The 57,671-nt window shown below is 70.5% G+C and carries 44 protein-coding genes and 1 tRNA gene (2 of these 45 cut by a window edge); 24 read left to right on the plus strand and 21 right to left on the minus strand.

The window, feature by feature from the left end:
* Positions 1 to 1,102, plus strand: partial view of a LacI family DNA-binding transcriptional regulator gene (locus KQY30_RS23395; RefSeq protein ID WP_217308506.1) — the 3' portion only. The gene continues 50 nt to the left of window position 1, outside the view; the window shows 1,102 of its 1,152 coding nt (coding positions 51–1,152); its start codon lies off the left edge, out of view; its stop codon occupies positions 1,100 to 1,102.
* Positions 1,103 to 1,374: 272 nt separating this feature from the next.
* Here the strand turns inward: KQY30_RS23395 and KQY30_RS23400 are convergent.
* From KQY30_RS23400 to KQY30_RS23410, 3 genes are all read right to left on the minus strand, one after another.
* Positions 1,375 to 1,447: transfer RNA gene (locus KQY30_RS23400), tRNA-His, on the minus strand.
* Positions 1,448 to 1,545: 98 nt separating this feature from the next.
* Positions 1,546 to 2,148 (minus strand): oligoribonuclease, encoded by a 603-nt coding sequence (gene orn, locus KQY30_RS23405; RefSeq protein WP_217308507.1) that lies wholly within the window; start codon positions 2,146 to 2,148, stop codon positions 1,546 to 1,548.
* Positions 2,149 to 2,158: 10 nt separating this feature from the next.
* Positions 2,159 to 3,379: a GlxA family transcriptional regulator gene (locus KQY30_RS23410; RefSeq protein ID WP_217308508.1), complete on the minus strand. Its 1,221-nt coding sequence runs from the start codon at positions 3,377 to 3,379 to the stop codon at positions 2,159 to 2,161.
* Between the two features lie 1,136 nt (positions 3,380 to 4,515).
* Between KQY30_RS23410 and KQY30_RS23415 the strand changes: the two genes are divergently transcribed.
* Positions 4,516 to 5,037, plus strand: a complete 522-nt coding sequence (locus KQY30_RS23415; RefSeq protein WP_046507990.1) for a universal stress protein — start codon at positions 4,516 to 4,518, stop codon at positions 5,035 to 5,037.
* Positions 5,038 to 5,349: 312 nt separating this feature from the next.
* Positions 5,350 to 5,928, plus strand: coding sequence for an acetate uptake transporter (locus KQY30_RS23420; RefSeq protein WP_217308509.1), 579 nt, complete (start codon positions 5,350 to 5,352; stop codon positions 5,926 to 5,928).
* 264 nt (positions 5,929 to 6,192) lie between these two features.
* On the opposite strand, the gene glmS is transcribed toward KQY30_RS23420, so the two are convergent.
* The 3 genes from glmS to KQY30_RS23435 form a co-directional block, all read right to left on the minus strand.
* Entirely contained in the window at positions 6,193 to 8,022 is a 1,830-nt protein-coding gene (gene glmS / locus KQY30_RS23425; protein WP_217308510.1) for a glutamine--fructose-6-phosphate transaminase (isomerizing), read from the minus strand.
* A 98-nt stretch (positions 8,023 to 8,120) separates the two neighbouring features.
* Positions 8,121 to 8,396: a hypothetical protein gene (locus tag KQY30_RS23430; RefSeq protein ID WP_046507995.1), complete on the minus strand. Its 276-nt coding sequence runs from the start codon at positions 8,394 to 8,396 to the stop codon at positions 8,121 to 8,123.
* 100 nt (positions 8,397 to 8,496) lie between these two features.
* Complete coding sequence (locus KQY30_RS23435) at positions 8,497 to 9,381, minus strand: DUF4429 domain-containing protein (protein ID WP_217308511.1); 885 nt, start codon at positions 9,379 to 9,381, stop codon at positions 8,497 to 8,499.
* Between the two features lie 217 nt (positions 9,382 to 9,598).
* Between KQY30_RS23435 and KQY30_RS23440 the strand changes: the two genes are divergently transcribed.
* Entirely contained in the window at positions 9,599 to 11,215 is a 1,617-nt protein-coding gene (locus KQY30_RS23440; RefSeq protein WP_217311277.1) for a beta-N-acetylhexosaminidase, read from the plus strand.
* A 71-nt stretch (positions 11,216 to 11,286) separates the two neighbouring features.
* On the opposite strand, the gene KQY30_RS23445 is transcribed toward KQY30_RS23440, so the two are convergent.
* From KQY30_RS23445 to KQY30_RS23460, 4 genes are read right to left on the minus strand one after another with little or no spacing between them, the layout of a single operon-like run.
* Positions 11,287 to 12,447 (minus strand): acyl-CoA dehydrogenase family protein, encoded by a 1,161-nt coding sequence (locus KQY30_RS23445; RefSeq protein ID WP_046507999.1) that lies wholly within the window; start codon positions 12,445 to 12,447, stop codon positions 11,287 to 11,289.
* A gap of 7 nt (positions 12,448 to 12,454) precedes the next feature.
* Entirely contained in the window at positions 12,455 to 13,396 is a 942-nt protein-coding gene (locus KQY30_RS23450; protein ID WP_217308512.1) for a hydroxymethylglutaryl-CoA lyase, read from the minus strand.
* Positions 13,393 to 15,507 (minus strand): biotin carboxylase N-terminal domain-containing protein, encoded by a 2,115-nt coding sequence (locus tag KQY30_RS23455; RefSeq protein WP_217308513.1) that lies wholly within the window; start codon positions 15,505 to 15,507, stop codon positions 13,393 to 13,395. The genes KQY30_RS23450 and KQY30_RS23455 overlap by 4 nt, the downstream gene beginning before the upstream one ends.
* Before the next feature lie 8 nt (positions 15,508 to 15,515).
* A complete protein-coding gene (locus KQY30_RS23460; protein WP_217308514.1) occupies positions 15,516 to 17,147 on the minus strand; it encodes a carboxyl transferase domain-containing protein in 1,632 nt (543 codons plus the stop codon).
* A gap of 100 nt (positions 17,148 to 17,247) precedes the next feature.
* Here KQY30_RS23460 and KQY30_RS23465 point away from each other — a divergent pair, with 100 nt between their 5' ends.
* On the plus strand, positions 17,248 to 17,862 hold the full coding sequence (locus KQY30_RS23465) for a TetR/AcrR family transcriptional regulator (RefSeq protein WP_217308515.1): 615 nt from the start codon (positions 17,248 to 17,250) through the stop codon (positions 17,860 to 17,862).
* Positions 17,863 to 18,066: 204 nt separating this feature from the next.
* Here KQY30_RS23465 and KQY30_RS37180 read toward each other — a convergent pair whose 3' ends face one another.
* Positions 18,067 to 18,192 carry a hypothetical protein gene (locus tag KQY30_RS37180; RefSeq protein ID WP_302185334.1) on the minus strand — a complete coding sequence of 42 codons (126 nt, stop codon included), beginning with the start codon at positions 18,190 to 18,192 and terminating at the stop codon, positions 18,067 to 18,069.
* A 9-nt stretch (positions 18,193 to 18,201) separates the two neighbouring features.
* Here KQY30_RS37180 and KQY30_RS23470 point away from each other — a divergent pair, with 9 nt between their 5' ends.
* Entirely contained in the window at positions 18,202 to 18,981 is a 780-nt protein-coding gene (locus tag KQY30_RS23470) for a phosphatase (protein ID WP_217308516.1), read from the plus strand.
* Positions 18,982 to 19,053: 72 nt separating this feature from the next.
* Here KQY30_RS23470 and KQY30_RS23475 read toward each other — a convergent pair whose 3' ends face one another.
* Both KQY30_RS23475 and KQY30_RS23480 read right to left on the minus strand, forming a co-directional pair.
* Entirely contained in the window at positions 19,054 to 20,211 is a 1,158-nt protein-coding gene (locus tag KQY30_RS23475) for an acyl-CoA dehydrogenase family protein (RefSeq protein ID WP_217308517.1), read from the minus strand.
* A 149-nt stretch (positions 20,212 to 20,360) separates the two neighbouring features.
* The gene (locus KQY30_RS23480; RefSeq protein ID WP_217308518.1) at positions 20,361 to 21,965 is read right to left on the minus strand and encodes a PucR family transcriptional regulator; all 1,605 of its coding nucleotides are present in this window, start codon (positions 21,963 to 21,965) and stop codon (positions 20,361 to 20,363) included.
* Positions 21,966 to 22,104: 139 nt separating this feature from the next.
* On the opposite strand from KQY30_RS23480, the gene KQY30_RS23485 reads away from it, so the two are divergent.
* The 7 genes from KQY30_RS23485 to KQY30_RS23515 all read left to right on the plus strand — a co-directional run bounded on the left by KQY30_RS23485 (position 22,105) and on the right by KQY30_RS23515 (position 33,789).
* Positions 22,105 to 23,598, plus strand: coding sequence for a sodium:solute symporter (locus tag KQY30_RS23485; protein WP_217308519.1), 1,494 nt, complete (start codon positions 22,105 to 22,107; stop codon positions 23,596 to 23,598).
* Between the two features lie 197 nt (positions 23,599 to 23,795).
* The gene (speB, locus tag KQY30_RS23490; RefSeq protein ID WP_254407293.1) at positions 23,796 to 24,929 is read left to right on the plus strand and encodes an agmatinase; all 1,134 of its coding nucleotides are present in this window, start codon (positions 23,796 to 23,798) and stop codon (positions 24,927 to 24,929) included.
* Entirely contained in the window at positions 24,926 to 26,596 is a 1,671-nt protein-coding gene (locus KQY30_RS23495) for a thiamine pyrophosphate-binding protein (protein ID WP_217308520.1), read from the plus strand. The genes speB and KQY30_RS23495 overlap by 4 nt, the downstream gene beginning before the upstream one ends.
* A 175-nt stretch (positions 26,597 to 26,771) precedes the next feature.
* Positions 26,772 to 27,629, plus strand: coding sequence for a serine hydrolase (locus KQY30_RS23500; RefSeq protein ID WP_217308521.1), 858 nt, complete (start codon positions 26,772 to 26,774; stop codon positions 27,627 to 27,629).
* A gap of 200 nt (positions 27,630 to 27,829) precedes the next feature.
* Positions 27,830 to 31,675 carry an ABC transporter ATP-binding protein gene (locus tag KQY30_RS23505; protein ID WP_217308522.1) on the plus strand — a complete coding sequence of 1,282 codons (3,846 nt, stop codon included), beginning with the start codon at positions 27,830 to 27,832 and terminating at the stop codon, positions 31,673 to 31,675.
* A gap of 214 nt (positions 31,676 to 31,889) precedes the next feature.
* Positions 31,890 to 32,261 carry a hypothetical protein gene (locus tag KQY30_RS23510; protein WP_217308523.1) on the plus strand — a complete coding sequence of 124 codons (372 nt, stop codon included), beginning with the start codon at positions 31,890 to 31,892 and terminating at the stop codon, positions 32,259 to 32,261.
* Between the two features lie 82 nt (positions 32,262 to 32,343).
* Positions 32,344 to 33,789, plus strand: coding sequence for a S28 family serine protease (locus KQY30_RS23515; protein ID WP_217308524.1), 1,446 nt, complete (start codon positions 32,344 to 32,346; stop codon positions 33,787 to 33,789).
* A 139-nt stretch (positions 33,790 to 33,928) separates the two neighbouring features.
* On the opposite strand, the gene KQY30_RS23520 is transcribed toward KQY30_RS23515, so the two are convergent.
* From KQY30_RS23520 to KQY30_RS23535, 4 genes are all read right to left on the minus strand, one after another.
* Entirely contained in the window at positions 33,929 to 35,752 is a 1,824-nt protein-coding gene (locus tag KQY30_RS23520) for a glycoside hydrolase family 3 protein (RefSeq protein WP_217308525.1), read from the minus strand.
* A 443-nt stretch (positions 35,753 to 36,195) separates the two neighbouring features.
* The gene (locus tag KQY30_RS23525; protein ID WP_217308526.1) at positions 36,196 to 36,972 is read right to left on the minus strand and encodes a sugar phosphate isomerase/epimerase; all 777 of its coding nucleotides are present in this window, start codon (positions 36,970 to 36,972) and stop codon (positions 36,196 to 36,198) included.
* A gap of 14 nt (positions 36,973 to 36,986) precedes the next feature.
* A complete protein-coding gene (locus tag KQY30_RS23530; RefSeq protein WP_217308527.1) occupies positions 36,987 to 37,976 on the minus strand; it encodes a helix-turn-helix domain-containing GNAT family N-acetyltransferase in 990 nt (329 codons plus the stop codon).
* A gap of 261 nt (positions 37,977 to 38,237) precedes the next feature.
* Entirely contained in the window at positions 38,238 to 39,332 is a 1,095-nt protein-coding gene (locus KQY30_RS23535; protein ID WP_217308528.1) for a LacI family DNA-binding transcriptional regulator, read from the minus strand.
* A 139-nt stretch (positions 39,333 to 39,471) separates the two neighbouring features.
* Here KQY30_RS23535 and KQY30_RS23540 point away from each other — a divergent pair, with 139 nt between their 5' ends.
* The 5 genes from KQY30_RS23540 to KQY30_RS23560 all read left to right on the plus strand — a co-directional run bounded on the left by KQY30_RS23540 (position 39,472) and on the right by KQY30_RS23560 (position 46,637).
* Complete coding sequence (locus KQY30_RS23540; protein ID WP_217308529.1) at positions 39,472 to 40,623, plus strand: Gfo/Idh/MocA family protein; 1,152 nt, start codon at positions 39,472 to 39,474, stop codon at positions 40,621 to 40,623.
* Complete coding sequence (locus KQY30_RS23545; RefSeq protein WP_217308530.1) at positions 40,620 to 41,837, plus strand: dihydrodipicolinate synthase family protein; 1,218 nt, start codon at positions 40,620 to 40,622, stop codon at positions 41,835 to 41,837. Before KQY30_RS23540 ends, KQY30_RS23545 begins: the two co-directional genes overlap by 4 nt.
* Entirely contained in the window at positions 41,834 to 42,676 is an 843-nt protein-coding gene (locus KQY30_RS23550) for a sugar phosphate isomerase/epimerase (RefSeq protein ID WP_217308531.1), read from the plus strand. The genes KQY30_RS23545 and KQY30_RS23550 overlap by 4 nt, the downstream gene beginning before the upstream one ends.
* 285 nt (positions 42,677 to 42,961) lie before the next feature.
* Positions 42,962 to 45,205 (plus strand): ATP-dependent RecD-like DNA helicase, encoded by a 2,244-nt coding sequence (locus KQY30_RS23555; RefSeq protein WP_217308532.1) that lies wholly within the window; start codon positions 42,962 to 42,964, stop codon positions 45,203 to 45,205.
* Between the two features lie 133 nt (positions 45,206 to 45,338).
* On the plus strand, positions 45,339 to 46,637 hold the full coding sequence (locus KQY30_RS23560; protein ID WP_217308533.1) for a citrate synthase: 1,299 nt from the start codon (positions 45,339 to 45,341) through the stop codon (positions 46,635 to 46,637).
* A gap of 535 nt (positions 46,638 to 47,172) precedes the next feature.
* Here the strand turns inward: KQY30_RS23560 and KQY30_RS23565 are convergent.
* On the minus strand, positions 47,173 to 47,484 hold the full coding sequence (locus KQY30_RS23565) for a heavy-metal-associated domain-containing protein (protein WP_217308534.1): 312 nt from the start codon (positions 47,482 to 47,484) through the stop codon (positions 47,173 to 47,175).
* A gap of 110 nt (positions 47,485 to 47,594) precedes the next feature.
* A complete protein-coding gene (locus KQY30_RS23570; protein ID WP_217308535.1) occupies positions 47,595 to 48,233 on the minus strand; it encodes a TetR/AcrR family transcriptional regulator in 639 nt (212 codons plus the stop codon).
* A 143-nt stretch (positions 48,234 to 48,376) separates the two neighbouring features.
* Between KQY30_RS23570 and KQY30_RS23575 the strand changes: the two genes are divergently transcribed.
* The gene (locus KQY30_RS23575) at positions 48,377 to 50,626 is read left to right on the plus strand and encodes an MMPL family transporter (protein WP_217308536.1); all 2,250 of its coding nucleotides are present in this window, start codon (positions 48,377 to 48,379) and stop codon (positions 50,624 to 50,626) included.
* A gap of 105 nt (positions 50,627 to 50,731) precedes the next feature.
* Here the strand turns inward: KQY30_RS23575 and KQY30_RS23580 are convergent, their stop codons facing one another.
* Both KQY30_RS23580 and KQY30_RS23585 read right to left on the minus strand, forming a co-directional pair.
* Positions 50,732 to 50,929: an AlpA family transcriptional regulator gene (locus KQY30_RS23580; RefSeq protein ID WP_046504254.1), complete on the minus strand. Its 198-nt coding sequence runs from the start codon at positions 50,927 to 50,929 to the stop codon at positions 50,732 to 50,734.
* 252 nt (positions 50,930 to 51,181) lie between these two features.
* Entirely contained in the window at positions 51,182 to 52,093 is a 912-nt protein-coding gene (locus KQY30_RS23585; protein WP_217308537.1) for a sugar phosphate isomerase/epimerase, read from the minus strand.
* A 143-nt stretch (positions 52,094 to 52,236) separates the two neighbouring features.
* Here KQY30_RS23585 and iolC point away from each other — a divergent pair, with 143 nt between their 5' ends.
* The 5 genes in view from iolC to mmsA are tightly spaced (at most 17 nt apart) and all read left to right on the plus strand, a layout consistent with a single transcriptional unit that may run on beyond the window.
* A complete protein-coding gene (iolC, locus tag KQY30_RS23590) occupies positions 52,237 to 53,409 on the plus strand; it encodes a 5-dehydro-2-deoxygluconokinase (RefSeq protein WP_217308538.1) in 1,173 nt (390 codons plus the stop codon).
* Entirely contained in the window at positions 53,406 to 54,299 is an 894-nt protein-coding gene (locus KQY30_RS23595; RefSeq protein ID WP_217308539.1) for a deoxyribose-phosphate aldolase, read from the plus strand. The genes iolC and KQY30_RS23595 overlap by 4 nt, the downstream gene beginning before the upstream one ends.
* 17 nt (positions 54,300 to 54,316) lie before the next feature.
* Positions 54,317 to 55,216 (plus strand): 5-deoxy-glucuronate isomerase, encoded by a 900-nt coding sequence (gene iolB / locus KQY30_RS23600; RefSeq protein ID WP_217308540.1) that lies wholly within the window; start codon positions 54,317 to 54,319, stop codon positions 55,214 to 55,216.
* Positions 55,213 to 57,096, plus strand: coding sequence for a 3D-(3,5/4)-trihydroxycyclohexane-1,2-dione acylhydrolase (decyclizing) (gene iolD, locus KQY30_RS23605; protein ID WP_217308541.1), 1,884 nt, complete (start codon positions 55,213 to 55,215; stop codon positions 57,094 to 57,096). The genes iolB and iolD overlap by 4 nt, the downstream gene beginning before the upstream one ends.
* Positions 57,097 to 57,107: 11 nt before the next feature.
* Positions 57,108 to 57,671, plus strand: the beginning of a protein-coding gene (gene mmsA / locus KQY30_RS23610) for a CoA-acylating methylmalonate-semialdehyde dehydrogenase (protein WP_046504268.1). It continues 936 nt past the right edge of the window; 564 of the gene's 1,500 nt are visible here — the first part of the coding sequence; its start codon is at positions 57,108 to 57,110; the stop codon falls past the right edge of the window.

Here is a 57,671-nt window from a genome sequence, read left to right on the forward strand (position 1 = left end):
AGCCGGCGGAGCCGGTACGGCTCGTGGGACCGGCGGGGTCCTTGGCGGAGTCCGGCACGCTCCCGGGGCACGGGCGCGCGGCGGCAAGCTGCCCACGCTCGAAGAGGTGGCCGCGCGCGCCGGGGTCGGCCGCGGCACGGTCTCCCGGGTGATCAACGGCTCCCCCAGGGTGAGCGCGCAGACCAGGGCCGCGGTCGAGGCGGCGGTCGCCGAGCTGGGGTACGTACCGAACCGCGCGGCCCGCGCACTCGCCGCCAACCGCGCCGACGCGATCGCCCTGGTGGTGCCCGAGCCGGAGGCGCGGTTCTTCGCCGAACCGTACTTCTCCGACATCGTCAGCGGGGTCGGCGAGGCCCTCGCGGACACCGGGATGCAACTGCTGCTCACCTTCGCGGGCGGCGCCCGTGAGCGCCGCCGCCTCGCCCAGTACCTGGCCGCGCACCGCGCCGACGGGGCGCTGCTGGTCTCGGTCCACGCGGACGACCCGCTGCCCGAGCTGCTGACCCAGCTCGGCATCCCGACGGTCATCAGCGGCCGGCGCTCGGCGGCCGAGCCGCTGCCCTCGGTCGACTCCGACAACACCGAGGGCGCCCGTACGGCCGTGGCCCATCTGCTCGCGCGGGGCCGCGGGACCGTCGCCACCATCACCGGCCGTCTGGACGTGTACGGCGCGGCCTGCCGCCTCGACGGCTACCGCCAGGCCCTCAGGGACGCCGGGCAGCCGCCGGACGAGGGGCTCACGGCCGTGGCGGACTTCACCGAGGCCGGAGGCCGCCGCGCCATGACCGAACTCCTCGCCCGCCGCCCCGGTGTGGACGCGGTCTTCGCCGCATCCGACGTGATGGCCGCGGGCGCCCGCCAGGTCCTCCGCGCGGCCGGGCGCCGTATCCCGGACGATGTGGCCCTGATCGGCTTCGACGACTCGGCCATTGCGCGCCATATGGATCCGCCCCTGACCAGCGTCCGTCAGCCGATCGAGGAAATGGGCCGTGCGATGGCCCGGCTGGTGCTCACGGAAATAGCCACCCGCGCGACACCCCACCCGTCACCGCCGCACCAGATCGTGCTTCCCACCCAATTGGTCATCCGGTCCTCGTCCTGACGCCGGCCCCCGCCCGTCTACAACTCCTGTACACCCCTGCCCTTCCACCGGGCGTGCGACACCCCCGGGCGCGGGGGCCCGGAAGAGGCTTTGCGGGCGGCTCGGGGGAGGCCCGGAGAACGGCCGTGCGTACGGTCCTGGAAGCGGCCCCGCACAGGGCGCCGGACCGGCCGGGAACGGGCCGGGAACGGGGTCGGAAGCGAGACCGGAAGCCGGGCTGGAAACGATCAAGGGCCGACCCGGAAATTCCAGGTCGGCCCTTGATCACAGAGGGTGAGTAACGGGACTCGAACCCGCGACATCCTGGACCACAACCAGGTGCTCTACCAGCTGAGCTATACCCACCACGACCGGTCGTTCCCGACCGGCCGAGAAAAAGTGTACAGGGTCCGCGAGGGTGCTCGCGCCTGCATTCGTGCGGGGTGGCGGCGCAGCGGGGCGGGTCAGGGCGCGGGGAGCACGTACTTCGCCGCGATCTGCTTCGCCGTGTCGGAGTCCGGGCCCGGAGCCGGTACGAAGACCGCCTCGCGGTAATAGCGCAGCTCCGCGATGGACTCGCGGATGTCGGCCAGCGCGCGGTGGTTGCCGCTCTTCTCCGGGCTGTTGAAGTACGCCCTCGGATACCAGCGCCGGGCCAGCTCCTTGACCGAGGAGACATCCACGATCCGGTAGTGGAGGTGGCCCTCCAGCGCCGGCATGTCGCGCAGCAGGAAGCCGCGGTCGGTGCCGACCGTGTTCCCGCACAGCGGTGCCTTGCCGGGCTCCTTGACGTGCTCGCGTACGTACGCCAGGACCTGCTCCTCGGCGGCGGCCAGCGTCGTACCGCCCGCCAGCTCGTCGAGGAGGCCCGAGGCGGTGTGCATCTGCCGCACCACCTCGGGCATGGTCTCCAGCGCCGCGTCCGGCGGGCGGATCACGATGTCCACCCCGTCACCGAGCACGTTGAGCTCCGAGTCGGTGACCAGGGCGGCCACCTCGATGAGCGCGTCGTCCGCCAGCGAGAGCCCGGTCATCTCGCAGTCGATCCACACCATGCGGTCGTTCATACGCCTTACCCTACGGGGCGCTCCGCTGGCCGGGCAGACTCGGACGGCCCGGACCTGCCGCGTACATGTCCGACCCGGGCTTTCCGTGGTCCGGCAGCGCCGAGGACGCGGCCGGCTGGCCCGGCGCGCCCGCCGCCGCGGCCGCCCGCCTGGTGTGCGCGGAGGCCTGCGCCGGTACGCCCGGTTCCATGACCCCCGGCGGCATCGGCTCGCCCTGCGGGCGCCTGGCCCGGTAGGCGGACCGGTAGGCCGCGGGGGAGGAGCCGAGCTGGCGCCGGAAGTGCCCGCGCAGCGCCACCGGGGAGCGGAAGCCGCAGCGGCCGGCGACCTCGTCGACCGAGTAGTCGGAGGTCTCCAGCAGCCGCTGTGCCTGAAGCACCCGCTGGGTGATCAGCCACTGGAGCGGCGCGCTCCCGGTGAGCGACCGGAACCGCCGGTCGAACGTACGGCGGCTCATGTACGCGCGGGCCGCGAGCGTCTCCACGTCGAACTGCTCGTGGAGGTGCTCCAGGGCCCAGGCCACGACCTCGGCGAGCGGGTCGGAGCCGATCTCCTCTGGTAAAGACCTGTCCAGATAACGTTCCTGACCGCCGCTGCGCCGTGGCGGTACGACCAGTCTGCGGGCCAGCGCGCCCGCGGCCTCGGCGCCGTGGTCCGTCCGGACTATATGCAGACACAGATCGATTCCGGCCGCCGTGCCCGCCGACGTCAGCACATCGCCGTCGTCGACGAACAGTTCCCGCGGATCCACATGCACGGACGGATAGCGCTTCGCGAGCGTCGGCGCGTACATCCAGTGCGTGGTGGCCGGTCGGCCGTCCAGCAGTCCGGCCGCGGCGAGCACGAACGCGCCGGTGCACAGACCGACGATTCTCGCGCCCTCCTCATGCGCCCGGCGCAGCGCGTCCAGCGCTTCCACCGGTGGCGGCGAAGTGATCGACCGCCATGCCGGCACCACCACGGTGCCCGCCCTGCTGATCGCCTCCAGGCCGTACGGCGCGCTGAGTTCGAGCCCGCCGGTGGTGCGCAGCGGTCCGTCCTCCCCGGCACAGACGAGCAGGCGGTAGCGGGGAACCCCGGCGTCCTGGCGGTCGATTCCGAACACCGAGAGCGGGATCGAGCTCTCGAAGATGGGGCCACCACTGAAGAGCAGCACGGCGACGACTTCCCGGCGGCGACGCCCGGAAAGCTTCCGTGCTGACTCCGGTGCGGCAGTGGAGTCCTGGCTCATGGCGCTAAGCCCCCCTCGGTGTTCGCGTCTCCCCGTTCTTGTCGGGCCTCTCGCTCCTGCACGATTCCCCTCGGTTTTGCACGGGTCCCCAGCCTTCGATGCTCATGATCGAATCTACTGTGTCCCGTGGTGCCGGCGTGACAAGTTCTCCATCCGGCGTTATGTCGACAAGGCAACTTGGCCCGAAGCATTCGATCACGAAGCGTTCCACTCGGGAGCCGAGAGTGGAAGTGGGCCTCGCGTGCATGGCCCGTCCCCATAGGGTGCGAACGGTCCGGTCGGTCCTTTCTTCCCTGGTGGCAAGGGGGTTGGCAGGCCATTTCGCCAAGGGTTCTGCCCCAGTGTGAAGTTGGCTGAAAAGTGATGGGTGTGTCTGTGCGAAGCTTTCAATCTCCCGGCGCACTACCTTGACGCGCGCGTGCGCCGCACCGCGCCCTCGGAGTGCCCCGGGACCGTCGGCTTCCGGACGTTCCGTACGTTACGTACATCCTGGCCTTGATCGTAGCCCCGGCGCCCGCTCCTTCCGACGGCCGCCCCGCCGGACCGGCCGCGGCTTCGGCCGCGGCCCGGGGCGCGGTTCCGGAGCGGGTCTCTCCCGGACGGTTCGGACGCCTCGGCCGCCCTTCGCCCCTGTCCGTACCCCCAACCGGCCCCCGTACGGCCCCGGGGGCGCCTCCTGGGCCCTCCCGGACGCCACCCCCGGGTCCGGGTCCGGCGAAGCGCCGTACGGCGGGCAGGGCGGGTCCGGCGGTCCTCGGGGCGCCCGCCGGAGGGCGGGGCGCTGCCCGCCCGCTCCTCGCGCCGCGGAGCGTCCTGAGTGGCCTGAGCGATCGGTGATGCGGGCACGGGGACTCCCACAGGGTGACGATATGACCGATGGCCAACGAGGAGCGGAGCCCTCCGGTCACTCCTCGGGCGACCGCGGGGACCGTCAGGCATTGCGATCCGCCGCGCCCTCGTGCATGCTCCCTGGAACGCCGCGTGTGGGGCGGCGGGCTCTGGGCATGAGAAGAGTGTCGCCGTACCCTTATGGGTACGGGTTGGGAAGATGATTCCCGGACACGGCACCGCCCGCCACAACACCCGCCACGACCATTGTTGTCCCTTCCCAAGAGGACCTCTTTCGCCGAGACATCATGGCTGGTCACGAAATCCCCGAACCCGCTGACCGCAAGCAGGTGGCCGACCCCTTGTCGGACCTGCGAGCGGCGGAACAGACGCGTGCGTCCTGCGATCCCGCCTTCCGGCACGGAGTGGTGGTCGGTTTCGACGGCTCGACCTCCAGCGAGCGGGCGCTCGCGTACGCCATCGGCATGGCGAAACGGCTGAACTCCGGCCTGATCATCGTCCATGTCGCCAACCGGCTCCCGACCACGGTCTGGGCGGGCTGCGAGCCCCCGGTCTTCGTGGACGTGCCGGATCACCGCACCGAGGTGCTCGGCCTCGAACTGGCCTGCGCGGACTACCTCGCCGAGGTCCCGTGGATCCTGGTCGAGCGCGGCGGAGACATCTGCCACGAGCTGGAAGAGGTCGGCGAGGAGTACTCCGCGGACGCGATCGTCGTCGGCTCCACGCACGGCATCGTCGGGCGGATCTTCGGCTCGGTCGCGGGCCGGCTCGCACGCCGCGCCCAGCGCCCGGTCGTCGTCATCCCCTGACGAGTTCCCCGACCTGTTCCCTGCCGCATTCCCCACCCCGTTCCGCCCCTACCCAGTTGCGCGACACCCCGTTCCGCGACCCGTTCGACGCGTTCCTCGACGCGTTCTCGACACGCTGCCCGATTCCGTCACGCCCGTGACGCGGCTCGCCTTCCCGGCGGTTGTGCACGCGCTTCACACCATCTGAGAATGTGTCAACTCCCTTGCGCACAAGGTGAATTTACTCACGCGTAGAGGTGCATCGTGCGCTTGTGAAGGGTACATAGCGGTCGCTGGGACACAGCCACCCGCACATCATGAAGGGAGCCCGCCGTGGACAACGACGTCTCTGCGGGAAGCACCACTTCCACTTCGGTTCTCGGCCATCTCGCGCTCGGACTCACCCTGCTCGCCTTCGGTATAGGCCACACCGGCGTCATCGACGGAGTGACGGCGGCGGACGCCGTCTCGCTCGCGCTGTATGTCGGCGGGGTCGCGCTCTTCGTCGCCGGACTGTTCGCGTTCCGGGCGGGCGACTCATTCACCGGTACGGCCTTCGCGGGCCTCGGAGCCTTCTGGTTCACCTGGGGCACGGGCGTCGGAGAGCAGATCTCCGCCGACGCGGCCGGCCTCTTCCTCGTCCTCTGGGCACTGCTCGCGCTCAGTCTGACCCTCGGCGCGGCGGGCGCGGGGCCGCTCCTCCAGGGCACGTACGGACTGCTGGCAGCCGCCCTTCTGCTGCTCGCACTCGGACAGTTCGCCGACAGCACGGGCCTGGCGAAGATCGGCGGCTGGGTCGCCGCGGTGGCGGGCCTGGCCGCCTGGTACGGAGCGACGGCCGCGCTCGCCAAGTGGCCGACCGCGCTGCCGGGCCGCCGTGCTGCCGGCCGTGGAGTGACGGCCACCGGCTGAGGCAGCCACGGGCCGGTGTCCGGGCAGCACCGGCCCCACCCGGGCCCTGTCCGCCACATCCCGCCCGCCCTGCGGGCGGACGGCGCCATGTGTTGGACAGGGCCTGAGCGCCCCCCGCGCGCCGGGCGGCATGCGCGGGGGGCGCTCTGACGGCGCTGCGCTCCGACGGCCCGGAGAACCGGGCCGCGTCCGCAGCTCCACGCTCACCGGCCGGTCCGCGGTCTCAGGCTGGTCCGCGGTCTCAGGCCGGTGCGCGCTCGTCGGCTACTCCACCGTCACCGACTTCGCCAGGTTGCGCGGCTTGTCGATGTCCCGGCCCAGGGTCAGTGCCGTGTGATACGCCAGGAGCTGGAGCGGGATGCCCAGCAGGATCGCGTCCAGTTCCGGCTCGTTCTTCGGCACCACGATCGTGTGGTCGGCCTTCTCCTGCGGCTGGTGGCCCACCGCCAGGATCGGTCCGCTGCGCGCCTTGATCTCCTCCAGCGCCGCGCGGTTCTTCTCCAGCAGATCGTCGTCCGGGACGATCGCGACCGTCGGCAGCGCCGGTTCGATCAGCGCGAGCGGGCCGTGCTTCAGCTCCGACGCCGGGTAGGCCTCGGCGTGGATGTACGAGATCTCCTTGAGCTTCAGCGAGGCCTCCAGCGCCACCGGATAGCCCCGTACCCGCCCGATGAACATCATCGACGCGGACCGCGCGTACTCGCCCGCCAGCTTCGCGATGGAGTCCTCCGTCGCCAGGATCTCCGCGATCTGCGCGGGCAGCGCGCGCAGCCCCGCGATGATCCGCTTGCCGTCCGCGACCGACAGATCGCGGATCCGGCCGAGGTGCAGTGCCAGCAGCGCGAAGGCGACCACGGTGTTGGTGAAGCACTTGGTGGAGACCACGCAGACCTCGGGGCCCGCGTGCACGTACACCCCGCCGTCGGTCTCCCGGGCGATCGCCGAACCCACGACATTGACCACGCCCAGCACCCGCGCGCCCTTGCGCTTCAGCTCCTGGACCGCGGCGAGTACGTCGTACGTCTCACCGGACTGCGACACCGCGACGTACAGGGTGTCCGGGTCCACCACCGGATTGCGGTAGCGGAACTCGGAGGCGGGCTCGGCGTCCGCGGGGATGCGCGCCAGCTCCTCGATGAGCTGCGCGCCGATCAGCCCCGCGTGGTACGAGGTGCCGCAGCCCAGGATCTTGATCCGGCGCACCCCGCGCGCCTCGCGGGCGTCCAGATTGAGTCCGCCGAGATGCACCGTCGCGAACCGGTCGTCGATCCGTCCGCGCAGCACCCGGTCCACCGCGTCCGGCTGCTCCGAGATCTCCTTGTGCATGTACGTGTCGTGGCCGCCCATGTCGTACGACTCGGCCTCCCACTCCACGGTGGTCGGCGTCGCCGAGGTACGGGACCCCTCGGTCGTGTACGTACGGAAGTCGTCGGCCTTCAGGGTCGCCATCTCGCCGTCGTCGAGCGTCACGACCTGACGGGTGTGGGAGACGAGCGCCGCCACGTCGGAGGCGACGAACATCTCCTTCTCGCCGATCCCCAGGACGACCGGGGAGCCGTTGCGGGCGACGACGATACGGTCCGGGAAGTCCGCGTGCAGGACGGCGATGCCGTAGGTGCCCTCGATGATCTGGAGCGCCTGGCGGACCTTCTCCTCCAGGGTCGGCGCCTGGGAGCGGGCGATGAGGTGGGTCATCACCTCGGTGTCTGTCTCGGACAGGAACACCACCCCGTCCGCCTCCAGCTTCACCCGCAGCTCGGCGGCGTTGTCGATGATGCCGTTGTGGACGAGCGCGACCTTGCCCCCGGGGTCCATGTGCGGATGCGCGTTCTCGTCGCTCGGCGAGCCATGGGTGGCCCAGCGGGTGTGCGCGATTCCGGTGGTGCCCGCGAAGCGCTTGGGCACGCGGGCCTCCAGGTCGCGGACCCGGCCCTTGGCCTTGACCATCTTCAGCGTGGCGGCCTTGCCCGCGGCCGGCTTGCCGGTGATGACGACCCCGGCCGAGTCGTACCCGCGGTATTCCAGTCGCTGGAGCCCCTCCAGCAGCAGGGGGGCCACATCACGCTTTCCGATGTATCCGACGATTCCGCACATACAGTTCCTGCTCCTCCTGATCGGCGCGGTATTGGTTCCGAATTGGCTCGGCCGGAACGGCTGCGGCTTCGGCCCGGCGACCGCCGGTGCCGGCCGTGTCAGCCGTAGACGATGCGGCGTAGCTGCCGGAGCGACAGCTCCGGGGGCGCCACCGCGCGGTGCGGCAGCTCGGCCGCGATCCGCTCGAAGATCTCCGCGTTCGTACCGCCGCCGGACTGCATCTCCCGGTGGCGGCGGCGGACGAACTCCTCGGTCGTCTCGTCGAAGTACGCCAGCACGTCGAGCACCACCCGGGCGGCCTCGCCGCGCTGGAGCGCGGTGCTGCGGACGAGATGGTCGATGAGGTCGTCGTATGACGAGCGGCGTTCCAGCACCCGTCGATACTGCGGGTGGCGGCGGAGGTTTGCAACATTTCTGCCCGGAATCGGGCAGGAGTCAGCCCATTCGGGGGTGGAGGCAGTAAGGAGACAGTACTCAGAGACGCCTGATGATGGCCTGCTTGGCGGTGGCGAACTCCTCGTCCGTGAGTATCCCCTCCTCGTACAGCCCGCCCAGCTCCCGCAGTCTGCGCAGCAGCGCGTCCGGGTCGTCGCCCGCGGCCGGCCTGGCGTCCTCGGGCGCCGGGCCCAGCTCCACGGCCGGGGCGGTCTGCGCGTACGGATGCGGCAGGCGGGCCGCCACCGCCGCCCCCGCCAGCGCCATCAGCGGGTCCTTCTTGAACCCCCACAGCTCCACCGCGTGCGGGTCGTACTTCGGCGGCACCGACACCGACACCGTCGTCCCGGCCGCCCGGAAGCGCAGAAAACCGTTCTCCAGACCCGCGCTCGGCAGCCACTCCACCGACTCCACATCGGCGAGCGCGATGGTCCGGGCGCCGCCCGAGGACTTGGACTCCTCGGTCTTCCAGTTCCACTCCAGCCTGATCCGCTCCCCGTCGAAGGCCACGGTCCCGTCGCCCGCGCTCACGGTGATCGGCAGGGCGGGCCCCGGCAGCAGATAGCGGTCGACGGGCCCAGGCTCCACGCCGTCCAGCAGCAGCGCGTTGCGCACCTCGTCGACCAGGTATTCGGCGACCCCCGCGCGGTCGTTCTCGACGGTCAGCCGGTACGGGTCGGAGCCGTCGTCCAGTCTGCCGCCGGCGACCAGGAGCAGCGGGTCGGCGCCGTCCCGCAGCCGGAGCCGCAGCCGCCCGGACTTGCGCCCCGCCTCGAAGGAGATTCCGGCCAACGCCTGGAGCGGTACGGCGATTTCACCGAGCGCCCTGCGCAGCGGACCGACGCCCTTGTCGTTGCCGGGCACGATGCGGACCGTGTCGCCGTCGAAGGTCCAGGTGCCGTCCTTCTGGATTATTTCCGCCATGCAGGGATCCTTTCATCCAAGGCAGTGGAAATTGGTCTACACCTTGACCGTGGGTGGGGCGTGCGGGTCCCATGGTGAGGAGTTCACTTCCCGGCACCGCAGGTGAGTACCCCGTCGAAGGGACAACCTCGTGAGATCCGTTGAGAGTCGGCGCGAAACGGCAAGCCGGTCCAACCCCCGGAAAGGCTGGAGAAGCCGGCGGAGCGGGCGCGGGGCCCTGCCCCGGGTGGTCGGCTCGCTGCTGCTCGTCGTGGCGGCCGGTGTCTCCAGCATCGGAGCCACCGGTCCTGCGCCCGGTCCCGCCCCCGCCCGTCCACTGGACCAGGTGGTGCCGGCGCCCGAGCGGGTACGGCCGGGCGGCTCCCCGTACACCCTCACCCCCGCGACCCGCATCCTGGCCGACGGCGCCTCGCGCGCGGACACCCGCGAGGCCGCGCGCATCGGCTCGTACCTGGCCGGGCTGCTGCGGCCGTCCACCGGCTACGCCCTTCCGGTCGGCGAGCCGAAGGGCGACCGGAACGCCCGCGACGGCATCCGGCTGCGCCTCGGTACGGGCGATCGGAACCTGGGTACGGAGGGCTACCGGCTGGAGTCCGGGCGGCACGGCGTCACCATCACCGCCCGCGAACCCGCCGGGCTCTTCCACGGCGTCCAGACCCTGCGCCAGCTCCTGCCCGCCCCGGTGGAGAAGCGGAGCACCCAGCGCGTCCGCTGGACGGTCGCGGGCGGCACCATCACCGACACCCCGCGCTTCGCCTACCGAGGCGCGATGCTCGATGTCTCGCGCCACTTCCTGACGGTCGATCAGGTCAAGCTCTACATCGACCAGTTGGCGCTCTACAAGATCAATACCCTGCATCTGCACCTTTCCGACGACCAGGGCTGGCGGATCGCCGTCGACTCCTGGCCGCGGCTCGCGACGTACGGCGGCTCCACCCAGGTCGGCGGCGGCCCGGGTGGCTACTACACCAAGGCCCAGTACCGCGATCTGGTCGCCTACGCCACCTCCCGCCACCTTGAGGTGATCCCGGAGATCGACATGCCGGGCCACACCAACGCGGCGCTCGCCTCCTATGCCGAGCTGAACTGCGACGGTGTCGCGCCCCCGCTCTACACGGGCACCGCTGTCGGCTTCAGCTCGCTGTGCGTGCCCAAGGAGGTGACGTACGACTTCGTGGACGACGTGGTGCGCGAACTGGCCGCGCTCACGCCGGGCCGGTACCTCCACATCGGCGGCGACGAGGCGCACGCCACCAGCCATGCCGACTATGTGGCCTTCATGGACCGGGCGCAGGCCGTGGTGGCGAAGTACGGGAAGACGGTGGCGGGCTGGCACCAGATCACCGGGGCCACCCCGGCCGCGGGGGCCGTCGCCCAGTACTGGGGCTACGACGCCACCGGTTCCGCCGAGCGCGCGCAGGTCGCCGCGGCGGCCAAGAAGGGCACGCGGCTGGTGCTCTCCCCGGCGGACCGGGTGTATCTCGACATGAAGTACGACCGGAGCACCCCGCTCGGCCAGTCCTGGGCCGGCTACACCGAGGTGGACCGCTCGTACGACTGGGACCCCGGCACCTATCTCGCCGGCGCGGGCGTGCCGGAGAGCGCGGTGCTCGGGATCGAGGCGCCGCTGTGGACCGAGACCATCGCGACCAGTGACCAGATGGAGTACATGGCCTTCCCGCGGCTGCTCGGTGTCGCGGAGCTGGGCTGGTCCCCGGCGGCCTCGCACGACTGGGACACGTACAAGCTCCGTCTGGCGGCCCAGGGGCCGCGGATGACGGCGCTCGGCATCGACTACTACCGCTCACCGCTGGTGCCCTGGCCGGCCGGCTGACGGACGGAGCGGGTGCCCGGGGGAGGGTCGGCCGAGGCCATGAGGCCCGGCCGACCTGGGTCCCGGACGGCTCAGGCCGGGAGGCCCAACTCCCGTGCGATCAGCATCCGCTGGACCTCGCTGGTGCCCTCGCCGATCTCCAGGATCTTGGAGTCGCGCCACATCCTGGCCACCGGATACTCGTTCATGAAGCCGTATCCGCCATGGATCTGGGTCGCCTCCCGGGCGTTGTCGACGGCGACCGTCGACGAGTACAGCTTCGCCAGCGCCGCCTCCTTCTTGAACGGCTCACCGCGCACCAGCCGCGACGCCGCGTCCCGCCAGCCGATCCGTGCCATGTGCGCACGCATCTCCATGTCGGCGAGCTTGAACTGGATGGCCTGGTTGGCGCCGATCGGCCGCCCGAACGCGTGCCGCTGCTTCGCGTACGCCACCGACTCGTCCACGCATCCCTGGGCGAGACCGGTCGCCAGGGCCGAGATCGCGATCCGCCCCTCGTCCAGGATCCGGAGGAACTGGGCGTATCCCCGGCCCTCCTGGCCGAGCAGATTCGCCAGCGGCACCCGGACGTCCGAGAAGGACAGCTCGCGGGTGTCCGAGGCGTTCCAGCCGACCTTGGAGTAGGGGGCCGCGACGGTGAAGCCGGGGGTGCCGGACGGGACGATGATCGAGGAGATCTCCGGACGCCCGTCCTCCTTGCGGCCGGTGACCGCCGTGACCGTGACCAGACCGGTGATGTCCGTCCCGGAGTTGGTGATGAAGCACTTGCTGCCGTTGATGACCCAGGAGTCGCCGTCGCGCACCGCGGTGGTACGGGTGCCTCCCGCGTCCGAGCCGCACTCCGGCTCGGTCAGCCCGAAGGCGCCGAGGATCTCGCCCGCGCAGAGCCGGGGGAGCCAGGCGCGCTTCTGCTCCTCCGTACCGAAGAGATGGACGGGCATGGCGCCGAGCGACACCCCCGCCTCCAGGGTGATCGCCACCGAGGAGTCGACCCGGGCCAGCTCTTCCAGGGCGATCCCGAGCGCGAGATAGTCCCCGCCCATCCCGCCGTACTCCTCGGGGAACGGCAGCCCGAACAGCCCCATCCGCCCCATCTCGCGGACGATCTCGTACGGGAACTCGTGCCGCTCGTAGAAGTCGCCGATCTTGGGCGCCACGACATCGTGCGCGAACTCCTCGACCGTGCGGCGCAGTTCTTCGTGCTCGGCGGAGAGCCGGTGGTCCAGGGACATGGGTGCGTCACTCCTTGTGGGAGAGGGCTCGGACGGTACGGGAAGGGCTGGGGCGGCCCAGCCGTTCGGCCAGCCAGACGCTGGTGGCGGTGAGCCGGCCGAGATCGACGCCGGTTTCGATACCGAGGCCGTCGAGCATCCACACGAGATCTTCGGTGGCGAGGTTTCCGGTGGCGCTCTTCGCGTACGGGCAGCCGCCGAGGCCGCCCGCCGAAGCGTCCACGGTGGTCACGCCGTGCTGGAGCGCGGCGAAGGTGTTGGCGAGCGCCTGGCCGTACGTGTCGTGGAAGTGCACCCCGAGGGCATTGGTGGGCACGCCCTCCTCGTTCAGCTCGGAGAGCAGGGTCTGCACATGGCCGGGGGTGGCGACGCCGATGGTGTCGCCGAGGCTCAGCTCGTCGCAGCCCAGGTCCATCAGGGCCTTGGCGACCCTGACCACCTGATGGATGGGGACCGGGCCCTCCCAGGGGTCGCCGAAGCACATGGAGAGATAGCCGCGGACATGGATCTTGTCGGCGCGGGCCCGCTCCACGACCGGCGCGAACATCGCCAGGGACTCGTCGACCGTACGGTTGAGATTGGCCTTGGCGAACGACTCGGTGGCGCTGGCGAACACGGCGATACGCCGGGCCCCGAGGGCGGTCGCGCGGTCGAGGCCACGGGCGTTGGGCACGAGGACGGGGAGCGCGACCTCCGGGCCCAGATCGCCGAGCAGGGGGAACAGTTCCTCGGCGTCCGCGAGCTGGGGCACCCAGTCGGGACGTACGAAACTGGTCGCCTCGACGGTGGTCAGCCCGGCGTCGGCGAGACGGTGGATGAACTCGGCCTTGACCTCCGTCGGTACGACGGCCTTCTCGTTCTGGAGCCCGTCACGCGCGCCCACCTCATGGATACGGACCTGGGGCGGCAGCTCCTCCGAGGGCACGGCCATGGGCAGTCCGTGGATCATGACTCCTCCTGGGGGACGGCGATGTCCGGGCCGAGGCTCTGCGCGGGAGCCGGGCCCTGTGCCGGGGCGGGGTCCTGCGTGGGGGCGGGGGCCTGTGCCGGGGCGGACGTGGTTCCGGGGGCCGGTACGGAGTCCGGTGCCGGCGCGGGTCCGGAGGCCGGTTCGGTATCCGGTTCTGCATTCGGCGTGATGACGGCCAGGATCTGGTCCATGGCGACGGTGGAGCCGGGGGTGACATCCAGCTCGGTGACGGTCCCCGCGTGCGGCGCGGAGATCACATGCTCCATCTTCATCGCCTCGACGACGAGCAGGCTCTGCCCGGCGGCGACCTCGTCGCCCAGCCCCACCTTGACGACGGTGACCGTCCCCGGCATGGGTGCGACCAGCGAGTCCACCCCGCCGCCCGCGGCGCCCGCGCGCAGGGCGGCCTCGACCGGGTCGAAGTCCCGCACCTGCCAGCTCTCCCCGTCCCTGCCGAGCCAGTCGCCGGCCCGGTGGAAGGTATGGGTCACCTCGTCGACGGTGACCGTGACCTGGCCGGGCTCCACCTCGTACCCGTCCCCGGGCCGTACCTGCTGACCGACGGGTTCGAGTCCCGGCACCCGCAGATGGTGTGTCACGGGGACGGGCGTGCCGCCCATGCGCCAGCCGTTCGGCACGGAGAAGGGGTCCACCCAGCCCTCCGGCGCGGCCGGTCGCAGCTCCGCCTGGCGGACCGCTGCCGCCGCCGCGTACACCTCCGGCGGGACCCCGTCGGGCAGCAGGGAGTCCGCGGCCCGCTCCACCAGGCCCGTGTCCAGCTCGCCCGCGACGACCGAGGGATGGGCCAGCAGCCGGCGGAGGAACGCGGCGTTGGTGGTGACACCGAGGGTGACCGTCCCGGCCAGGGCCGCGCGGAGCTTGCGCAGCGCGGTGGGGCGGTCATGGGCATGGGCGATGACCTTGGAGAGCATCGGGTCGTACGTACTGCCGACCTCGGCGCCCTCGGAGAGGCCCGAGTCCGTCCGTATCCCCGCGCCCTGCGGCTCGCGCAGCGCCAGGACCGTACCGCCGGTCGGCAGGAACCCCCGCGCCGGGTCCTCCGCGCAGATCCGGGCCTCCACGGCATGGCCGGTGAGGGTGATGTCGGCCTGGGCGAAGGGCAGTTCCTCACCGGCCGCGACCCGGAGCTGCCACTCGACCAGATCGAGGCCGGTGACCAGCTCCGTGACCGGGTGCTCCACCTGGAGACGGGTGTTCATCTCCATGAAGAAGTACGACGCGGGGTCGCCGCCGGGCACGATGAACTCGACCGTCCCCGCGCCCGCGTACCCGCAGGAGCGCGCCGCCTGGACGGCCGCCTCGCCCATGGCCGCACGGGTCGCCTCGTCCAGCAGGACCGAGGGCGCCTCCTCGATGATCTTCTGATGGCGCCGTTGCAGCGAGCACTCGCGCTCGCCGAGATGCACCACGTTCCCGTGCGTGTCCGCCAGGATCTGGATCTCGATATGGCGCGGCCGGTCCACCCACCGCTCCACCAGCAGCGTGTCGTCCCCGAAGGAGGACCGCGCCTCGCGCCGGGCCGCCGCGATCTCCTCGGCCAGCAACGATTCCGTACGCACCAGGCGCATGCCCTTGCCGCCGCCGCCCGCCGACGGCTTCAGCAGCACCGGCATACCGATCTCCGCGGCCGCCGCGGCCAGTTCGGCATCGGACAGTCCGCTGCCGGAGGAGCCGGGCACCACCGGCACCCCCGCCGCCCGTACCGTCTCCTTGGCGCGGATCTTGTCGCCCATCAGCTCGATGGCGGAGGCGGGCGGCCCGATGAAGACCAGCCCCGCGTCGGCGCAGGCGCGCGCGAACGCCTCGTTCTCCGCGAGGAAGCCATAGCCCGGGTGGACCGCCTGCGCTCCCGTACGCTCCGCCGCCGCCAGCAGCCGGCCGATGGAGAGATAGCTCTCGGACGCCGCCGCCGGGCCGATACGGACCGCCGTGTCGGCCTCCCGTACATGCCGGGCGTCCGCGTCGGCGTCGCTGAAGACCGCGACCGAGCGCACCCCCAGACCCCGCAGGGTGCGGATGACGCGGACCGCGATCTCGCCGCGGTTGGCGATCAGAACCGTGTCGAACATTCCCACCCTCACATCCGGAAGACGCCGAAGCCGGGCGCCGTGCTGTCCCTCTGGGGCAGTGGGGCGTTGGCACACGCGGTCAGGGCCAGCCCCACCACCTGCCGGGTCTCCAGCGGGTCGATCACTCCGTCGTCCCAGAGGCGCGCGGTCGCGTAATAGGCGTTCCCCTGGGTCTCGTACTGTGCGCGGATCGGCGACTTGAAGGACTCCTCGTCCTCCGCCGGCCACTCCTCGCCGCGCCCCTCCATCTGATCGCGCTTGACGGTCGCGAGCACGGAGGCGGCCTGCTCGCCGCCCATGACCGAGATCTTGGCGTTGGGCCACATCCACAGGAAGCGGGGGGAGTAGGCCCGGCCGCACATCGAGTAGTTGCCCGCTCCGTACGAGCCGCCGATGACGACCGTCAGCTTCGGCACGCGCGCGCACGCCACGGCCGTGACCATCTTCGCGCCGTGCTTGGCGATCCCGCCCGCTTCGTAATCCCTGCCGACCATGAAGCCGGAGATGTTCTGGAGGAAGAGCAGCGGGATGCCGCGCTGGTCGCACAGCTCGATGAAGTGCGCGCCCTTCTGGGCGGACTCGGAGAAAAGGATGCCGTTGTTGGCGATGATCCCGACGGGGTGCCCATGGATCCGTGCGAACCCGGTCACCAGTGTCGTACCGAACTCGGCCTTGAACTCGGCGAACCGCGAGCCGTCGACGAGCCGCGCGACGACCTCGCGGACGTCATAGGGCGTACGGGAGTCCACCGGAACCGCTCCGTAGAGCCCCGCGGGATCGGCCTTGGGCTCCTCGGCCGGCTCGACGGACCAGGGGAGGGGGCCCCGGGCCGGGAGGGTGGAGACGATGGTGCGCACGATCCGCAGCGCGTGCGCGTCGTCCTCCGCGAGATGGTCGGTGACGCCCGAGACCCGGGAGTGGACCTCGCCGCCGCCCAGCTCCTCGGCCGTGACCACCTCGCCCGTGGCCGCCTTCACCAGGGGCGGCCCGCCCAGGAAGATCGTGCCCTGCCCGCGCACGATCACCGCTTCGTCGCTCATCGCCGGGACATACGCGCCGCCGGCCGTGCAGGATCCGAGCACCGCGGCGATCTGCGGGATGCCCGCGCCGGACATCCTGGCCTGGTTGTAGAAGATCCGCCCGAAGTGGTCCCGGTCGGGGAACACCTCGTCCTGCATGGGCAGGAAGGCGCCCCCGGAGTCGACGAGATACAGGCACGGCAGCCGGTTCTCCAGGGCCACCTCTTGGGCGCGGAGGTGCTTCTTCACCGTCATCGGGTAATACGTGCCGCCCTTGACCGTGGCGTCATTGGCGACGATCACCACCTCGCGGCCGCTGACCCGGCCGATCCCGGCGATCACCCCGGCGGCCGGGGCCGCGCCCTCGTACATCCCCTCGGCCGCGAGCGGTGCCAGCTCCAGGAAGGGCGAGCCGGGGTCGAGCAGTGCGTCCACCCGGTCGCGCGGCAGCAGCTTGCCGCGGGCCGTGTGCCGGGCGCGGGCCTTCTCGCCGCCACCGAGCCGGGCCGCGGCGAGCCGGGCCCGCAGCCCCGTGGCCAGCTCTTCGTGCGCCGCCTCATTGACCCGCCAGGACTCGGCGGCCGGATCCGCGGCGCTCGCCAGCACCGGTGCCTGCTGCATCGCTCGAAGCTCCCTTCGCCGGGCTCGCTGGGTTAGTGAGCGTTAACGTCATTGCCTTCAGGTTAACGACCGCTAACAGTCCTGTCTAGAATGAATTCTCATGAGCACCAGGACCGCCGCCCCGACCCGCCGCGAGCAGATCCTCAAGCAGGCCGCGCGCCTCTTCGCCGAGCGCGGGTTCCACGGGGTCGGCGTCGACGAGATAGGGGCGGCGGTCGGCATAAGCGGCCCCGGTCTGTACCGCCATTTCGCGGGCAAGGACGCCATGCTCGCCGAGCTGCTCGTCGGCATCAGCGGCCGGCTGCTGGACGGCGGCAGACGGCGCGTGCGCGGGGCCGGGGAGACCGCGGACCCGGCCGCCGTACTGGCCTCGCTGATCGACGGCCATATCGACTTCGCCCTCGACGACCGCCCGTTGATCACCCTCCACGACCGCGAACTGGACCGGCTCAGGGACACCGACCGCAAGCTGGTGCGGCAGCTCCAGCGCCAGTACGTGGAGCTGTGGGTCGAGGTCGTACGGCAGCTCTACCCCGAGGTCCCCGAGTCCCAGGCCCGAGGCGCGGTCCACGCCGTCTTCGGACTCCTGAACTCCACCCCTCATCTGGGCCCCCACACCCCCGGGCTCCCCACCCGCACAGCCACGGAATCCCTGCTCCGCCGCCTGGCCCACGGCGCCTTCGCGGCCCTGGGCAACGACGACGGCTCTCCGTGAGGCGCGGCGAAGGCTCTCCGTGGGGCGGAGACACGGCTGTCCGTGCCGTGAGGTGGGGCGACGGCTCTCCGTGCCGTGAGGCGGGGGACACGGGTCTCCGTGCGGCGGGGCGACGGCTCTCCGTGCCGTGAGGCGGGGGACACGGGTCTCCGTGCGGCGGGGCGACGGCTCTTTGTGCGGCGCGTTCCGGGGGCCGGTGGGCCGTTAGGGCAGCGTCCGGTGCGGTTCCGTGCCGTCCAGTGCCGTCCAGCGTCGTTCGGAGCTGTCCAGCACCGTTCCGAGCTGTCCGGAGAGCAGGACATCCGGCGCGGGGTGCGGGGCTGACGGCACAATGGGCTCATGCCGATACCCAGCCGCGCCGCCCTTGTCGACCACCTCGTCCGTACGCGTATCGCCGGAGACGTGGCCACCCCCCGCGACAACAACCTCTCCCACTACCGCAAGCTCGCCAACGGCGACCGCCACTACTGGCTGGGTCTTGAGCTGGGCGAGCGCTGGACCGACGAGCAGGACGTCCTCGCCGTGATGGCCGAGCGGTGCGGCGTCAACGACGACCCCGAGCACCGGGCCGGCCAGGACACCATCGACCCCGATCTGACCATCGACGCCCTGGAGCGGATGGCCGCCCGGCTGCGCAAGGCCGCCGCCGCCAAGGAGCGCGTGCTGTTCGCGACCGGCCACCCGGGAGGGCTCCTGGACGTACACCGGCAGACCGCGGACGCGCTCCGGGCCGCCGGCTGCGAGATCGTACGCATCCCCACCGGGCTCACCGCCGACGAGGGCATGGTCTTCCAGTTCGCCGACGTCGCGATGCTGGAGCGCGGCGCCACCCTCTGGCACACCCATTCGCCGGAACCGATGCGCGCGATCCTGGACGGGCTGGAGCGCGACGGCAGACCGCAGCCGGACCTGGTGGTCGCGGACCACGGCTGGGCCGGGTGCGCCGCCCAGCGCGGGCTCGACTCGGTCGGCTACGCGGACTGCAACGACCCCGCCCTCTTCCTCGCCGAGGCCGAGGGCACGATGGAGGTCACGGTCCCCCTGGACGACCATGTCACGGACCCGCGCTTCTACGACCCGATGACGGCCTACCTGCTGAACGAAGCCGGTCTGCTCTGACGCCTCCCTCCGGCTCGTCCCGGCTCCCTCCGGCCGTACCGCACCGTCCCGGCCTTACCGTCCCGTCGCCCGCTACAGCCCCATCGACTTGGCGATGATCATCTTCATGACCTCGCTGGTGCCGCCGTAGATACGGTTGACCCGGTTGTCCGCGTACAGCCGGGCTATCGGGTACTCGTTCATATAGCCGTACCCGCCGTGCAACTGGAGGCACTTGTCGATCACGCGGTGCGCCACCTCCGTGGTGAAGAGCTTCGCGGACGCGGCCTCGGCGGCGGACAGCTCGCCCAGATCATGCGCTTCCAGCGCGCGGTCGACCACCGCCTCCGCCGCGTCCACCTCGGCCTTGCACGCGGCCAGCTCGAACTTGGTGTTCTGGAAGGACGCCACGGACTTCCCGAAGACCGTCCGCTCCTGGACGTACTGCTGCGCGAACCGGACCGCCGCTGCCGCCTGCGCATAGGCACCGACGGCTATCCCGAGCCGCTCCTGCGGCAGGTTCTGGCCGAGATAGGAGAAGCCCTTGTTCTCCTCGCCGAGCAGGTCCCCGACCGGCACCTTGACATCCGTGAAGGACAGCTCGGCGGTGTCGGAGATCCTCAGCCCCAGCTTGTCGAGCTTGCGGCCGACCGCGTACCCCTCCGTCTTCGTGTCCACGACCAGCAGCGATATCCCATGGCGGCGGTCCTCGGGGGACGGCGGCGCGGTACGCGCGCAGACGATCACCCGGTCCGCGTGGACGCCGCCCGTGATGAAGGTCTTCGCGCCGTTGAGCACATAGTGCGTGCCGTCCTCGGACAGCCTGGCGGTCGTCTTCATCCCGGCCAGATCGGAGCCGGTGCCCGGCTCGGTCATGGCGATGGCGTACATCGTCCTGCCACTGACGAAGTCCGGCAGCCAGCGCTTCTTCTGTTCATCCGTCGCATACGCCTTCAGATACGGCAGGCAGAGCGCGATATGGACGCCCGAGCCGCCGAAGGAGACACCGGCCCGCGCGGTCTCCTCGGTGATGACCGCCTGGAACTTGAAGGACTCCTCGCCCGCGCCGCCGTACTCCTCCGGCACCTCGATACCGAAGATGCCCAGCTCACCGAGCTTGTAGTAGAAGTCGCGTGGCGCCTGGCCCGCCGCGTACCACTCGTCGTGGACGGGGACGACCTCCGCCTCGATGAAGGCGCGGATGGTCTCCCGGAACGCCTCATGGTCCTCGTTGTAGACGGTACGACGCACCGTAAGCCCCCTCTGTCCGTTCAACTCCGGCCGACCTGCTAAGCGCTTGCTCAGATCTAGTGGGAAGTTACCCGGGGGTCACCGGAGCTGTCCAGGGCTGTGGACAGAGCCTGTGGATAAGTGCCGCGTGGCCGTCGCGCATGTCACAGTCACAGGGAGCGCAGCGCGAACCACAGCTCCATCCGTACGTCGGCGTCGTCCAGGTCGGCGCCGAGGAGGGCCGCGCAGCGGGCGATGCGCTGGCGGACCGTATTGCGGTGCACGGCCAGCGCCACCGCCGTACGGTCCCAGCTCCCGTGCAGGGAGAGCCAGGTGCGCAGGGTCTCGGCCAGGGCGGGGGAGCCGTCGAGCGGGGCCAGCCGGGTCCGTGCGTGGGCCGCGGCCTCCTCGGGTCCGACCAGCCCGGCGAGTCCCGCCTCGTGGTGGCGTACGAGCGGGGTACGGGTGGCCTCCGCCCGGCGCAGCGCACGCCCGGCGCGGAGGTCGGCGGCGGCGAGATCCGCGGGGCCCACGGGGTCACTGACTCCGAGGATCCAGCCAGGCTGGGCGGTGACCTCGCGGTCGGTGAGGATGCGGACGGCCGCGCCGTCCGCCTCGACCAGCGTGCTGCCCAGGGCCGCCGCGAGCGCGCCCGCGGCGAAAGGGGTGGCGCTGCCGCGCGCGTGGACCACGGTCCAGGGCCCGGCGCCGAGCAGGGGAGCGGCCTCGGCGGGCGTGGCGCCGAGAAGCAGCCGTACGAGCGCGGCGGAGCGGCCGGCCTCGGCCGCGCTCTGGTGGGGCGCGGCGAGGAGGGAGAGCAGGACGACGGCGACGCCGGTGATGGTGTGATCCCCGGGCTCCCGGCCTCCGTCCGCCACGGCGACGCCGAGAACGAGGCCATGGCCACCGGCGAGGGGGTAGGCGGCGAGACGGGTGCCGTCGACGGTGTCGGCGGCGGAGGAGGGGGTTGGGGAAGGGGCCGGCAGCGGGGCCGGTCGGGCGCCTGATGCCGAACTTGGCGTGGTGTCCTGATCCGGTGTGGGGTGCGGTCGGGAGGCCGGTGAGTGGTCCGGCGCGGAGCCGGGCCCGGAGTTCGGCCGGGAGTCCGGTTTGGGTCCCGGCAGCCGGTCGCCCGGCCGACTGTCCGGATGGACCACCCCTGCCAGACGCGCCAGTGCTTCGCGGGCCGCCGGGGACAGGGCGCGGCCCGTCCCGTACAACTCCGTGCCGTCCGGTGCGAACAGCACCGCCCGCCCTCCGAGCCGTACCGCGAGCTGACGCAGCACCGCGGGCACCGGGTCCCGGCGGGCCGCCGCGGCGGCCAGACCCTGCTGGGCCCGGGTCACCCGGCGAAGTTCCCGGTGGCGTGCTTCCGCCATCAGCCGCCACACCCCGCGCGCCACCGCCGTGAACGGCGTGCGCGGCGGGACCTCCAGCAGCGGCAGGCCGTGCCGGTCGCAGGCCGTGATGAGGGCCGGGGGCACCCTGTCGTACACCGGCGTCACCCCGAAACCGAGCGCCGCCGCCCCCGCCTCGACCACCCGTGCCGCATACGCGTCGGCATAAGCAGCCGTGAACTGGACACCAGCGGTCAGCAGCAGCTCCCCACCGAGCAGATACGGATACGGATCGGCCATCTCCGAGGTGTGCACCCAGTGGACAGCCGTGGCCGAGTCATCATCCGGACCGGCGATCCGGCGCAGACCGAGCCCGCTGTCCGCCAGCAGCGCGGCAAGCGGAACGGGCGGGGTGGGCGGCGGTACGGGATCCGGCATGGACGATCCATCCATCATCGGAGAGCGGAATGGATGAAACGTACACTTCAGCGTTGCTTTCCGGCCACCTACGGTCATGTCCCACGGACGGCGCCCGGACGAGGACGCCCGGACCCGGCGGAACCAGACGGAGGAAGCCATGGCTGTCGACTACGCGGTGATCGTCGTCTATCTGGCCGGCATGCTCGCCATGGGCTGGTGGGGCATGCGACGCGCCGGATCCAAGAGCGAGTTCCTGGTCGCGGGGCGCAGACTCGGCCCGTGGATGTACTCCGGCACCATGGCCGCCATCGTCCTCGGCGGCGCGTCCACCATCGGCGGTGTCGGCCTCGGCTACCGGCACGGCCTCTCGGGCGCCTGGATGGTCTTCACCATCGGCCTCGGACTGCTCGCGCTCTCCGTCTTCTTCTCCGCGCGGATCGCCCGGCTGAAGGTCTACACCGTCTCCGAGATGCTCGATCTCCGGTACGGCGGCCGGGCCGGGCTCATCTCGGGCATCGTGATGTGGGCGTACACCCTGATGCTCGCGGTCACCTCGACCATCGCGTACGCCACGATCTTCGATGTCCTCTTCGATCTGAACCGTACGGTCGCGATCATCCTGGGCGGCACGATCGTCGTCGCCTATTCGACGCTCGGCGGCATGTGGTCCATCACGCTCACCGACATGGTGCAGTTCGTCGTCAAGACCATCGGGGTGCTGCTGCTCCTGCTGCCCATCGCCGTGGTCAAGGCGGGCGGCTTCGGAGAGATGAGGGCCAAGCTGCCGGACGAGTACTTCGCGCCGTTCGGCATCGGCGGCGAGACGATCTTCACCTATGTCCTGATCTACACCTTCGGCATGCTGATCGGACAGGACATCTGGCAGCGGGTGTTCACCGCGCGCGGTGACAAGGTGGCACGCTGGGGCGGCACCGTCGCCGGTACGTACTGTCTGGCATACGCCCTGGCCGGCGCGGTCATCGGTACGGCCGCCAAGACGCTCTACCCGGATCTGGGCAGCGCGGACGACGCGTTCGCGACCATCGTCAAGGACGAACTGCCCATCGGGGTACGGGGGCTGGTGCTGGCCGCCGCCCTCGCGGCGGTCATGTCGACGTCCTCGGGCGCGCTGATCGCGTGCGCCACCGTTGCGAACAACGACATCTGGTCGCGGCTGCGGAGCGCCGGACGCGAGGGCGGCGACGGGGCCGGCGGCGATGCCCGGCACGACGAGGTCAGGGGCAACCGGCTCTTCGTCCTGATCATGGGCGTCGCCGTCATCGCCGTCGCGATCGCGCTGAACAATGTTGTCGAGGCGCTGACCGTCGCGTACAACCTGCTGGTCGGAGGGCTGCTCGTACCGATCCTCGGCGGTCTGCTCTGGCGGCGCGGCACGGTGTACGGGGCGCTGGCCGCCGTGATCGTCGGTGGCGGCGCGGTGGTGGGGCTGATGGCGGCGTACGGGATCCTCGCCACGGAACCGATCTACTACGGGCTGCTCTCCTCGCTGGCTGCTTATGTGATCGTCAGTCTGATGACCAGGCCCACGGACGAGGCGGTGCTGGTCGCCTGGCGCCGCAGACTGGCTGGTCAGGAGGGTGAGGTGGGTGCCGTGGCGAGCGCCGGGGAGGGCGCGGTCCCGGTGGTCTGAAGCGGTCCGAGGCGGGTCCGGGAAGAGTTATCCACAGGCCGCCACGTCTGTCGGCGGGCCGGGTCATTCTTGAGCACATCAGCTTCGAGCACTTCAGCTTTGAGCACATCAGTCCGACGACAGAGTCGGCACAGACGACACAGACGACACAGAACAGAGCAGTGCGGAGCCGCACGCATCACCGGAGAGGCCCGACGATGAGCAGCAACGGACACAGCGGACAGGTACCCACGGACCCGGCCGCCGCCGGCCGTGAAGACGGTTCGCCCAGGCCCGACGACCGCCTGCCCGGCGACAGTTCGCGTGGCGACGGCCGGCCCGGCGGCCGTCCGCGCGGGCCCGTCGACTCGTCCCGTATCCCGCGGTATGCCGGACCGGCCACCTTCGCCCGGCTGCCCCGGCTCGACGAGGTCGGCACCGCCGATGTCGCCGTGGTCGGCGTCCCCTTCGACGCCGGGGTCTCCTACCGGCCCGGCGCCCGGTTCGGCGGCAACGCGATACGGGAGGCCTCGCGGCTGCTGCGTCCCTACAACCCGGCCCAGGACGCCTCGCCCTTCGCGCTCGCGCAGGTCGCGGACGCCGGGGACATCGCGGCCAATCCGTTCGACATCGGTGAGGCCGTCGACACCATTGAGGCCGCCGCCGATGAACTGCTCGGCACCGGCGCCCGGTTGATGACACTCGGCGGCGACCACACCATCGCGCTTCCGCTGCTGCGCTCGGTGGCCAAGAAGCACGGCCCGGTCGCGCTGCTCCACTTCGACGCCCATCTCGACACCTGGGACACCTATTTCGGCGCCGCGTACACGCACGGCACGCCGTTCCGCCGGGCCGTCGAGGAGGGCATCCTCGACACCGAGGCGCTTTCCCATGTCGGCACCCGCGGTCCGCTGTACGGGAAGCGGGACCTGGACGACGACGCCAGGATGGGCTTCGGCATCGTCACCTCCGCCGATGTCATGCGCCGGGGTGTGGACGAGATCGCGGACCAACTCCGGCAGCGCATCGGGGACCGCCCGCTCTACATCTCCGTCGACATCGATGTGCTCGACCCGGCACACGCGCCCGGCACCGGCACCCCCGAGGCAGGCGGACTGACCTCCCGCGAACTGCTGGAGATCGTCCGGGGGCTGGCCTCCTGCCACCTGGTCTCGGCGGATGTCGTGGAGGTCGCGCCCGCGTACGACCACGCCGAGATCACCTCCGTCGCCGCCTCCCACACGGCCTACGAACTCACCACGATCATGTCCCGCCAGACGGCGGAGACCCGTACCGCCGCCGCGTCTGCCGCTCGGACCGCGGCCGGGGCGCCGGACGAGGCGGCGAAATGACCCACGACCACGATGTGATGCTCCGCCCCACCGAGGCGCAGACCAAGGCCGCGCTGAACCCGCCGGTCGGGCGGAACGGGGGCGACCTCGTCATCGAGACCCTGAGCGGTCTCGGCGTGACCACCGTCTTCGGGCTGCCCGGCCAGCACGCGCTCGGCATGTTCGACGCCCTCCGCAGATCCGGTCTGGCCTATGTCGGGCTGCGCGTCGAGAACAACGCGGGGTTCGCCGCCGACGCGTACGGCAGGGTCACCGGCCGGGCCGCGCCCCTGCTGCTGTCGACCGGTCCCGGCGCGCTCACCTCGCTGCCCGCGCTCCAGGAGGCGGCTGCCGCGTCGGCCCCGGTGCTGGCCATCTCCAGTCAGGTGCCGGCCGCGGGCCTCGGCGGTGGACGCCGTGGTTATCTGCATGAACTCCCGGATCAGCAGGCGTCCTTCCGCGCCATCGTCAAATCCGTCCACCCCGTCCGTACCGCCTCGCAGATCCCCTCCGCGATCGCCGCCGCCTGGGAGTCCGCGCTCACCGCCCCGCACGGCCCGGTCTGGGTGGAGATCCCGCAGGACGTACTGCTCGCGCCGACCACCCTGCCGGTCGTCACGGTGCCGGACGCCACGCCGCGCGAGCTGACGCCGCGCCCCGAGCTGACCGCGGTCGCGGCGCACGCCCTGTCGCACGCGGAGCGCCCGGTGATCATCGCGGGCGGCGGGGTGATACGGGCCGACGCCCCGGGCAAGCTGCTCGCCCTCGCCGAGAAGCTCTCCGCCCCGGTCGTCACCACCTACGGCGGCAAGGGCGCCTTCCCCTGGGAGCACCCGCTCTCGCTCCAGTCCTGGATCGAGGACCGGCACACTACCGACTTCCTGGAGGACGCGGACGTCCTGCTGGTCGTCGGCTCCGGACTCGGCGAGCTCTCCTCGAACTACCACACCCTCCGTCCCCGCGGCCGGGTGATCCAGATCGAGGCGGACCTCGGCAAGCTGGAGTCCAACCACCCCGCGCTCGGCATCCACGCCGACGCCCGGACAGCGCTGTCCGCACTGCTGGAGTCGGTCACCCGGCGCCACGACCCGGCCGCTGCCGAAGCGGTCCGTACGGTTCTGGCGAAGGTACGGGCCAGGATCGAGGCCCAGGACCTCACCCTGGAGCGACGGGTGCTCGACGCCGTACGCGCTGCCCTGCCCGCCGCGTCCCCGAGCTTCTGGGACATGACGATCCTCGCCTACTGGGCCTGGTCCGCCTGGCCGGGCCCCATGCACTCGGCCCAGGGCGCGGGCGGCCTAGGCTACGGCTTTCCCGCGGCTCTCGGCGCCGCGGCGGCCGACCGTACGACACCGGTCCTGGCCGTATCGGGCGACGGCGGCGCGATGTACTCCATAGCCGAGCTGGCCACCGCCCGGCAGTACGGCCTCCCGGTCACCTGGCTGATCGTCGACGACGGTGGCTACGGCATCCTGCGCGAGTACATGACGGACGCCTTCGGCGAGACCACCGGTACGGAGCTGGCCCGCCCGGACTTCGTGGCCCTCGCGGAGTCCTTCGGCGTCCCGGCCGTCCGTACGGACCCGGAATCGTTGCGCGACGACCTCGCCGCCGCGCTCGCCACCTCCGGGCCCTCGGTGGTGGTGCTTCCCGCCCTGCTCAGGATGTTCGCGCCGACGCATCTCTGAGCCCGGCCCAGCGGTCTCGGCAAGAGGGAGTCAGGGGCGGCAGAAACCAACACGATTCGGTCTCGGTCCGGGATTGTGTTCGAGCCCATACAACCATTGACCCCTCCCTGTGCATCATGTCTGCGAGCGCGCCGGGCGGCGCGCTCCTGACACGAGGGACAGGGGCGGGGACTTCATGACTCAGCAGCGAATATCCTGGCGCGCCCGGGGCGCGCTCTCCATCGCCCTCGCCGCCGGACTCGTACCGGTCGCGGCGGGAGCGGCACCCGCGATGGCCGCGGCTCCGGCCGTCGCCTGTACCTCCGGCAAGGCCGGCCTCGCGAGCAAGCTGTCCAAGGACATCACCGCGGCGCTCAAGGGCAGGGCGTCGACCACCGCCGTCGCGGTCTACGACCGTACGACCAACTCACGGTGCACCCTCCGTTCCACCCAGAAGTTCGATTCCGCCAGCGTGGTCAAGGTCACCGTCCTCGCGACCCTGCTCTGGGACGCCAAGAAGACCAACCGCTATCTGACCCAGCGCGAGGTCGACCTCACCACAGCCATGATCACCAAGTCGGACAACGCGGCGACCAGCACCCTGTGGAAGCAGCTCGGTCTGACGAAGATCAAGGGATTCCTCAAGGCCGCCGGGATGACCCAGACCACCCCGGGTGCGAACGGTTCCTGGGGGCTGACCCAGATCACCGCCCGTGACGAGCAGCAGCTCCTCACCCTGGTGACCGCCAAGAACAGCGTGCTCAGCGACAACGCCCGCAGCTACATCCTGGACCGGATGCGCAGGGTGATCTCGTCCCAGCGCTGGGGCGTCCCGGCCGGCGCCCCGGCCTCGGCCACCGTCCAGCTCAAGAACGGCTGGCTCCAGCGGTCCACCCACGGCTGGCGCGTGCACAGCATCGGCGCGTTCACCGGCAAGGGCAACAACTACCTGATCACCGTGCTCACCCATGACAACAAGACGATGAACGACGGCATCAACACCATCCAGGCCGTCGCCCGCGCCGTCCACAAGGATCTCGCCGCCGCCAAGTGACGACGGCCGCCGGTCGCGAGGCCGGCGGTGACGGACCGGTCCGCAGAGGAACCGGTCCAGGGAGGGACCGGTTCGGTGAGGAATCGGGCCGGTGAGGGGCGGGTCCTAGGACCGCAGACCGGTCTTTGTTGCGGAGGGATGAAATCCGCCGCCGCCCGCGTTGGTGCCTTCCGGTAGATCAGGACGACCGGGAGGCATCAGTGGCGGCGGAGCAGGGCTGGGCACGGCGGCTGACCGGGTACGCCTGGCGGTACCGGCGCAATGTGATCCTCGCGCTCGGGTCGTCGCTCGCCGGCATGGCGGTGATGGCGCTCGTCCCGCTGATCACCAAGGTCGTCATCGACGATGTCATCGGGGACGGCAGCCGCTCCCTCCTCGTCTGGACGGGCCTGCTGGTCCTGGCCGCGCTCGGCGTCTACGCCGCCACATACGTCCGGCGCTACTACGGCGGCCGTCTCGCACTCGACGTCCAGCACGATCTCCGTACCGAGATGTACGAGACGATCGCCCGTCTCGACGGACGGCGCCAGGACAGCCTCTCCACCGGGCAGGTCGTCGGCCGTGCCACCAGCGACCTCCAGCTCATCCAGGGCCTGCTCTTCATGCTGCCGATGACCATCGGCAATGTCCTGCTGTTCCTCATATCCCTGGCGATCATGGCGTGGCTGTCCCTGCCGCTGACCCTGATCGCCCTCGCCGTCGCCCCCGCCGTCTGGTACATCGCCCGCCGCAGCCGCACCAGGCTGCACCCCGCCACCTGGTACGCCCAGTCCCAGGCCGCCGCCGTCGCCGGGGTCGTCGACGGAGCGGTCTCCGGTGTCCGGGTCGTCAAGGGCTTCGGGCAGGAGGACCAGGAGACGGGCAAGCTCCGCGAAGCCGGCCGCAAGCTGTTCGCCGGCCGGCTGCGCACCATTCGGCTCAACGCCCGCTACACCCCCGCGCTCCAGGCCGTACCCGCTCTCGGACAGGTCGCCATGCTGGCGCTCGGCGGCTGGCTGGCCACCCGCGGCCAGATCACCCTCGGTACGTTCGTCGCCTTCTCCACCTATCTCGCCCAGCTTGTCGGCCCGGTCAGGATGCTCGCCATGGTGCTGACCATCGGCCAGCAGGCCCGCGCCGGTGTGGAACGCGTACTGGAGCTGATCGACACCGAGCCCACCCTCAAGGAGGGCACGAAGGAACTGCCCGCGGACGCCCCCGGCTCCGTCGAGTTCGACGACGTGTCGTTCGCGTACGAGAACGGCAGGCCCGTCCTCGAAGGCTTCTCGCTGGAGATACGGCCCGGCGAGACCGTCGCCGTCGTCGGCTCCTCCGGCAGCGGCAAGTCCACCGTCTCGCTCCTGCTGCCGCGCTTCTACGACGTGACGCACGGTGCCGTCCTCGTCGGCGGCCACGATGTGCGCGAGCTGACACACGACTCACTGCGGGCCGCCATCGGACTCGTACCGGAGGACAGCTTCCTGTTCTCCGACACCGTCCGCGCCAATGTCGCCTACGGAAAGCCGGACGCCACCGAGGAGGAGATCCTCCAGGCGACCCGCGCCGCCCAGGCCCACGACTTCATCAGCGCCCTGCCCGGCGGCTACGACACCAAGGTCGGCGAGCAGGGCCTCACCCTCTCCGGCGGCCAGCGCCAGCGCATCGCCCTGGCCCGCGCCATTCTCACCGACCCCCGGCTGCTCCTCCTCGACGACGCCACCTCCGCCGTGGACGCCCGCGTCGAGCACGAGATCCATGAGGCGCTGCGCGCGGTGATGGCCGGGCGCACGACCCTGCTCATCGCCCACCGCCGCTCCACCCTCGGCCTGGCGGACCGTATCGCCGTACTCGACGGCGGACGGCTCGCCGACATCGGCACCCACGAGGAGCTGGAGGAACGGTCCGCTCTCTATCGCCGGCTGCTGACCGACCCCGAGGAACTCGGCGGGGTCTCGCCCGGCCACACCCCCGTCGCCGCCGAATGCGCGGACGACACCCCTTCCCCGGAGGAGGTCCGCGCCCTCCAGGAGGAGATCGACGCCGAGTTCGACGCCGAGCGCGGAGTCACCCCCGGGCTGTGGGTGCGCGACGAGGCGCGGGACGCCGCCGACGCGGCGGCCCCCGGCGCCACCCCCGAACTGCTTGCCCAGGTGGAGGCGCTGCCTCCGGCCACGGACACCCCCGAGGTCGACGAGGCGCGCGCGGTCGCCGCCGAGGAGTCGTACGGACTGCGCCGGCTGCTGCGAGGCTTCGGGCTGCCGTTGCTGATCAGCCTCGCGTTCGTCGCGGTCGACGCGGGAATGGGCCTGCTGCTCCCGGTCCTCATCCGGCACGGCATCGACCAGGGCGTCGAGCAGCTCGCTCTCGGTGCCGTCTGGGTGGCTGCCTCGCTCGGACTCGTCTCCGTACTCGTCCAGTGGGCGGCGCAGATCGGTGAGACCCGCAAGACCGGGCGGACCGGCGAACGCATTCTCTACGCGCTGCGCCTGAAGATCTTCGCGCAGCTCCAGCGCCTCGGGCTCGACTACTACGAGCGTGAGCTGACCGGTCGCATCATGACCCGGATGACGACCGATGTGGACGCGCTCTCGACGTTCCTCCAGACCGGCCTGGTCACGGCGTTCGTCTCCGTCGTCACCTTCTTCGGCATTCTGGTCGTGCTGGTGGTGATCGACGTCCAGCTCGCGCTGGTGGTCTTCGCGACCCTGCCGGTACTGGTCGTCGGTACGGTCTACTTCCGCCGCAAGAGCGTCAAGGCGTACGAACTGGCCCGCGAGCGCATCAGCGTTGTCAACGCGGACCTCCAGGAGTCGGTGTCCGGGCTGCGGATCGTCCAGGCGTTCCGGCGCGAGAAGGACGGCGCGGAGCGGTTCGCCGGGCGCAGCGACCATTACCGCGAGGCCCGGGTGCGGGGCCAGTGGCTGATATCGGTGTACTTCCCCTTCGTACAGTTGCTGTCCTCGGTGGCCGCGGCGGCCGTCCTGATTGTCGGCGCGGGGCGGGTGGAGGCCGGAACGCTGACGACCGGCGCGCTGGTCGCGTATCTGCTGTACATCGATCTGTTCTTCGCCCCGGTGCAGCAGCTCTCGCAGGTCTTCGACGGCTACCAGCAGGCGACCGTCTCGCTGGGCCGGATCCAGGAGCTGCTGCGGGAGCCGACCTCGACGGCCGCCTCGAAGCAACCGTTGGACGTGCTGTCGCTGCGGGGCGAGATCGCCTTCGAGGGCGTGGAGTTCGTGTACAACGAGCTTGCGAGCGACGCGTTCACAAGCGATGCCTTGACGAGCGGCGGGCTCGCGTCGAATGGGAAGTCGGGCGCGGACGCCGCAGGTTCGAGGGTCCCGGCCAGTGGCACCGGCTCGGGGGAGGCCGCGCTGGCAGGTGTCGATCTGCGGATACCGGCGGGCCAGACCGTCGCCTTCGTCGGCGAGACCGGAGCGGGCAAGTCCACGCTGGTCAAGCTGGTCGCGCGGTTCTACGATCCGACCTCCGGCCGGGTCACCGTGGACGGCAGCGATCTGCGCGACCTGGATCTGACGGCGTACCGCCACCGGCTCGGAGTCGTACCGCAGGAGGCGTACCTCTTCGCCGGTACGGTCCGTGACGCCATAGCGTACGGGCGCCCCGACGCGCGCGACGCGGAGGTCGAGGCGGCGGCGCGCGCGGTCGGCGCGCACGAGATGATCGCCACGCTGGACGGCGGCTATCTGCACGAGGTCGCAGAGCGCGGGCGCAATCTCTCTGCGGGACAGCGCCAGTTGATCGCCCTGGCCCGCGCCGAACTGGTCGATCCCGACATACTCCTGCTCGACGAGGCGACCGCCGCCCTCGACCTGGCCAGCGAGGCCCTGGTCAACCAGGCCACCGACCGGCTGACGGGCCGTCGCACCACCCTGGTCGTGGCGCACCGGCTGACCACCGCGGCCCGCGCGGACCGCGTGGTGGTGATGGACCACGGGCGGGTCGTCGAGGACGGTACGCACGATGAACTCCTCGCGCTGGAGGGACGGTACGCCAAGCTGTGGCGGAGCTTCCTCGGCGAGGAGGAGTCGGCCGCGGTGGTCTGAGGGGCGTAGTGCGGGGGCATCAAGGGGGGCGCGTGGGCGCACTTGCCGCCCTTTGGTGTCCTCCACAACCTTCCGGGCCGTTGACGCGTCGTACGCATATATGTGATGGGGGCCTTGAGGGGGGCGTGTGTCGGGTCGGGCTGGGGGATGGGCCGCTGCTGGTACGGGTAGTGGCATCGGCGCCGGAAGAGCACTGCTGCACGGTCTTACGGGGATGATCGCCGCCGGGGCCCTGGTCCTCGCGGGCCCCGGGGCGGCGGAGGCCGACGGAGTGTCAGGAGTCGCGCGCACCGAGATCGCGTCCGTCTGCTCGGGGCGGCCCCAGAAAACGGTCGGGTTCGCCACCGGTGAGCTGCGGATCTACAAGTCGCGCGACTATGCCTGTGCCCTCACCGTCGCCAAGAACCCGGGCACCAGACGGGAGATGGCGGTCAGTCTCCAGGCGCGCGGCGCACGTCCGGTGGTGGACAGCGGAAACTTCTCGCAGCAGGCGGGCCCGGTCACGGTCCATGCCCTGAACCGATGCGTACGGGTCTCCGGCGCGGTCTCCGGAGTCTCCGCCTCCACCGGCTGGATCCTCTGCTGAACCGGCGCCGAACCGGCACTGGCGGGTCGGGCGTTCGGCCCGCTAGGTTCACGGCGTCTGTCATGAACACAGGGGAGAGCGAATGCGCAAGGCGCTGAGATGGCTGTTGTCGCTCGTGCTGATCATAGGCACGGTGGCCACGGCAGGCGCGGCCACCGCCGCCGACCGGAGCGCGGACCACAAGCCCGCAGCCGACACCACCGACATCAAGGACCGGATCCTCGCGATCCCGGGGATGAGCCTGATCCAGGAGAAGCCGTACGAGGGGTACCGCTACTTCGTCCTCAACTACACCCAGCCGGTCGACCACCGTCATCCGTCCAAGGGCACCTTCCAGCAGCGGATCACCCTGCTGCACAAGGACACCAGCCGGCCGACAGTCTTCTTCACCGGCGGCTACAACGTCTCCACCAATCCGAGCCGCAGCGAGCCGACCCGGATCATCGACGGCAACCAGGTCTCCATGGAGTACCGATTCTTCACGCCGTCCCGCCCGCAGCCGGCCGACTGGTCGAAGCTGGACATCTGGCAGGCGGCCAGTGACCAGCACCGGATCTTCTCGGCGCTGAAGCAGATCTATCCCAAGAAGTGGCTCTCCACGGGCGGCTCCAAGGGCGGTATGACCGCCACCTACTTCGAGCGCTTCTACCCGCGCGACATGGACGGCGTCGTCGCGTATGTCGCGCCCAACGATGTGGTGAACACCGAGGACTCGGCGTACGACCGGTTCTTCGAGCGGGTCGGCACCAAGGAGTGCCGCGACAAGCTCAACGCCGTACAGCGCGAGGCGCTCGTCCGGCGCGAGCCGCTGGAGAAGACGTACCAGGAGTGGGCGGACGCCACCGGCGCCACCTTCACCACCGTCGGCACGCTGGACAAGGCGTACGAGGCCGTGGTGCTCGACTTTGTCTGGGCGTTCTGGCAGTACAGCCTGCTCTCGGACTGCGAGTTCATCCCGGTCGCGGCGACCGCCTCCGACCAGGAGATCTACGACACCATCGACGCGATCTCCGGCTTCTCGGCCTACACGGACCAGGGCCTGGAGACCTACACGCCGTACTACTACCAGGCCGGCACGCAGCTCGGCTCGCCCGACATCAAGCAGCCGCACCTCGGCAACCTGAGCCGCTACGGCTACCAGCCGCCGCGGAACTTCGTGCCCCGCTCCATCCCCATGAAGTTCGACCCCTCCACGATGCGGGACGTCGACACCTGGGTCCGCCACCACGCCAACCAGATGCTGTTCGTGTACGGGCAGAACGACCCGTGGGGTGCGGAGCCCTTCCGTCTGGACCGCGGTGCCCGTGACAGCTATGTGTATGTCGCGCCGGGCGCCAACCACGGTGCCAATGTCGCGGCCCTCGTCCCTGACGAGCAGGCGAAGGCCACCGCCCGGATCCTGGAGTGGGCGGGCGTCGCCCCGGCCGCCGTCCAGCAGGACGCGGCGAAGGCGAAGCCGCTGGCGCCGTTCAACACCAAGCTCGACCGGCAGAAGACCGAGCGCGAGCAGCACACCCTGAGGCCGTAACTCCTCAGCCGCCGGTCCGCCGGCGGCCGAGCCGGCAGTGCCCGGCTGTGCCCGCCGTTTTCGGGTCCTTGAACCCGGGAACGGCGGGCACAGCTCTGTGCGCCCAGGCGCGCCCAGATGCGTGCCGGTGCCCGGCCGGTCAGTAGGACAGGCCATGGCCGATCGGATAGAGCACCAGCGCCGGGTCGTCCGCGTGCTGTACCGGTACGGGCAGCCGGCCCCGCGGCCGCACCCGCCCCCCGATCACCCGCGCCGCGGCCCGTACTTCGACGTCCGTCCAGGAGTAGACGGCCAGCGAGGCCGTGACGCCGGACAGCCGCGCGATGTCATACGGATTGCGGATGGCGACCGAGACCACGGGCACACCGGTCGCGGCGAGCGCGCTGACGAGCGTGCGCTGCGTACTGGTCGCCGAGACGTTGTACGTGGCCACGATCACCGCGTCCTTGCCCCGGGCCGCCGTTACCGCGGCCTCGATCTGCGCCGCGCTCGGGGCCGTACCGGTGGACAGGGCCGTGGCGGTGAAGCCCAGCTCGGTCAGGGCCTTGGCGAGTACGGTGGTCGGCGGACCGGTCGTCCCGGACGGCGAGGCCGGATCCGCCCCGACGACCAGCAGATTCTTCTTGCGACGGGGGTTCAGGGGCAGCAGTCCCTTCTCGTTCACGAGCAGCGTGGTGGTGTGCTCGGCGATCCGGTCGGCGGCGGCGAGATGCGCCCGGGTGCCGACCGTACGGTCCAGATCCCGCTCCGAGACGGTGGCGTCCCGGAACAGGCCCAGCCGTTCCTTCAGTTCGAGGATGCGGAGGATGGACTCCTCGATGCGGACCTCGCTGATCTCACCGTCCTTGACGGCGGTCAGGACGGCGTTCCAGGCGAGCCGCAGATCGGGCGGATTGAGCAGTTGGTCCACCCCCGCCTTGAGCGCGAGCACCGGCACCCGGGCGTCACCGTACTTCTGCCGTACGCCCTCCATCCCGAGCGCGTCGGTGATGACGACGCCCTTGTAACCGAGCTGCTCGCGCAGAACGCCGGTGACGATGGGGCGCGAGAGGGTGGCCGGGTCCTCGCTCGGGTCCAGGGCCGGGACGACGATGTGCGCGGTCATGATCGAGGCGACGCCGGCCTTGATCGCGGCCCGGAACGGCGGCGCGTCCAGCTCGGTCCACTGCTCACGGGTGTGGTGGATGGTGGGCAGTGAGTAGTGGCTGTCGTCCTTGGTGTCGCCATGGCCCGGGAAGTGCTTGGCCGCTGTGGCGATCCCGGCGCTCTGATAGCCCGTCACCTGCGCGGCGACCATACCGGCCACGGCCTGCGGATCGGCACCGAAGGAGCGGACCCCGATAACGGGGTTGGCCGGGTTCACATTGACATCCGCGTCGGGCGCGTAGTTCTGGTTGATGCCCATGGCGGCCAGCTCCGCGCCCGCGATCCGCGCGGCTTCGCGGGCGTCGGCGTGCGAACGGGACGCACCGAGCGCCATCGCCCCGGGCATCAGCGTGGCCGGCTTGCCGACGCGGGCGACGATGCCGTGCTCCTGGTCGGTGGCGATCAGCAGGGGGACGGGGGTGTTCTGCGCCAGGCCTGCCTTCTGGATGCCGTTGGAGAGGTCGGCGATCTGGCGCGGATCACGGGTGTTGTGCGCCCAGGCGAAGTAGATGATGCCGCCGACGTGGTACGTGGAGATCAGCTCGGCGGCGGTCCGCACGCCGATCTCGGCGAGGTTGGCGTCGATGTCGGCCTGGTCGGGCGCGGTCGCGGAGTGGCCGTACACCCGCATCACAAAGAGCTGGCCGACCTTCTCCTCCAGGCTCATACGTGAGATCAGGCGGCGGAGGCGGTCGCGGCGGTGCGCGGCGAGGTGCGGGGAAGCGGCGGCCACAGGGGTGGCCTGGCCGGCAACGGCGGCCGCTGCTACGGCGGTTGCGGCGAGGAGAGCGCGTCTGGAGATGGTCCGGTCGTGCACTGGTGCTCCTTCCGGCTGTGCGCTGCGGGAGAACTGAAAAAAACTTCCAAACTCAAACGAGTATCCGGGAAGTAACTGCCAGTCAAGGGATCCGCCACGGAAAGCCCCTCTGTGCGGCGTGTATGTACAGCGGCGGCATGGCGGTCTGGCGCGACAGCGGCACGGCGGCGAGGAGGGCCGCCACCGGCGCAGGCAAGGGGGGCGCACCGGTGGCGGTGTGCGACCGGCCGCGGGCGGCTGAAGAGGGGAGTCGGCGATCGCAGCCAGCGGGCGAGGCCGACACCGCCGCGCAGATTTATCGGCGCACACCTGTAAGACGAGTGGTATGGGTCGGAGGTTCCGAAGGTCCGGAAATTCCGTGATGGGCGGACGGGCGCGGTACGAGCGCTCCCGGAGGAGACGAGACTGCCGGTGCCCCGCCGGGGCGCCCGCTTCCGCCCCTGTCAGAGGCTCTCCAGATACTCCCGCCCGGCCGCCAGCAGCCCCGGCAGCTCCTCCGCCGACGGATACCAGCGCTTTTCGTACTCCCAGCACACCCAGCTCGTGTCATCGAGCAGCGCCAGGCACTCGCCCAGTGGCAGCACCCCCGCACCCAGCGCGAGCGGTGTGGTGTCCCGCGCCGAGGCGATGTCCTTCACCTGGACATAACCCAGGTAGGGGCCGAGCGCCGCATGTGTGGCGACCGGATCCTCGCCGCCCAGCCAGGTGTGCATCACATCCCACAGCGCCCCCACCTGCGGATGCCCCACCAGCCCCAGCACCCGGGCCGCGTCCGCTCCCGTGCGGTGCGAGTCATGTGTCTCCAGCAGGATCCGGACACCGACATCCGCCGCCGTTTCCGCCGCCCGGGCCAGCCGTCGCGCCGCCGTCGCGTCGGCGTCGGCCGGATCCTGGTCGCCGCCGCCCGGGAAGACCCGGACGAACGAGGCACCCAGATCCCCTGCCAGCCGCACCAACTCCTCCAGCTCCTGACGCACCCGGTCCCCATCGGCCTCCGCGCTTGCCACCCGCGCGTACCCCGCCACCGTCAGGATCTCGATGCCCGCCCGCTCGAACTCCTCGGCCACCGCCGCCCGTTCGCGCCGGCCGATCCCCGGATGCACCGGCTCCTCCGGATGGGCCCGCAGCTCCACCCCCTGATACCCCGTCGAGGAGGCGAGTGCGACAACCTCGGGGATGGGCAGTCCTGGGACTCCGAGAGTCGAGAACGCGAACTTCACCGGCCTGTCTCCTCTCACTGCCCGCTCCCCGGTCCGTCCTGGGATATGACCGCTTCTTCCCTCAGTGGAAGCCGCCAGTCCTGCCCGATCAGGTCCGCTCCGTACGAGTGGTGAGGTTCCTCCGCGACCAGAGTGAACCCGGCCCGCTGATACAGGGTGCGCGCCGCCGCCAGGACGTCGTTCGTCCACAGCACCAGCTCCCGGTACCCCGCAGCCCGGGCGAACTCCACCACTGCCGAGACCAGCCGCTCCCCCAGACCATGCCCCCGAGCCCCGGGCTCGACCAGCAGCAGCCGCAGCCGTGCGGTGTGCGGCGCGGAGTCCCGTACCTCCGGCGGGTCGTCCCGTACACACATCACCGAACCCACCGGACTGCCGTCCAGCTCGGCCATCCAGACCCGCTCCAGCAGCGGATCGTGGTCCCGGGCGAAGTCCGCCACGATCCGGGCGACCAGGCCTTCGAACTCGGTGTTCCAGCCGTACTCCGCCGCGTACACCGCGCCATGGCGCTGCACGATCCAGCCCAGCTCGCCGGGGACCGGCTCGCGCAGCACCCGCCCGTCACCGTACGGCGGCCCGGGGCGCCCGGCACCGAGGATGTCCCGTACCGTCCGCATCGCCTCCGTCAGCTCCGCGCGGCGCTCGGGCTCGACCCGGGAGAGCAGTGAGCCGACGGCCTCCCGCGACCGCTCGTCCAGCAGCGCGGCGGCCTTGCGGCCCCTCGCCGTCAGCGTTATCCGCTGGCGCCGTGAGTCCTGCTCCGAGGGTGCGCGCCCCACCAGCCCGTCGCGCTCGAACTTGGTCAGCAGCCGGCTCAGATATCCCGCGTCGAGCGACAGCTCGACGCGCAGATCGGCGGCGTCGGTGCGCGGCGCGTGCGCCAGTTCGTACAGCAGCCGCGACTCGGTGAGCGTGTACGGCGTGTAGAGGTGCTTGCTGTAGTCGAGCGCCCCGATGAGATTCGTGTAGAAGCGGTTGAACGCGCGGATTTCCTGGACAGCCATGACCCACCCCCGACTTTCCCGGATCTGTTCCCCGGGTCTCTTCCCCGGGTCTGATCCCCGGACTTTTTCTTTGACTGAGTCAACGCTACGTCCGGCCCCCGTCAGCCGACAAGGCCATGCCGACTCCTTGGCGCCTACTCGCCACTCGCCTCCCGGCCGCCCCGCAGACCCCGCCGCCCCCGCGGATCCGAAGTCCCCCGGCCGCCCCGCGAAAGCCGCGGTCCCTCCGCGACCGCCCTGGTTCCCCCGGTCTCCCCGGCCTCAGTCCGCCGCCCGCGGTGGTGCCGTCGACGCCCGCGCCATCAGCTCCGCCGCGATCGTCGCCATCCCGCCCGGCGGCGGCGCCTCCGTCCCCATCGCCAGCCGCCCCGCCCGTGCCCCCGCCTCGTACAGCGGCAGCCGTACGGTCGTCAGCGCGGGCACCGCGTCCACCGCGAACGGCAGATCGTCGAAGCCCGCCACCGATACGTCCTGCGGAATGCGCAGCCCCTGCTCGCGCACCGCCGCGCACGCCCCCAGCGCCACCGTGTCGTTCGCGGCGACGACGGCGGTCAGATCCGGTGCGCGGCGCAACAGCTCCAGCGTCGCCTCGTACCCCGAGCGCCGGGTGTACGGACCGTGCACCGTCAGCCGCTCGCGCTCCTCGTCCGTCCCTCCGGCCGGCCATCCCCCGGCCGGCCCTGCCGCCGCCATCGCCGCCCAGTGCCCCTCCAGCCGGTGCCGGGTCGTTGTACGTTCCAAGGGCCCCGCGACATAGCCGATCTTCCGGTGCCCCAGCGCCAGCAGATGTTCCGTCAGCCGCCGTCCGCCGCCCCGGTTGTCGAAGGCCAGCGCCGCCACGATCGCGTCGCTGTCCGTCAGCGGCGGGCGCCCGCACAGCACCACACGCGTCCCGGCGTCCGCGAGTCTGGCCAGCTTTGAGGTCATCGCGGCGGTGTGCCGCGGGTCTTCGAGCGCCCCGCCGGTCAGGATGACGGCCGCGGCCCGCTGGCGCTGGAGCAGGGTCAGATAGGTCAGCTCGCGCTCGGGTGAGCCGCCCGTGTTGCAGACGATCGCGAGTTTCTCGCCACCCGCCCTGCCGGTCCCTTCCTGGCCGCCGATCTCGGTCTGGGCGGCCCCGGCCATGATCCCGAAGAACGGGTCGGCGATGTCGTTCACCAGGATGCCCACCAGGTCGGACGTCGCGGCGGCGAGCGAGCTGGCGGGCCCGTTCAGCACATAGTCCAGCTCGTCCACCGCCCGCAGCACACGCTCCCGGGTGGCGGCGGCCACCGGGTAGTTGCCGTTCAGCACGCGGGAGACGGTGGCGGGCGACACCCGGGCGCGGGCCGCCACATCCGCCAGGGTGACTGTCATCTGCTTCCTCCGAGGGGTACGAGGGTGATCTCCGAAGGCCTGCGCGGGAGATCGGGGCGGGCTCTTGTACCGGCCGCTGTCGCAGGCTAGCTTTCTACCTCATAGAAAGCGCTTGCTACGGTGGTATGGAGGGAACTTCGTGACACGCAGGACAGTGCGGATCGCCATGAACGGCGTCACGGGGCGCATGGGATACCGGCAGCATCTGATCCGTTCCGTCCTCGCGATCCGCGAGCAGGGCGGACTCGACCTCGGCGACGGCGATGTGCTGTGGCCGGAACCCGTCCTTGTAGGCCGTCGTGAACACGCCCTCAAGGAGATCGCGGAACGGCACGGCCTCACCGAGTGGTCCACCGACCTCGACACCGTGCTGGCCGACTCCGCGGTCGACATCTACTTCGACGCCCAGGTCACCTCCGCCCGCGTCGAAGCCCTCAAGAAGGCGATCGCCGCGGGCAAGCACCTCTACGCGGAGAAGCCCACCGCCACCGGCCTCGACGACGCCCTCGAACTCGCCCGGCTCGCCACGGCCGCCGGAATCAAGCACGGCGTAGTCCAGGACAAGATTTTCCTGCCGGGGCTGCTCAAGCTGAAGCGCCTGGTCGAAGGGGGCTTCTTCGGCGAGATCCTGTCCGTGCGCGGCGAGTTCGGCTACTGGGTGTTCGAGGGCGACTGGCAGCAGGCGCAGCGTCCCTCGTGGAACTACCGTGCCGAGGACGGCGGTGGCATCACCGTCGACATGTTCCCGCACTGGGAGTACGTCCTGCATGAACTGTTCGGCCGGGTCACCAGCGTCCAGGCGCACATCACCACACACCTTCCGCAGCGCTGGGACGAGCAGGGCAAGCCGTACGCCGCGACCGCGGACGACGCGGCGTACGGGATCTTCGAACTGGACGGCGGCGCGGTCGCGCAGATCAACTCCTCCTGGACGGTCCGGGTCAACCGCGACGAACTGGTCGAGTTCCAGGTCGACGGCACCTACGGTTCGGCTGTGGCGGGTCTGCGCCGCTGCCGTGTCCAGCACCGGAGCACCACCCCCAAGCCGGTCTGGAACCCGGACCTGCCCGTCACGGAGCCCTTCCGGGAGCAGTGGCAGGAAGTCCCGGACAACACCGAGTTCGAGAACGGCTTCAAGGCACAGTGGGAGCTTTTCCTGCGCCATGTCGCGCTCGACGAGCCCTACCACTGGGACCTCCTCGCGGGCGCGCGAGGTGTGCAACTCGCCGAACTCGGGCTGCGGTCGTCGGCAGAGGGGCGCCGTCTGGACGTACCGGAGTTGACGCTGTGACCCTGCTCCTGCCCTCCGCCGACGGCGGATCCCATCCGTACACACCACGCCAGGAGCCCGCTTCCTTCAACGCCTCCTTTGCTGCCGGACGGGCGTCAGAAGGAGGCGCACCTGGCGGAGGGGCGCATGAAGGAAGGGCGCCGCTCGCGTCCCGTACGGTCTTCGCCGCGGCCCATGTCGTCGCCGACCCGTACGCCGACACCGCCCCCGGCGCGCCCGCCGCCGTCGACTGGGACGCCACGCTCGCCTTCCGCCGCCACTTGTGGTCGCACGGACTGGCGGTCGCCGAGGCCATGGACACCGCGCAGCGCGGCATGGGCCTGGACTGGGCGGGTGCCGCCGAGCTGATCCGCCGCTCCGCCGCCGAGGCGAAGGCGACCGGCGGCCGGATCGCCTGCGGAGCCGGCACCGATCAACTGCCGCCGGGAACCGCCTCCCTGGACGCCGTACGCAGGGCGTACGAGGAACAGCTTGCGCTCGTCGAGGAGAGCGGCGCTCAGGCCATCCTGATGGCCTCACGGGCCCTTGCGGCGGCCGCGCGGACCCCGGATGACTATCTCGGTGTGTACGCCCCTCTCCTGAGGCAGGCCGCAGGACCGGTCGTACTGCACTGGCTCGGCCCGATGTTCGACCCCGCCCTGGAGGGCTACTGGGGCAGCCAGGACCTCGACGCGGCCACGGAGACCTTCCTCCAGGTCGTCGCCGAACACCCGGACAAGGTCGACGGGGTGAAGATCTCCCTGCTGGACGCCGGCCGCGAGATCGAGCTGCGCCGCCGTCTTCCGGAGGGCGTGCGCTGCTACACGGGCGACGATTTCCACTATCCGGAGCTGATCGAGGGTGACGAACAGGGCTTCAGCCATGCCCTCCTAGGCATCTTCGACCCGCTGGGACCACTGGCCGCGCAAGCTGTCCGCGCCCTCGACACGGGCGATACGAAGGGCTTCAGAGAGCTTCTGGACCCCACCGTCGAGCTGGCCCGCCATCTCTTCCAGGCACCTACCCGCTTCTACAAGACGGGCGTGGTTCTGCTGGCTTGGCTGGCCGGCCACCAGAGCCACTTCACCATGGTCGGCGGCCTCCAGTCGGCCCGGTCACTGCCGCATCTCGCGCGTGCCTACGAACTGGCCGACGGGCTCGGGCTGTTCCCCGATCCGGCACTGGCCGAGGCCCGGATGAAATCGCTGCTGTACGTGTACGGAGTACACCAATGACCGGCCCGTCGGGCGAGGACGCCCTGACCCGCTTCAGCGTCAACCAGATGACGGTCAAGCAACTCACACTTCCCGAACTGACCGAAGCGTGCGTACGCCTCGGTGTGCCGGCCGTCGGCCTGTGGCGCGAATCGGTCAGGGCGTACGGGGTCGAGGCCGCCGCGAGGCTCGTACAGGACGCCGGACTCACCGTCACCACGCTCTGCCGGGGCGGCTTCCTCACCGCGACCGAACCGGCCCTGCGAGCCCAGGCGCTGGCCGACAACCGTGCCGCGATCGACGAGGCGGCCACCCTGCGCACGGACACCCTTGTCATGGTCTCCGGCGGGCTTCCGGAGGACAGCCGTGACCTGCGAGCGGCAAGGGAACGGATCGCCGACGCGCTGGCCGAGCTGGCGCCGTACGCGGCGGAGCGGGGCGTCCGGCTCGCGATCGAGCCCCTGCACCCGATGTTCGCGGCCGACCGCTGTGTGGTCTCCACCCTCGACCAGGCTCTCGAACTGGCAGAACGCTTTCCGGCCGACCAGGTCGGGGTGGTCGTGGACACGTACCACGTCTGGTGGGACGACCGGGCCCCCGCGGCTGTCGCCCGGGCCGCCGGCCGGATCTTCTCCTTCCAGCTCGCCGACTGGACGACCCCGCTCCCCGCGGGGGTCCTGAACGGCCGCGGCCAGCTCGGGGACGGCGCGATCGACCTGCGCGCCTGGCGGGAACGGGCCGACGCGGCGGGCTATACGGGCCCGGCCGAGGTGGAGCTGTTCAACGACGGACTGTGGGCGCGGGACGGTGTGGAAGTGCTCGCGGAGGTCATCGACCGCTACGTCCGGCACGTGCGCTGAAATCACTCTGCGAAACCGTGCAACCCTTTCCGGGTGACATGAGTCGTACTCGTCATCAGGGCCTTCGGGGGGAAGGGATCCGGGGGGATCGGAAGGCCCTGATGACAGGGGGAGCGCGCGGGGCCCGGTCAGTTGGCCGGGCCCCCTGTAGTGCGTGTGGTTGTGCGCGTGGCTCCGGTGCCGCGACGGGGCGAACGCTGCCCGGAGGGGCCCTGGACCGCCGGCGCAGGCCGGAGTTGTCCACAGGCCCGCGGTGATGTCGGAGCCGGGCGGTAGCGTCGGGGCATGTCCAATCCAGCGGTGCTCGAAGCCGTTCTTGAGCGGATCACCTACGCCAATGAGGAGAACGGCTACACGGTCGCGCGCGTCGACACGGGCCGCGGCGGCGATCTGCTCACCGTGGTCGGCGCGCTGCTCGGCGCGCAGCCGGGCGAGTCCCTGCGCATGGAGGGCCGCTGGTCCTCGCACCCGCAGTACGGCAAGCAGTTCACGGTGGACAACTACACAACGATCCTGCCGGCCACCATCCAAGGGATCCGCCGCTATCTGGGCTCCGGTCTGATCAAGGGCATCGGCCCGGTGTTCGCCGACCGGATAGTCGAGCACTTCGGCCTCGACACCCTCGACATCATCGAGCAGGAGCCCAAGAGACTGATCGAGGTGCCGGGCCTCGGTCCGAAGCGCACGAAGCGGATCACCGCGGCCTGGGAGGAGCAGAAGGCCATCAAGGAGGTGATGGTCTTCCTTCAGGGCGTCGGAGTCTCCACCTCCATCGCCGTCCGCATCTACAAGAAGTACGGGGACGCCTCCATCTCGGTCGTCAGGAACGAGCCGTACCGCCTAGCGGCCGATGTCTGGGGCATCGGCTTCCTCACCGCCGACCGGATCGCCCAGGCCGTGGGCATTCCGCACGACAGCCCGGAGCGGGTCAAGGCGGGCCTGCAGTACGCCCTGTCCCAGTCGACCGAGCAGGGGCACTGTTTCCTGCCCGAGGAGCAGCTCATCTCGGACGCGGTGAAGCTGCTGGCCGTCGACACAGGACTGGTCATCGAGTGCCTGGCCGAGCTGGCGGGGGAGGACGAGGGAGTCGTACGGGAGACGGTGCCGGCACCGGACGGCGGCGAGCCGGTCACCGCGGTCTATCTGGTCCCGTTCCACCGCGCGGAGCTGTCCCTGTCCGCCCAGTTGCTGCGGCTGCTGCGCACCGGGGAGGACCGGATGCCGGCCTTCCGGGACGTGGCCTGGGAGAAGGCGCTGCTGTGGCTGGCGGGCCGTACGGGCGCGGAGCTGGCCCCCGAGCAGCGGCAGGCGGTCCGGCTGGCGCTCACCGAGAAGGTCGCCGTCCTGACCGGCGGCCCCGGCTGCGGAAAGTCCTTCACGGTCCGCTCGATCGTCGAGCTGGCGCGGGCCAAGAAGGCCAAGGTGGTGCTTGCGGCGCCCACCGGGCGGGCGGCCAAGCGGCTCGCGGAGCTGACCGGCGCCGAGGCGTCCACGGTGCACCGGCTGCTGGAGCTGAAGCCGGGCGGGGACGCGGCGTACGACCGGGACCGGCCGCTCGACGCCGATCTGGTGGTGGTCGACGAGGCCTCGATGCTCGATCTGCTGCTGGCCAACAAGCTGGTCAAGGCGGTGGCGCCGGGCGCGCATCTGCTGCTGGTCGGGGATGTGGACCAGCTCCCCTCGGTCGGGGCGGGTGAGGTGCTGCGGGATCTGCTGGCCGAGGGCGGTCCGGTGCCGAAGGTCCGGCTGACCAGGATCTTCCGCCAGGCCCAGCAGTCCGGTGTCGTCACCAATGCCCACCGCATCAACTCCGGGGTGCAGCCCATCACCCAGGGCCTCTCGGACTTCTTTCTCTTCGTCGAGGACGAGACGGAGGACGCGGGCCGGGTCACGGTCGATGTCGCGGCCCGCCGTATCCCCGCCAAGTTCGGGCTCGACCCCCGGCGCGATGTCCAGGTCCTGGCTCCGATGCACCGGGGCCCGGCCGGCGCGGGCGCGCTCAACGGTCTGCTCCAGCAGGCCATCACCCCCGCCAGACCGGATCTGCCCGAGAAGCGAGTGGGCGGCCGGGTCTTCCGTGTCGGCGACAAAGTAACCCAGATTCGCAACAATTATGAGAAGGGGGAGAACGGGGTCTTCAACGGCACCGTGGGCGTGGTCACCTCGCTCAACCTGGACGATCAGCGCCTGACGGTGCGGACGGACGAGGACGAGGAGGTGCCGTACGACTTCGACGAACTGGACGAGCTGGCGCACGCGTACGCCGTCACGATCCACCGCTCCCAGGGCAGCGAGTATCCGGCCGTGGTCATCCCGGTCACCACCGGTGCCTGGATGATGCTCCAGCGCAATCTGCTCTATACGGCCGTCACACGCGCCAAGAAGCTGGTGGTGCTGGTCGGTTCCCGCAAGGCCATAGGGCAGGCGGTACGGACGGTCTCGGCGGGCAGACGCTTCACCGCGCTCGACCACCGGCTCGCGGGGACCCTCATGGGGACTTCCACAACCGGGGCGAAGGGGGCAGGATGAGCACCCCGGCGGCACTGAGTGCCGCCAAAAGGCCGAATGGCCGACCCCGAGTGCACTCTCCTGAGCCAAATGGGGGATGGTAGAGACAGTCAGGGCACCTCGAAGAAGAGGCACTACGTCGGTGAGGGATGACGTGAGCGAGAAACGCGACAACGCGGTAGTACTGCGGTACGGCGACGGCGAGTACACCTACCCGGTGATCAACAGCACCGTCGGCGACGAAGGCTTCGACATCGGGAAGCTCCGGTCCCAGACCGGCCTGGTCACCCTGGACAGCGGCTACGGCAATACCGCGGCCTACAAGTCCGCCATCACCTACCTCGACGGCGAACAGGGCATCCTCCGCTACCGCGGCTATCCCATCGAGCAGCTCGCCGAGCGGTCCAGCTTCGTCGAGGTGGCGTATCTGCTGATCAACGGTGAACTGCCGACGGTCGACGAGCTCGCCGCGTTCAAGAACGAGATCACGCAGCACACGCTGCTGCACGAGGACGTCAAGCGCTTCTACGACGGATTCCCGCGCGACGCCCACCCCATGGCGATGCTGTCCTCCGTGGTCAGCGCGCTGTCCACGTTCTACCAGGACAGCCACAACCCGTTCGACGACAAGCAGCGCCACCTCTCCACGATCCGGCTGCTCGCCAAGCTGCCGACCATCGCCGCGTACGCGTACAAGAAGTCGATCGGTCATCCCTTCGTCTACCCGCGCAACGACCTCGGGTACGTCGAGAACTTCCTGCGGATGACCTTCTCGGTCCCGGCCCAGGAGTATGTGCCGGACCCGGTGGTGGTCTCGGCGCTGGACAAGCTGCTGATCCTGCACGCGGACCACGAGCAGAACTGCTCGACCTCCACCGTGCGCCTCGTCGGTTCCTCGCAGGCGAACATGTTCGCCTCGATCTCGGCCGGCATCAGCGCCCTGTGGGGCCCGCTGCACGGCGGCGCCAACCAGTCGGTGCTGGAGATGCTCGAAGGCATCCAGGCCTCCGGCGGCGATGTCGACAGCTTCATCCGCAAGGTCAAGAACCGGGAAGACGGCGTGAAGCTCATGGGCTTCGGGCACCGCGTCTACAAGAACTTCGACCCCCGGGCGAAGATCATCAAGGCGGCGGCGCACGATGTCCTCTCGGCGCTCGGCAAGTCCGACGAACTGCTCGACATCGCGCTCAAGCTCGAAGAGCACGCGCTGGCCGACGACTACTTCGTCTCGCGCAAGCTCTACCCGAACGTGGACTTCTACACCGGTCTGATCTACCGGGCCATGGGCTTCCCGACCGAGATGTTCACCGTGCTCTTCGCGCTCGGCCGGCTGCCCGGCTGGATCGCCCAGTGGCACGAGATGATCAAGGAGCCGGGCTCGCGCATCGGCCGTCCGCGCCAGATCTACACCGGCGAGGTTCTGCGCGACTTCGTCCCGGTCGAGGCCCGCTGACGTCGAAGGCCGCTGACATCGAGGCCCGCTGACGCATCCGTCCAGCGCCGTACGGCACCTGCCGTACGGCCGCGTACGGAGCGCCTCGCGCCACGTATCGCCACGTATACGGAGCGAAAAGCGCCCCGCTGCCGATCCCCCCACGGGTCGGCGAGCGGGGCGCTTTCCATATCCCCGGAGCGGATTCCCCCCACGGGATCCGGGCCGGGCGTCTGCCGTAACCAGCAGCGGCTTGCTCGCGCGGTCTGACCGGGGTACGTACGGGAGGGCCGCTCAAAGCTCCCCAATGCACGTGCCCCGGTCAATCGCTTGTCCTAGATGTCCCCCAAGACATCTCTGACATCCCTTCGAACGTCCCCCAAGACGTTCTCTGGCATTGTCCTCTTAGACTCGCGAGCCCCCCGGATGGTTACCCCTCAATCTATGTGATCTAGATCTCTTTGTGAAGGTCCTGTGGTTCATGTGAAGGACCACTGATGCAAAGATTTCGTAACCCCTGAGGGATCGGGGCGTTGGGTGTTCGGGGTGGCGGAATTCAGGCCTGACCGGCCAGTTCGTACCCCGCCTCGTCGACAGCGGCGCGCACGGCGTCCTCGTCGAGCGGGGTCCTGGATACCACAGTCACCTGTCCGGTGGTGGCCGAAGCCGCTACGGAGACGACACCCTCGATCCCGGAGATCTCGCCGGAGACGGCGCCCTCGCAGTGGCCGCAGGTCATGCCCGTCACCTGGTAGACCGTGGTGATCTCGCCGGTCCGGCCGGCGGGGCCGCTGTCGTGGCAGGAACCGGTGGGTGAGCAGCAGGAGCCGGTGGTTCCGGCGGGCTCGGTCTTCGCCTCGGTGGTCACGGCGTTCTCCTTCTCGGGTTTTCGGGGATGCCGACGGTAGCGCCCATGAAATCATACCCCTAGGGGGTATGAAGGTGAACGCCTGCCCCGTGCCGCTTGCTGGCGCTCCGTCAGCGGTCTCCGACCAGCGGCTGCAGATAGCGGAAGAGGACCGTCTTCAGCTCCGCGGTGTAGGCCGCCCGCTGGTCCGGCTCCGCGGCGAGGACCAGATCCAGGCCGGACTTGAAGATGACGAAGGTCGTCTGCGCGATGCGGGTGATGTCCGGCTCCGGAGCCGCCGGGAGATAGCCGGCCAGGATCTCCTCGACCCGGGTGAGCATCGAGGAGTGCAGGGCGTCGTGGTCCCGGGCGATACGGCCGGGGATGTCGGGGCCGTGCATCAGTACGGAGAAGGCCGGATTCTCGTAGTTGAACTGGATCAGCGGGTCGAGAACGGCGTCCAGGAGCTGGTCCAAGGGCAGTTCGAAATGGGCGGGGACGAATGCCTGCCCGTACGACGCGCGCCAGCGGGCCAGGAGCTGGTCGCCCAGCTCGACCGCGATGGCCTCTTTGTTCGGGAAGAACTGGTACAGCGTGCCCGGGGAGACACCGGCCTCCCGGGCGATGGAGTTGGTGCTCGCCGCGGCGTAGCCGGTGGTGCAGAAGACATGGGCCGCGGCTTCGAGGAGCTGGGCGATACGGCGCTCGCCGCGGGCCTGTCGCCGGCGTGGTTTCCCCGCCTCCGTGGCGTCGCTCTTCGGCTCCGGCATGGATATCCCCGGCTTTCCTGGATCAGTTGACAAACGCGAGTGGTCGCTCGCATTCTTGATTAATGCGAGCGATGACTCGTGTTTGCCAGTCTATGGCAATGGCTGACCCGTGCCACGGGTCACGGTGAAGGGGACACCGCACCATGTCCGAAGTCAACACCGGCCCTCGCATCGGGGGCTGGACCCGGTTCGTCACCGCGCGGCCCAGGCTCTCCCTGCTGGTCGCGCTGGTGATCACGGCCCTGGCGGTGTTCGCCGGGAGCGGGGTCGCCGACCGGATGGGCAGCGGTGGATGGGAGGACCCGGCCGCCGAGTCGACATATGCGACCAAGGCGCTGGAGCGGGAGTTCCCCGCCTCCGAGCCGAATCTGCTGCTCCTGGTCGACAGCGGCAGCCGCAGCGTGGACGACCCCGCTGTGGCCGCCGAGGCGAAGCGGCTCACCGACCGGCTGGCGGCCGAGAAGAGCATCACCGGCGTCGGCTCCTACTGGAGTACGGGGGCGCCCGCGCTGCGTGCCGAGGACGGGCGGGAGGCGCTGATCGCGGCCCGGATCGAGGGCGACGAGAAGACCGCCGCCGCGATCCTGGACCGGTTGGCCCCCGAATTCCGCGGCACGCACGGGTCGTTGGAGGTCTCAGTCGGCGGGCCCGTCGCCGTGCGGCACGAGATGCAGAGCATCATCCAGGAAGACCTCATGAGGGCCGAGCTGATCGCGCTGCCGGTCACGCTGGTGCTGCTGGTGATGGTGTTCGGCAGCGCGGTCGCCGCCCTGCTGCCGCTGGGCGTCGGCATTGTCGCCATCCTGGGGACGAACGCGGTGCTGCGCGGCATCACCGAGTTCACCGATGTCTCGGTCTTCGCGCAGAACCTCACCACGGCTCTCGGGCTCGGACTGGCCATCGACTACGCGCTGTTCATTGTCCGCCGGTTCCGCGAGGAGCTGGCCGAAGGAGCAGAGGTGCGCGATGCCGTGGGTGCCACACTGCGCACCGCGGGGCGCACGGTGGTGTTCTCGGCGCTGACCGTCGCGGTGTCGCTGGCCGCGATGCTGGTCTTCCCGCAGTACTTCCTCCGCTCCTTCGCCTATGCCGGGATAGCGGTGGTGGTGTTGGCCGCGGCTGCCGCGCTGATCCTGCTGCCGGCCGCGCTGATGCTGCTGGGCCACCGGGTCAACTCCCTGGACCTGCGAAGGCTGCTGCGCCGGGGCCGACGTCCCTCCGCCGGGGCGGAGGGAGCCGGGTGGGGGCGGATGGCGGCGCTGGTGATGCGCAGGGCCCCGTTGTTCGCGATCGCCACGACGGCCGGGCTCGTGCTGCTCGGACTGCCGTTCCTGGGGGCCCAGTTCGGCACGGCCGACCACCGTCAGCTTCCGGCCGGCGCCGAGTCACGGGTGGTCCAGGAGGAGATACGGGACGGCTTCCCCGGCAGCCCGAGCGGCGGCCTGGAGATCCTCACGGAAGGCACGGCCACACCCGCCCAATACGCCGACTACCGCGGCCGGATAGCCGCTCTCCCGGGAGTGGCGAGGGTCGACGGTCCCATCACCTCGGACGGTCACGGGTACTTCACGGTGCTGCCGGAAGGCGAGGCGGTGGGGGAGGCGTCCCAGCGGCTCGTTCATGAGGTCCGTGCCGAACAGGCTCCGTTCGACACCTCGGTGACCGGCGCCGCGGCCGTACTGGTCGACTCCAAGGACGCGATCGCGGACCGGCTGCCCTGGGCGGCGGGCATCATCGTCGTGGTCACCCTGCTGCTGGTCTTCCTGCTCACCGGCAGCGTGCTGATACCGGTCCAGGCGGTCGTGCTCAACGCGCTGAGTCTCACGGCGATGTTCGGGGCGGTGGTCTGGGTCTTCCAGGACGGTCATCTGTCCGGGCTGCTGGCCTTCACCTCCACCGGGGACATAGAAACCACCCTGCCGGTGCTGATGTTCTGTGTCGCCTTCGGGCTCTCCATGGACTACGGAGTCTTCCTGCTCTCCCGGATCAAGGAGGAGTACGACAGCAGCGGTGACCACGAGCGGGCGGTGGCCTTCGGGCTCCGGCGCACGGGAGGGCTGATCACCGCGGCCGCCGTGATCCTGGCGGTGGTCATGGTCGCCATCGGCACCTCGCGGGTGACCAATACGAAGATGCTCGGTCTGGGGATCGCGCTCGCTGTGATCATGGACGCGATGGTGGTGCGCAGTCTGCTGGTCCCGGCGGTGATGAAGCTGACGGGGAAGGCGACATGGTGGGCGCCCGGCCCGCTGCGCCGCTTCCACTCGCGGTTCGGCCTGAGCGAGGGCGAGCCGGGAGCGGGCCCCGCGGAGAGCGCCAAGTCCGTTGCCCGGGACAAGGGCCCTGACCAAGGCCGTTACGAGGACCGGGACTTGGACACGGCGGGAGTCTGACGCGGGGGACACGGCAGGGGGAAGGGGGAGGTCCCGTACCGGATCGGTACGGGACCTCCCATGAGCCCCTTCGTCAACTACCGCTGTGCGCCGGTGCGGTCGGCATCAGCTTCTGCTGCCTCTGTTACCGGGGCGCTTGGCCACCCAGGCTCGGACGGTGTCCGCGTACCAGTAGGGCTTGCCGTTCTCCACATGGTCGGGCTGCGGAAGCAGTCCGTGCTTGCGGTACGAGCGGACCGTGTCGGGTTGTACCCGGATATGCGCCGCGATCTCCTTGTAGGACCAGAGCCTTTTGTCCGTCATCAGTTGGCACCTCCCTGCGTCCGCCGCAGGGAGGTCTGTCGACCGTCGGGGGGAACTGCGGCTGGGACGCTGGCGATCACTCAGCCTGTGCCCAGCGAGCCACGCAGAGTGATGGGGAAAGCGGAATTGTCGCCTCCCTGTGACGGAAGACCCGTGTAATGGAGATATGTGTGACGTTGGGGGGACCCTTGTGACAGATACGGCACATGTGACACGTGTACATCAAAAGGGGGTGAGGTGATCAGAGGGTGATCAGGCGCCGCAGCTCCGCAGGAACTGCCGGGTGCGGGTGGCGATGGGGAGGGGCTTGTCGGGCGGACAGGGATACATGTCCTGCTCGACGATGGCGAAGAGGTCGACGTCCAGCCGCTGGGCCGCCGCCAGGACCGGCTCCAGCGCGGGCACCCCGCTCGGCGGCTCGCACATCACCCCGCGCCCGACGGCCGGCCCGAAGGGCACCTCGTCCGCGACGACCCCGGCGAGGATCTCCGGATCCACCTGCTTGAGATGGAGATAGCCGATCCGCTCGCCATAGGTCTCGATCAGCTTGACGCTGTCGCCGCCGCAGTAGGCGTAGTGCCCGGTGTCCAGACAGAGCGACACCAGCCCCGGATCGGTGGAGTCCAGGAAACGGCTGACGTTCTCCTCGCTGTCGATGTGGGTGTCGGCATGCGGGTGGACGACGATGCCCAGTCCGTACCGGTCACCCACCTCGCGGGCCAGGCGCTCGGTCTGGGTGGTCAGATCGCGCCATTGTGCGGCGGTGAGGGTCCGGTCCTCCAGGACCTTCCCGGTCTTGTCGTCGCGCCAGAAGGACGGGATGACAACAAGGTGGTCCGCGCCCATCGCCCGAGTGAGTGCGGCGATGTCCGCGACATGCGCCCAGGTCTTCTCCCAGACCGCGGGTCCATGGTGCAGGCCGGTGAAGACGGTGCCGGCCGAGACCTTCAGCCCGCGCCGGGCGGTCTCCTCGCCCAGCCGGGCGGGATCGGTGGGGAGATAGCCGTAGGGGCCGAGTTCGATCCACTCGTAGCCGGCCTCGGCGACCTCGTCGAGGAAGCGCTGCCAGGGGACCTGCTGCGGATCGTCGGGAAACCACACCCCCCAGGAGTCGGGGGCGGACCCGACCCGGATGCGGTTGAGCGTGGGCACGGAGGAGGTCATGGCGGTCAGCTTTCCCGCCGTGCCGAAAGAGGTCAAGCCTTCGTCCGAATGTCAGGACAAAACGTTGACAGGTCCGGGGACGACCATTACACCTGGGGTTGGCCGGGGACCCGGCACCCGCTGTCGAACCGAAGGGACCGCGTATGACCGCGCCGTACGACGTGATCACCATGGGCCGGATCGGCGTCGACATCTATCCGCTGCGGACCGGAGTCCCGCTGGCTCAGGTGGACACCTTCGGGAAGTTCCTCGGAGGCTCGGCGACGAATGTCGCGGTCGCGGCGGCCCGGCTGGGGCGGCGCGCCGCCGTTGTCACCCGTACAGGCCAGGACGCCTTCGGGGACTATCTCCACCAGGCGCTTCGGGAGTTCGGGGTCGACGACCGCTGGGTGACCGCCGTCGACCGCTATCCGACCCCGGTCACCTTCTGCGAGGTCTTTCCGCCGGACGACTTCCCCCTCTACTTCTACCGGCTTCCCAAGGCCCCCGATCTGGAGATCCACACGCATGAACTGGACCTGGACGCGATTCGCGCGGCCCGGATCTTCTGGATGACCGGCACCGGCCTGTGCGCGGAGCCCAGCCGCTCGTCGACGCTCACCGCGCTGGAGGCACGCGCCAGGTCCGGCATCACCGTCTTCGACCTCGACTGGCGGCCCATGTTCTGGCCGGGGGACGTCGGCACCGAGGGCCAGGTCGCCGCCGGACCGCGTGACGAGCCACGGGAGCTGTACGCCCAGGCCCTGCGGCATGCCACGGTCGCCGTCGGCAATCTCGACGAGTGCGAGGTGGCCGTGGGGGAGCGCGACCCCGAGGCCGCCGCGCGGGCGCTGCTGGCCGCCGGAGCCGAACTGGCCGTCGTCAAACAGGGGCCCAAGGGCGTGCTCGCCCTCCACCGTGACGGCACCCGCGCCGATGTGCCGCCCGTCCCGGTGGAGGTCGTCAACGGACTCGGCGCCGGGGACGCGTTCGGCGGAGCCCTCTGCCACGGACTGCTCGCGGGCTGGGAACTGGAGCGTGTCATGCGGTACGCCAACGCGGCGGGCGCCATCGTCGCCGGCCGTCTCGCCTGTTCGTCCGCGATGCCGTACGAGCACGAGGTGGCGCAGGTGCTCGCGGGCGGCCCGTTCCCGGCCCAGGACCCCGTACCGGCTCCGCCGCAGGACACCCGGAACGGTGCCGCCCCACCCGGTGCCGCACCCGACAGACCGTCCGGCACCCGGCCGGGTACGGAGCCCGCCAGGCCCTCCGGCACCCCGTCCGCCGCACCTTCCGAGACATCCTCCGGCACGTCCGCCCCGGGAGCGCTGTCATGACCGCCATCGATGTATCCGAGCTGGTCAAGCTCCGTGCGCAGCGTCCCGAGGCCGTTGCCGAGGCCGCTGCCCGCCGGATCCGCCGCCCCCTCATACGGTCCACCGGCCCCTCCGCGGGCCGGCTCATGATCATCGCCGCCGATCACCCGGCCCGTGGTGCCCTCGCCGTCGGGGACCGCCGCTTCGCCATGGCCGACCGCCTCGACCTGCTGGAGCGGCTCTGTCTGGCCCTGTCGCGCCCCGGCGTCGACGGGGTGCTCGCCAGCGCCGACATCCTCGACGACCTGCTGCTCCTCGGTGCCCTGGAGGACCGGGTCGTCGTCGGCTCGATGAACCGCGGCGGCCTCGCGGGCGCCGCCTTCGAGCTCGACGACCGCTTCACCGGACACCGCCCCGAGGACCTCACCCGGCTGGGTTTCGACGCGGGCAAGCTGCTGCTCCGTATCGACTACGAGGATCCGCGCTCCCTGGACACCCTCTACTCCTCCGCCCGCGCCGTCGACGCCATGGCCGAGCGCCGGCTGCCGGTCTTCGTCGAACCGTTCATCTGCCATCGCGTCGACGGACGGCTCCGTACGGACCTGGGCGCCGAGGCCGTGACACGGTCGATCGCCATCGCATCGGGGCTGGCCGGTACGTCCGCGTACACCTGGTTGAAGGTTCCCGTTACCCAGAACCCCGACGATATGGCCCGAGTCATGGAGACCTCGACCCTTCCGGCCGTCCTGCTCGGCGGCGAGATCGGGGGCGATCAGGAGGGCGCGTACGAGAAATGGCGCGGGGCGCTGCGGCTGCCCACCGTCCAGGGCCTGGTCGTGGGCCGCTCGCTGCTCTATCCGGTCGACGGCGATGTGGCGGGGGCTGTCGACATCGCGGTGGGGCTGCTCTAGTGGGTACGGGAGACGGTATGACCACCGACCATGACCGGTATGTGCCCGCGGGCAGCGCCTCGTCAGGACCGTACGCCCTCGACATCGGCCCCGAGCGGGCCGGCTGGTCCCACAGCAGCCTCCGCGTCCTGGAACTCCCGCCCGGTGGCAGCCACTCCCTGGCCACCGGGGACAGCGAGTGGATCGTGCTTCCGCTCACCGGCGGTTGTACGGTGCACACGCAGGGCGAGTTTTTTGAACTGCTGGGCAGGGAAAGCGTGTTCGGCGGAGTCACCGACTTCGCGTACGTTCCGCGCGACGCCCATGCACAGATCGCCTCCGGTGCGGGAGGCCGCTTCGCCCTGGCAGGAGCGAGGTGCGAGCGACGACTCCCCGCTCGCTACGGCCCCGCGCCGGAGGTTCCGGTCGAGTTGCGCGGCGCGGGCACCTGCTCGCGCCAGGTCAACAACTTCGCCGCCGCCGGTGTCTTCGACTGCGACCGGCTCATCGCGGTCGAGGTGATCACCCCGGGCGGCAACTGGTCGTCATATCCGCCGCACAAACACGACGAGTACCAGCCGGGCGTCGAGTCGGAGCTGGAGGAGATCTACTACTTCGAGATCGACGGCGGCGGCCTCGGCTACCACCGGGTCTCGCCCTCCCGTCCCGGCGGTACGGATGTCCTCGCCGAGGTCCGTACGGGCGACACCGTCCTCATCCCGGACGGCTGGCACGGCCCGTCGATCGCCGCGCCCGGCCGCGACATGTACTACCTGAATGTGATGGCGGGACCGGGGGAGTCCAGGGAGTGGCTCATCCGCGACCACCCCGACCACGGCTGGATCAGGGACACCTGGCCGGGGCTCGCCGTCGACCCGCGACTGCCGCTGTACGGAGCGGAGCCGCAGCCGCTCGGAGCCGAGGAGGGCCCCCGATGAGCACACGCCGACTCACCGTCGCCCAGGCACTGATCACCTTCCTGACCAGGCAGTACAGCGAACGGGACGGCCGCAGACAGCGCCTGGTCAATGCCACCTGGGGCATCTTCGGACATGGCAATGTGGCGGGTATCGGCCAAGCCCTTGTCCAGTCCTCGGACGACATGAGGTACTTGCAGGGACGGAACGAACAGGCCATGGTCCACGCCGCCGTTGGCTATGCCCGTCAGTCCAACCGCCTGTCCGCCCATGCCGTGACCACCTCCATCGGCCCCGGCGCCACCAATCTCGTCACCGGTGCGGCACTCGCCACCATCAACCGCCTCCCCGTGCTGCTGCTCCCCGGTGACACCTTCGCCACCCGTCCTGCCGACCCCGTACTCCAGCAGCTCGAAGTCCCCTCCGCGGGCGATGTATCCGTCAACGACGCCCTGCGGCCGGTCTCGGTGTATTTCGACCGCGTCACTCGCCCCGAGGCGCTCGTCCCGGCCGCGCTCGCCGCGATGCGGGTGCTCAGCGACCCCGCGCAGACCGGGGCCGTCACGCTCGCGCTGCCGCAGGATGTGCAGGCGGAGGTGTACGACTGGCCGGAGGAGTTCTTCGCCGAGCGTGTCTGGCGGGTCCGCCGTCAGGCGCCCGATCCGGATGAACTCGCCGAGGCGGTACGGCTGGTACGGGCAGCAGAGCGCCCGCTGCTGGTCGCGGGCGGCGGGGTGCACTACAGCGCGGCGGAGGAGGCGCTGGCCGCGCTCGCCGACGCCACCGGCATCCCGGTCGCCTCCACTCAGGCCGGCAAGGGCTCGCTACCCCACGACCACGCCTGCGATGTCGGCGGAATCGGGCACACCGGCACCGCCACCGCCGATGAACTGGCCAGGACCGCGGATCTGGTGATCGGCGTCGGCACCCGGTGGTCGGACTTCTCCACCGCGTCCGCCACGCTCTTCGCGAATCCGGCGGTCCGCTTCCTCAATATCAATGTCACCGGCTTCGACGCCCACAAGCTCGCGGCCCACCCGCTGGTGGCGGACGCCCGTACCGCCCTGGAGGGACTCACCGCCGCCCTCACCGAGGGGGACGGACACCGGGTCGCACCCGGGTACGCGGCCGAGTACGGCGAGGACAAGGAGCGCTGGGAGTACCGCGTGGACGCCGCGTTCGCCGCGGACGAGGACCTGGTGCGCCCCACCCAGGCACAGGTCCTCGGTGTGCTCGACGCGCTGGTCACCGGCGAGGACATCCTGATCAACGCGGCGGGATCGCTCCCCGGCGATCTCCACAAGCTGTGGCGGGCCCGCTCCCGCGACCAGTACCACATCGAATACGGCTACTCCTGCATGGGCTATGAGATCCCGGCCGCCCTCGGCGTCCTGCTCGCCGATCCCGGCCGACCGGTCTGGGCACTGGTCGGGGACGGTACGTATCTGATGAACCCCACCGAGATCGTCACCGGCGTCCAGGAGCGGCTGCCCCTCAAGGTGGTGATCCTCCAGAACCACGGGTACGCCTCCATCGGAGGGCTCTCCGAGTCGGTCGGCGCCGAACGGTTCGGTACGGCGTACCGCTTCCGGGCCGCCGACGGTACGTACACCGGCGCCCCGCTGCCCGTCGATCTCGCGGCCAACGCGGCGTCGCTCGGGATGCGGGTGATCCGCGCCAAGACCGTCCGTGACCTGCGTGAAGCACTGGCCGAGGCGCGCGCGGCGGACTCCCCCACATGTGTCTACGTGGAGACCGAAACCGCAGACACTGTGTCGGGCGTGCCCCCGGCCCAGGCGTGGTGGGATGTCCCCGTGGCCGGAACCGCGACCCGTACCGCCGCGGTCAAGGCCCGCGAGGAGTACGACCGGCACGCCGCCGCCCGCCGCCGTCATCTGTGAAGGAGCACGCAATGAAGACCGTCAACCACTGGATCGGTGGCAAGGCCGTCGAGGGCGCGTCGGGCAACTGGGGTCCGGTGACCGACCCGGCGACCGGCGCCGTCACCACACGCGTCGCGCTGGCCTCCGTCGAGGAGGTGGACAGCGCGGTCACCGCGGCGAAGGCCGCGTACGCCACCTGGGGGACCTCGTCCCTCGCCCAGCGCACCGGCATTCTCTTCCGCTACCGCGCCCTGCTCGATGCGCGCCGTGACGACATCGCCGCGCTGATCACGGCCGAGCACGGCAAGGTCCACTCGGATGCGCTCGGCGAGGTCGCACGAGGACTGGAGATCGTCGAGCTGGCCTGCGGGATCACCACCCAGCTCAAGGGAGAGCTGTCCACCCAGGTCTCCAACCGGGTGGATGTCTCGGCGATCCGCCAGCCGCTGGGCGTCGTCGCGGGCATCACGCCCTTCAACTTCCCGGCGATGGTGCCGATGTGGATGTTCCCGCTGGCGATCGCCTGCGGCAACACCTTCGTACTGAAGCCCAGCGAGAAGGACCCGTCGTCGGCGAATCTGCTGGCGGAGCTG

It is taken from the genome of Streptomyces sp. GMY02 (assembly GCF_019056675.1).
In the GTDB taxonomy this organism is placed as follows: domain Bacteria; phylum Actinomycetota; class Actinomycetes; order Streptomycetales; family Streptomycetaceae; genus Streptomyces; species Streptomyces odonnellii.

What these genes read in the sequence shown, in the direction of transcription:
- KQY30_RS23580 (WP_046504254.1), bottom strand. Translation starts at nt 50,929, where the DNA reads ATGACGGACAAAAGGCTCTGGTCCTACAAGGAGATCGCGGCGCATATC.
- KQY30_RS23435 (WP_217308511.1), bottom strand. Translation starts at nt 9,381, where the DNA reads ATGGCGGAAATAATCCAGAAGGACGGCACCTGGACCTTCGACGGCGAC.
- KQY30_RS23535 (WP_217308528.1), bottom strand. Translation starts at nt 39,332, where the DNA reads ATGACAGTCACCCTGGCGGATGTGGCGGCCCGCGCCCGGGTGTCGCCC.
- KQY30_RS23450 (WP_217308512.1), bottom strand. Translation starts at nt 13,396, where the DNA reads ATGATCCACGGACTGCCCATGGCCGTGCCCTCGGAGGAGCTGCCGCCC.
- KQY30_RS23485 (WP_217308519.1), top strand. Translation starts at nt 22,105, where the DNA reads ATGGCTGTCGACTACGCGGTGATCGTCGTCTATCTGGCCGGCATGCTC.
- KQY30_RS23515 (WP_217308524.1), top strand. Translation starts at nt 32,344, where the DNA reads ATGCGCAAGGCGCTGAGATGGCTGTTGTCGCTCGTGCTGATCATAGGC.
- KQY30_RS23500 (WP_217308521.1), top strand. Translation starts at nt 26,772, where the DNA reads ATGACTCAGCAGCGAATATCCTGGCGCGCCCGGGGCGCGCTCTCCATC.
- KQY30_RS23410 (WP_217308508.1), bottom strand. Translation starts at nt 3,379, where the DNA reads ATGAGCCAGGACTCCACTGCCGCACCGGAGTCAGCACGGAAGCTTTCC.
- orn (WP_217308507.1), bottom strand. Translation starts at nt 2,148, where the DNA reads ATGAACGACCGCATGGTGTGGATCGACTGCGAGATGACCGGGCTCTCG.
- iolB (WP_217308540.1), top strand. Translation starts at nt 54,317, where the DNA reads ATGACCACCGACCATGACCGGTATGTGCCCGCGGGCAGCGCCTCGTCA.
- KQY30_RS23470 (WP_217308516.1), top strand. Translation starts at nt 18,202, where the DNA reads ATGCCGATACCCAGCCGCGCCGCCCTTGTCGACCACCTCGTCCGTACG.
- KQY30_RS23510 (WP_217308523.1), top strand. Translation starts at nt 31,890, where the DNA reads ATGATCGCCGCCGGGGCCCTGGTCCTCGCGGGCCCCGGGGCGGCGGAG.
- KQY30_RS23465 (WP_217308515.1), top strand. Translation starts at nt 17,248, where the DNA reads ATGAGCACCAGGACCGCCGCCCCGACCCGCCGCGAGCAGATCCTCAAG.
- KQY30_RS23415 (WP_046507990.1), top strand. Translation starts at nt 4,516, where the DNA reads ATGGCTGGTCACGAAATCCCCGAACCCGCTGACCGCAAGCAGGTGGCC.
- KQY30_RS23445 (WP_046507999.1), bottom strand. Translation starts at nt 12,447, where the DNA reads ATGTCCCTGGACCACCGGCTCTCCGCCGAGCACGAAGAACTGCGCCGC.
- KQY30_RS23455 (WP_217308513.1), bottom strand. Translation starts at nt 15,507, where the DNA reads ATGTTCGACACGGTTCTGATCGCCAACCGCGGCGAGATCGCGGTCCGC.
- iolC (WP_217308538.1), top strand. Translation starts at nt 52,237, where the DNA reads ATGACCGCGCCGTACGACGTGATCACCATGGGCCGGATCGGCGTCGAC.
- KQY30_RS23595 (WP_217308539.1), top strand. Translation starts at nt 53,406, where the DNA reads ATGACCGCCATCGATGTATCCGAGCTGGTCAAGCTCCGTGCGCAGCGT.
- KQY30_RS23480 (WP_217308518.1), bottom strand. Translation starts at nt 21,965, where the DNA reads ATGCCGGATCCCGTACCGCCGCCCACCCCGCCCGTTCCGCTTGCCGCG.
- speB (WP_254407293.1), top strand. Translation starts at nt 23,796, where the DNA reads ATGAGCAGCAACGGACACAGCGGACAGGTACCCACGGACCCGGCCGCC.
- KQY30_RS23530 (WP_217308527.1), bottom strand. Translation starts at nt 37,976, where the DNA reads ATGGCTGTCCAGGAAATCCGCGCGTTCAACCGCTTCTACACGAATCTC.
- KQY30_RS23585 (WP_217308537.1), bottom strand. Translation starts at nt 52,093, where the DNA reads ATGACCTCCTCCGTGCCCACGCTCAACCGCATCCGGGTCGGGTCCGCC.
- KQY30_RS23495 (WP_217308520.1), top strand. Translation starts at nt 24,926, where the DNA reads ATGACCCACGACCACGATGTGATGCTCCGCCCCACCGAGGCGCAGACC.
- KQY30_RS23460 (WP_217308514.1), bottom strand. Translation starts at nt 17,147, where the DNA reads ATGCAGCAGGCACCGGTGCTGGCGAGCGCCGCGGATCCGGCCGCCGAG.
- iolD (WP_217308541.1), top strand. Translation starts at nt 55,213, where the DNA reads ATGAGCACACGCCGACTCACCGTCGCCCAGGCACTGATCACCTTCCTG.
- KQY30_RS23555 (WP_217308532.1), top strand. Translation starts at nt 42,962, where the DNA reads ATGTCCAATCCAGCGGTGCTCGAAGCCGTTCTTGAGCGGATCACCTAC.
- KQY30_RS23550 (WP_217308531.1), top strand. Translation starts at nt 41,834, where the DNA reads ATGACCGGCCCGTCGGGCGAGGACGCCCTGACCCGCTTCAGCGTCAAC.
- glmS (WP_217308510.1), bottom strand. Translation starts at nt 8,022, where the DNA reads ATGTGCGGAATCGTCGGATACATCGGAAAGCGTGATGTGGCCCCCCTG.
- KQY30_RS23575 (WP_217308536.1), top strand. Translation starts at nt 48,377, where the DNA reads ATGTCCGAAGTCAACACCGGCCCTCGCATCGGGGGCTGGACCCGGTTC.
- KQY30_RS23570 (WP_217308535.1), bottom strand. Translation starts at nt 48,233, where the DNA reads ATGCCGGAGCCGAAGAGCGACGCCACGGAGGCGGGGAAACCACGCCGG.